General features: G+C 66.1%; 44 protein-coding genes and 1 pseudogene (1 of these 45 running past the window's edge). 16 read left to right on the forward strand and 29 right to left on the reverse strand.

The features are described from left to right. The first annotated feature begins 223 nt into the window (after positions 1-223). A complete protein-coding gene (locus tag AC3WJE_RS11235) occupies positions 224-2,233 on the forward strand; it encodes a M13 family metallopeptidase (RefSeq protein ID WP_493730882.1) in 2,010 nt (669 codons plus the stop codon). Between the two features lie 60 nt (positions 2,234-2,293). Here AC3WJE_RS11235 and AC3WJE_RS11240 read toward each other — a convergent pair whose 3' ends face one another. From AC3WJE_RS11240 to AC3WJE_RS11265, 6 genes are all read right to left on the reverse strand, one after another. Next, complete coding sequence (locus tag AC3WJE_RS11240; protein ID WP_493730883.1) at positions 2,294-2,947, reverse strand: rhomboid family intramembrane serine protease; 654 nt, start codon at positions 2,945-2,947, stop codon at positions 2,294-2,296. 164 nt (positions 2,948-3,111) lie between these two features. Further along, complete coding sequence (locus AC3WJE_RS11245; protein ID WP_493730884.1) at positions 3,112-4,314, reverse strand: FAD-dependent oxidoreductase; 1,203 nt, start codon at positions 4,312-4,314, stop codon at positions 3,112-3,114. A 43-nt stretch (positions 4,315-4,357) separates the two neighbouring features. Then, positions 4,358-4,774, reverse strand: a complete 417-nt coding sequence (locus tag AC3WJE_RS11250) for an MGMT family protein (protein ID WP_493730885.1) — start codon at positions 4,772-4,774, stop codon at positions 4,358-4,360. Further along, complete coding sequence (gene gorA / locus AC3WJE_RS11255; RefSeq protein ID WP_493730886.1) at positions 4,771-6,132, reverse strand: glutathione-disulfide reductase; 1,362 nt, start codon at positions 6,130-6,132, stop codon at positions 4,771-4,773. The genes AC3WJE_RS11250 and gorA overlap by 4 nt, the downstream gene beginning before the upstream one ends. A 246-nt stretch (positions 6,133-6,378) precedes the next feature. Continuing rightward, the gene (locus tag AC3WJE_RS11260) at positions 6,379-7,602 is read right to left on the reverse strand and encodes a DUF418 domain-containing protein (RefSeq protein WP_493730887.1); all 1,224 of its coding nucleotides are present in this window, start codon (positions 7,600-7,602) and stop codon (positions 6,379-6,381) included. A gap of 178 nt (positions 7,603-7,780) precedes the next feature. Further along, positions 7,781-8,260: an FKBP-type peptidyl-prolyl cis-trans isomerase gene (locus AC3WJE_RS11265; protein WP_493730888.1), complete on the reverse strand. Its 480-nt coding sequence runs from the start codon at positions 8,258-8,260 to the stop codon at positions 7,781-7,783. Between the two features lie 134 nt (positions 8,261-8,394). Between AC3WJE_RS11265 and AC3WJE_RS11270 the strand changes: the two genes are divergently transcribed. Beyond that, the gene (locus AC3WJE_RS11270; RefSeq protein ID WP_493730889.1) at positions 8,395-8,907 is read left to right on the forward strand and encodes a C40 family peptidase; all 513 of its coding nucleotides are present in this window, start codon (positions 8,395-8,397) and stop codon (positions 8,905-8,907) included. A gap of 109 nt (positions 8,908-9,016) precedes the next feature. Then, positions 9,017-9,784: a C40 family peptidase gene (locus tag AC3WJE_RS11275; RefSeq protein ID WP_493730890.1), complete on the forward strand. Its 768-nt coding sequence runs from the start codon at positions 9,017-9,019 to the stop codon at positions 9,782-9,784. 136 nt (positions 9,785-9,920) lie between these two features. On the opposite strand, the gene AC3WJE_RS11280 is transcribed toward AC3WJE_RS11275, so the two are convergent. Beyond that, positions 9,921-10,349 (reverse strand): GNAT family N-acetyltransferase, encoded by a 429-nt coding sequence (locus AC3WJE_RS11280; RefSeq protein ID WP_493730891.1) that lies wholly within the window; start codon positions 10,347-10,349, stop codon positions 9,921-9,923. Next, on the reverse strand, positions 10,346-11,680 hold the full coding sequence (locus tag AC3WJE_RS11285; protein ID WP_493730892.1) for a dicarboxylate/amino acid:cation symporter: 1,335 nt from the start codon (positions 11,678-11,680) through the stop codon (positions 10,346-10,348). The genes AC3WJE_RS11280 and AC3WJE_RS11285 overlap by 4 nt, the downstream gene beginning before the upstream one ends. Positions 11,681-11,835: 155 nt before the next feature. On the opposite strand from AC3WJE_RS11285, the gene AC3WJE_RS11290 reads away from it, so the two are divergent. The 4 genes from AC3WJE_RS11290 (at position 11,836) to AC3WJE_RS11305 (ending at position 16,631) form a co-directional block, all read left to right on the forward strand. Next, the gene (locus AC3WJE_RS11290; RefSeq protein ID WP_493730893.1) at positions 11,836-13,539 is read left to right on the forward strand and encodes an alkaline phosphatase; all 1,704 of its coding nucleotides are present in this window, start codon (positions 11,836-11,838) and stop codon (positions 13,537-13,539) included. Positions 13,540-13,835: 296 nt separating this feature from the next. Beyond that, positions 13,836-15,134, forward strand: coding sequence for a tRNA lysidine(34) synthetase TilS (tilS, locus tag AC3WJE_RS11295; RefSeq protein ID WP_493730894.1), 1,299 nt, complete (start codon positions 13,836-13,838; stop codon positions 15,132-15,134). A 356-nt stretch (positions 15,135-15,490) separates the two neighbouring features. Next, positions 15,491-15,751 carry an exodeoxyribonuclease VII small subunit gene (locus tag AC3WJE_RS11300; protein WP_493730895.1) on the forward strand — a complete coding sequence of 87 codons (261 nt, stop codon included), beginning with the start codon at positions 15,491-15,493 and terminating at the stop codon, positions 15,749-15,751. Between the two features lie 4 nt (positions 15,752-15,755). Then, positions 15,756-16,631, forward strand: coding sequence for a polyprenyl synthetase family protein (locus AC3WJE_RS11305; RefSeq protein WP_493730896.1), 876 nt, complete (start codon positions 15,756-15,758; stop codon positions 16,629-16,631). A 482-nt stretch (positions 16,632-17,113) separates the two neighbouring features. On the opposite strand, the gene AC3WJE_RS11310 is transcribed toward AC3WJE_RS11305, so the two are convergent. From AC3WJE_RS11310 to pmbA, 6 genes are all read right to left on the reverse strand, one after another. After that, positions 17,114-20,500: an autotransporter outer membrane beta-barrel domain-containing protein gene (locus tag AC3WJE_RS11310; RefSeq protein WP_493730897.1), complete on the reverse strand. Its 3,387-nt coding sequence runs from the start codon at positions 20,498-20,500 to the stop codon at positions 17,114-17,116. A gap of 238 nt (positions 20,501-20,738) precedes the next feature. Continuing rightward, the gene (locus tag AC3WJE_RS11315; protein WP_493730898.1) at positions 20,739-21,149 is read right to left on the reverse strand and encodes a DUF4870 domain-containing protein; all 411 of its coding nucleotides are present in this window, start codon (positions 21,147-21,149) and stop codon (positions 20,739-20,741) included. Between the two features lie 173 nt (positions 21,150-21,322). Continuing rightward, complete coding sequence (locus tag AC3WJE_RS11320; protein ID WP_493730899.1) at positions 21,323-21,982, reverse strand: DUF799 domain-containing protein; 660 nt, start codon at positions 21,980-21,982, stop codon at positions 21,323-21,325. An 11-nt stretch (positions 21,983-21,993) separates the two neighbouring features. Then, a complete protein-coding gene (locus AC3WJE_RS11325) occupies positions 21,994-22,350 on the reverse strand; it encodes a DUF4810 domain-containing protein (RefSeq protein ID WP_493730900.1) in 357 nt (118 codons plus the stop codon). A 20-nt stretch (positions 22,351-22,370) separates the two neighbouring features. Further along, complete coding sequence (locus tag AC3WJE_RS11330; RefSeq protein ID WP_493730901.1) at positions 22,371-23,042, reverse strand: CsgG/HfaB family protein; 672 nt, start codon at positions 23,040-23,042, stop codon at positions 22,371-22,373. A gap of 435 nt (positions 23,043-23,477) precedes the next feature. Further along, positions 23,478-24,797 (reverse strand): metalloprotease PmbA, encoded by a 1,320-nt coding sequence (gene pmbA, locus AC3WJE_RS11335; RefSeq protein WP_493730954.1) that lies wholly within the window; start codon positions 24,795-24,797, stop codon positions 23,478-23,480. 117 nt (positions 24,798-24,914) lie between these two features. Between pmbA and yjgA the strand changes: the two genes are divergently transcribed. Further along, entirely contained in the window at positions 24,915-25,484 is a 570-nt protein-coding gene (gene yjgA, locus AC3WJE_RS11340; RefSeq protein WP_493730902.1) for a ribosome biogenesis factor YjgA, read from the forward strand. 91 nt (positions 25,485-25,575) lie between these two features. On the opposite strand, the gene tldD is transcribed toward yjgA, so the two are convergent. After that, positions 25,576-27,021 (reverse strand): metalloprotease TldD, encoded by a 1,446-nt coding sequence (gene tldD / locus AC3WJE_RS11345; RefSeq protein WP_493730903.1) that lies wholly within the window; start codon positions 27,019-27,021, stop codon positions 25,576-25,578. A 392-nt stretch (positions 27,022-27,413) separates the two neighbouring features. On the opposite strand from tldD, the pseudogene AC3WJE_RS11350 reads away from it, so the two are divergent. Beyond that, positions 27,414-28,164 (forward strand): annotated as a pseudogene (locus AC3WJE_RS11350) (DUF6065 family protein). A 102-nt stretch (positions 28,165-28,266) separates the two neighbouring features. Here AC3WJE_RS11350 and AC3WJE_RS11355 read toward each other — a convergent pair. The 3 genes from AC3WJE_RS11355 to AC3WJE_RS11365 form a co-directional block, all read right to left on the reverse strand. Continuing rightward, positions 28,267-32,151, reverse strand: coding sequence for a YhdP family protein (locus AC3WJE_RS11355; RefSeq protein WP_493730904.1), 3,885 nt, complete (start codon positions 32,149-32,151; stop codon positions 28,267-28,269). Positions 32,152-32,290: 139 nt separating this feature from the next. Further along, a complete protein-coding gene (gene rng, locus AC3WJE_RS11360) occupies positions 32,291-33,790 on the reverse strand; it encodes a ribonuclease G (protein WP_493730905.1) in 1,500 nt (499 codons plus the stop codon). Further along, positions 33,791-34,375 (reverse strand): Maf-like protein, encoded by a 585-nt coding sequence (locus AC3WJE_RS11365; RefSeq protein WP_493730906.1) that lies wholly within the window; start codon positions 34,373-34,375, stop codon positions 33,791-33,793. Positions 34,376-34,498: 123 nt separating this feature from the next. Here AC3WJE_RS11365 and AC3WJE_RS11370 point away from each other — a divergent pair, with 123 nt between their 5' ends. Continuing rightward, entirely contained in the window at positions 34,499-35,233 is a 735-nt protein-coding gene (locus AC3WJE_RS11370) for an SIMPL domain-containing protein (RefSeq protein ID WP_493730907.1), read from the forward strand. Positions 35,234-35,445: 212 nt separating this feature from the next. Further along, positions 35,446-36,102, forward strand: a complete 657-nt coding sequence (locus AC3WJE_RS11375) for an energy transducer TonB (RefSeq protein WP_493730908.1) — start codon at positions 35,446-35,448, stop codon at positions 36,100-36,102. Positions 36,103-36,300: 198 nt separating this feature from the next. Here AC3WJE_RS11375 and rlmH read toward each other — a convergent pair whose 3' ends face one another. The 11 genes from rlmH to AC3WJE_RS11430 all read right to left on the reverse strand — a co-directional run bounded on the left by rlmH (position 36,301) and on the right by AC3WJE_RS11430 (position 53,641). Further along, positions 36,301-36,771 (reverse strand): 23S rRNA (pseudouridine(1915)-N(3))-methyltransferase RlmH, encoded by a 471-nt coding sequence (gene rlmH, locus AC3WJE_RS11380; protein ID WP_493730909.1) that lies wholly within the window; start codon positions 36,769-36,771, stop codon positions 36,301-36,303. A gap of 7 nt (positions 36,772-36,778) precedes the next feature. Then, positions 36,779-37,909 (reverse strand): J domain-containing protein, encoded by a 1,131-nt coding sequence (locus tag AC3WJE_RS11385; RefSeq protein ID WP_493730910.1) that lies wholly within the window; start codon positions 37,907-37,909, stop codon positions 36,779-36,781. Further along, the gene (gene rsfS, locus AC3WJE_RS11390; protein ID WP_493730955.1) at positions 37,899-38,252 is read right to left on the reverse strand and encodes a ribosome silencing factor; all 354 of its coding nucleotides are present in this window, start codon (positions 38,250-38,252) and stop codon (positions 37,899-37,901) included. Before rsfS ends, AC3WJE_RS11385 begins: the two co-directional genes overlap by 11 nt. 112 nt (positions 38,253-38,364) lie before the next feature. Further along, positions 38,365-39,087: a nicotinate-nucleotide adenylyltransferase gene (nadD, locus tag AC3WJE_RS11395; protein WP_493730911.1), complete on the reverse strand. Its 723-nt coding sequence runs from the start codon at positions 39,085-39,087 to the stop codon at positions 38,365-38,367. Between the two features lie 56 nt (positions 39,088-39,143). Further along, positions 39,144-40,178 (reverse strand): DNA polymerase III subunit delta, encoded by a 1,035-nt coding sequence (holA, locus tag AC3WJE_RS11400; protein WP_493730912.1) that lies wholly within the window; start codon positions 40,176-40,178, stop codon positions 39,144-39,146. Positions 40,179-40,215: 37 nt separating this feature from the next. Beyond that, entirely contained in the window at positions 40,216-40,785 is a 570-nt protein-coding gene (locus AC3WJE_RS11405) for an LPS-assembly lipoprotein LptE (protein ID WP_493730913.1), read from the reverse strand. 419 nt (positions 40,786-41,204) lie between these two features. Beyond that, positions 41,205-43,847, reverse strand: coding sequence for a leucine--tRNA ligase (leuS, locus tag AC3WJE_RS11410; protein ID WP_493730914.1), 2,643 nt, complete (start codon positions 43,845-43,847; stop codon positions 41,205-41,207). 182 nt (positions 43,848-44,029) lie between these two features. After that, positions 44,030-44,641 (reverse strand): DUF998 domain-containing protein, encoded by a 612-nt coding sequence (locus tag AC3WJE_RS11415; protein ID WP_493730915.1) that lies wholly within the window; start codon positions 44,639-44,641, stop codon positions 44,030-44,032. Positions 44,642-44,780: 139 nt separating this feature from the next. After that, positions 44,781-45,575, reverse strand: a complete 795-nt coding sequence (locus tag AC3WJE_RS11420) for an OmpA family protein (protein ID WP_493730916.1) — start codon at positions 45,573-45,575, stop codon at positions 44,781-44,783. A gap of 44 nt (positions 45,576-45,619) precedes the next feature. Continuing rightward, entirely contained in the window at positions 45,620-52,489 is a 6,870-nt protein-coding gene (locus AC3WJE_RS11425) for an ESPR-type extended signal peptide-containing protein (protein ID WP_493730917.1), read from the reverse strand. A 198-nt stretch (positions 52,490-52,687) separates the two neighbouring features. Further along, positions 52,688-53,641 carry an AraC family transcriptional regulator gene (locus tag AC3WJE_RS11430; RefSeq protein WP_493730918.1) on the reverse strand — a complete coding sequence of 318 codons (954 nt, stop codon included), beginning with the start codon at positions 53,639-53,641 and terminating at the stop codon, positions 52,688-52,690. Between the two features lie 521 nt (positions 53,642-54,162). Here AC3WJE_RS11430 and AC3WJE_RS11435 point away from each other — a divergent pair. The 5 genes from AC3WJE_RS11435 to AC3WJE_RS11455 form a co-directional block, all read left to right on the forward strand. Further along, complete coding sequence (locus AC3WJE_RS11435) at positions 54,163-54,336, forward strand: Flp family type IVb pilin (RefSeq protein WP_493730919.1); 174 nt, start codon at positions 54,163-54,165, stop codon at positions 54,334-54,336. Positions 54,337-54,389: 53 nt separating this feature from the next. Continuing rightward, positions 54,390-54,923 carry an A24 family peptidase gene (locus AC3WJE_RS11440; RefSeq protein WP_493730920.1) on the forward strand — a complete coding sequence of 178 codons (534 nt, stop codon included), beginning with the start codon at positions 54,390-54,392 and terminating at the stop codon, positions 54,921-54,923. A gap of 67 nt (positions 54,924-54,990) precedes the next feature. After that, the gene (locus tag AC3WJE_RS11445; RefSeq protein WP_493730921.1) at positions 54,991-55,416 is read left to right on the forward strand and encodes a hypothetical protein; all 426 of its coding nucleotides are present in this window, start codon (positions 54,991-54,993) and stop codon (positions 55,414-55,416) included. Positions 55,417-55,449: 33 nt separating this feature from the next. Then, complete coding sequence (gene cpaB / locus AC3WJE_RS11450) at positions 55,450-56,523, forward strand: Flp pilus assembly protein CpaB (RefSeq protein ID WP_493730922.1); 1,074 nt, start codon at positions 55,450-55,452, stop codon at positions 56,521-56,523. 33 nt (positions 56,524-56,556) lie between these two features. Continuing rightward, positions 56,557-57,671, forward strand: the 5' portion of a protein-coding gene (locus tag AC3WJE_RS11455) for a type II and III secretion system protein family protein (RefSeq protein ID WP_493730923.1). 184 nt of this gene lie beyond the right edge of the window; only the first 1,115 of its 1,299 coding nucleotides appear in the window; the start codon lies at positions 56,557-56,559; its stop codon lies beyond the right edge, outside the window.

A 57,671-nucleotide genomic window follows, 5' to 3' on the forward strand; every position in this document is an offset into this window, starting at 1 on the left:
GGTGGCCTCGGGCCATCAGTCCCGACGGGCTGTACCGATAGAGCGTCGGGACTGATGGCCCGAGGCCACCCAGAGTCCCTCCCACACTGAAGTCGCCACCACATAAGACCCAGCATCTTCGATGCTCTGCAATGCCCTGCATATCCCGACGTCAACTTCCTGACAGCAGTCACCCCGGCCTTGTTAAACTCCGCCGACTTCAATCTGGCCGGATCCCGTTTCGATGCCCACCCTTCGTCCGCTTGCCCTCGCCCTAGGCTTCGGCCTGGCCGCCCTGCTGTCCGCTCCCCATGCCGACGCAGCCCGCAAGAAGACCCCTGCAAAGACCCCGGCCACGCCGCCGGCCTGTACCGATTTCTACGACGTAGCCAACGCCAACTGGCTCAAGGCCAACCCGGTGCCACAGACCGGCGCGACCACTGCACTCGGCCAGCTCGCCGATCGTGCACTGCAGCAACAGCGCGACCTGCTGGATGCGGCACGCCAGGCGCCGCAGGGCAACGTGCAGAAGCTGCTCGGCGACTTCTGGGCCAGCGGCCTGGACGAAGCCGCGGTCGAGGCCGATGGCTCCAGGCCGATCGCCCCGCTGCTGTCGCGCATCGACGCGATCAAGAAGGCCAAGGAAGTGCCGGCGGCGATTGCCGCACTGCACCAGGTCGGTATCCCGGTGGCGTTCAACTTCAGCCCCGATGTCGACCTGAAGGCGCTGGATCGCCACATCGGCTACTTCATGCAGGGCGGCACCGGCCTGCCCGACCCGGCGTTCTACACCCGCACCGATGCGGACACCGTCGCGCTGATGGGCCGCTACCGTGCCTACGTCAAGCAGATCCTGGCGCTGACCGGCACCGCGGCCGGCAATCTCGATGCCGACTCGGCCGCGGTGATCCAGATCGAAACGCTGCTGGCCAAGGCCGGCAAGCCGGTCGCCGACATCAACAACCCGTTCAACAACTACGCGCCAGTCGCGACCAAGGACATCGCCAAGCAGTTCAAGAACCTGCAACTGGCTGATTTCCTGAAGGCGCAGGGCGTGCAGGATGACCTGGTATCGATCGCCGATCCGGGCTACTTCAAGCAGCTCGACGGCCTGGTCGCCAGCCTCAAGCCGGAACAGTGGAAGGCCTACCTGCGCTGGCGCGTGGGCGATGCGATGGCGCCGTATCTGTCCAAGGGCTTCCGCGATGCCGAGTTCCAGTTCCGCGGCCGCCTGCTGCGCGGCGAAACCCTGCCGCCGCCGCGCTGGGAGCAGGTGCTGGATGCGATCAACGTCGCCGCCGGCCCGATGCTCGGCCGCGAGTACGTCGCCCGCTACCTGAGCGCCGACACCCGCCGCCAGGCCGGCGTGATCGTCGACCAGATCCGTGAGGCGCAGATCAAAGCGATCGAACGCACCGGCTGGGGCAACGAGCAAGTCGTCGCCGAAGCCAAGGCCAAGCTCGACGCGATGAAGATCGAGATCGCCGCGCCGCGCCGCGACCTCGACTACACCGTGCAGCCGATGGGCCGCGGCAGCTTCGGCGGCAACATGCTGATCGCCTCGACCTGGCGTCACCGCGAGGAAATGAAGCGGATCGGCAAGGGCAACGCCGACCGTCGCTGGGACGTGCTGCCGCAGGAGCCGGCGATCGCCTACGACATCGCCCAGAACCGCCTGATCGTCACCGCTGCGGTGCTGCAGGCACCGGTGTTCAATGCTGCCGGCGATGCCGGCGCCCAGTACGGCGCATTCGGCGCATTGGCCGCGCACGAGATCACCCGCGCGATCGATGCCAAGGGCTCGCTGGTCGATGCACAAGGCCAACTGCGCAGCTGGTGGACCCCGACCGAGAAGACCGCCTGGACGCTGCTCTCGCAGAAGATCGCCACGCAGTACAGCGCCTACCCCTACCCCGGCGTGCCCAACGCCAAGGTCAACGGCAGCCTCACCGCCGAAGAAAACCTGGCTGACCAGGCCGGCGTGGATCTGGCGTGGCAGGCCTTCGCCGCAGCCCAGCCGCAAGCAAGCCAGGCCAGCAAGCAGGCGTTCTTCGATGCCTGGGCCGGGCTGTGGGCGCAGCAGCTGTCGCCGAACGAAGCGGTGCAGCGCGCGACCACCGACGTGCGTTCGCCGGGCAAGTGGCGCACCAACGGGCCGCTGTCGAACCTGCCGGAATTCGGCGCGGCCTTCAGCTGCAAGCCGGGCCAGCCGATGCAGCGCACGGAAGCTGAGCAGATCCACGTCTGGCGCTGATCGGTTCCAGCAGTACAACGAAAAAGAGCGCGGATTTCCGCGCCCTTTTTCATTCATACCTCAGCGCACGATACGCATCCGCGGTGGCTTGCCCTTGCCGCCGAACGGCGGTTGCCCGCGCCAGTAACGGATCAGCAGCCAGCCGAACAGCATGCCGCCCAGGTGCGCGAAATGCGCCACGCCCGGCTGCAAGCCAGTGAAACCGAACAGCAGTTCGATGCCGCCGAACACGAACACGAAGGTACGCGCCTTCATCGGGATCGGCGGGAACAGCAGCATCACCTGCTGGTTCGGGAACAGCATGCCGTAGGCCAGCAGCAGACCGAACACGCCACCGGACGCGCCCAGCACCGGCACGTTGCTGCCGGTCAGCGCACCCACCAGCAACTGGCACAGGCCGGCGCCGATCACGCACACCAGGTAGTAGGTCAGGAAACGCTTCTCGCCCCAGGTCTGCTCCAATGCCGCGCCGAACATGAACAACGCCAGCATGTTGAAGAACAGATGCGAGAAGCTGTCGTGCAGAAAGCCGTAGGTCAGCAGTTGCCAGATCTGGAAGTTCTGCCCGGGCGAGAACGGATCAAAACCGCCTTCACCGATCGGCCACAACATCAACGAAGAGAGCGCAGCGGGGCCCAACGCCCACTGCAGCAGGAACAACAGGCCGTTGGCGATCAGCAACGCTTTGGTGACGGTAGGCAGTCGGGGAAACATAGGGACATCCGTGGAAACTGCTTCCTATCATAGCGGCTACCACTGGACGCCCTGCCCCTTGGATATCGAGGACGGTATCGCTGTATTTATCCCGTGAAGGCGGGTGCCCGGACATCGGATGGACCCGATTGAATCTCGATTCGACCGGCGTGGACGTGCCCCCGTTACTCCATCGCCCCGTACAACGCCATCTGTCTTGCCATGCGTACCGCGCCATCGGGAGCGATACAAAGCTCCAGGTTCCGCGCGCTTTCTTCGGCGGCCGCCTCCGCCCGAGCGAACATCTTCGCCTCGTAGGATTTGATCGCCTCATCCGGATCAGTCGTGGCAAGCAATTCCCTCACGAGCTCGGCTGCATCCAACATGGCCAGGTTGGCTCCCTCGCCCGCAAATGGGGACATGAGGTGCGCTGCGTCGCCGATCAAGGTGATGCCCGGCCGGCTGGCCCAGACCAGCCCGATCGGCAGCATGTTGATCGGACGCAGCGTGAAGCTGTCATCGCATGCGCTGATCAACCCGGTCAGTTCCGGCGCCCAATCAGTGAAATGCGCCAACAACATCTGCCGGGCCCGGTCTGGGCGATCGAACGGGATATCCAATGTTTCCAGGCTGCTCTCGGCGATCCGGAATGCTACATAGACACGGATGCGCCCATCGCCATTGCGCTGCGCGAGCAGGCCTTTGTCGTCGGAAAGCGCGAGAAGACTGCCATGCCCCACCAGGTCGGCAAGTTCAGGATGGCGGCGCCCGGCGTCGGGAATGCCTATCTCCACAAAGCTGACACCCGTATAGAGGGGACTGGCGTCGGTAAGCAACGAACGCACGCGCGACCAAGCACCATCCGCGCCGACCACCACGCCGGCAGCCATGCTTTCGCCGTTCTCGAAATGCAGCACGTGGCCACCCTGCTCATCGGAGCCGATGCCGATGAGTTTGTGACCCCATCGGATGCGGTCAGGCTCGAGGGAATCGAGCAGCAAATCGCGCAGTGCACCGCGATCCACTTCCGGCCGATCAAACACGTCCGATGCGCCAGTTTCATCCCAATGGAATACGCCGGTCTTGTCGGCAATGCGCATGCATTGCCCCTCAGGGCGGGCGATGGCGATGAACCCGGCTTCGAGGCCTGCCTCCTTCAACGCGCGTTGGCCTGACTCGACGTGCATGTCGAGCGTACCGCCCTGGCCCCGTGCGTCTCGAGACGGTTCGCGCTCGAACACGACGGCATCGCGGCCATGTCTCTGCAGGATTCGAGCCAGTGTCAGACCACCAAGGCCGCCGCCAACGATGGCGACGCTGTGAAATTCGCGTTTCGTTGTCACGATCGTTCTTTTCCAGATTGGTTTGAGAAGGGGTCGGGGTGTCATGAGTCTGCTCCCACGCGACGCGGGTCAACGTCAGCGAAGCCCCCTACACAGATGGGCCCCATAACGCCGCATCCAAGGCCTCCAGGTCGTCGGCACGCGCCTTCTCGCGCTTCACCCGCCCACGCTCGACCACCACGCCTTCACTGCGTAGACGCTGACTCTGTTCACGCCAACCGCGCGAGCCTTCCGGCATCGCGATGCGTCCGTCCGAACGCAGCACGCGATGCCACGGCAACTGCGGGTCATCGTTGCCAGCCAGCACCCGCGCGACCAGTCGTGCACGTCCCGGCAGGCCGGCGCGTGCGGCGACCTCGCCATAGCCGGCCACCTGTCCGCGCGGGATCGCGCGGATCGCGGCGAGGATGCGGGTACGCGCCTGTTCGGGCGACATCGCGACCTCCTTCGATTTGGCGGCGACGGCCTTGCTCGCCGCAGGTTTCTGGATTGAAGTGCGCTTCATCGGATCAGCACCACTTCTTCGGCCGAAGTCGGATGGATCGCCACGGTGTCCTCCAACTGCTGCAAGGTGACACCCATCTTCAGCGCCACCGCAAAACCCTGCAGGATCTCGTCCGCCCCCTCGCCAAGCAGGTGGATGCCGACCACGCGCTGCTCCTCGCCCACGCATACCAGTTTGAACAGGCTGCGCTGCGGCGAATCGGCCAGGGCGTTCAACATCGGGCGGAAGTGGCTGCGATAAACGCTCACTTCATCGCCGTGACGCGTACGCGCCTCCTCCTCGCTGAGCCCGACCATGCCCAACGGCGGGTGCGAGAACACCACCGTCGGCACGTTCCCGTAATCCAGCTTCGCTTCGGGCTTGCCGCCAAACAACCGGTCCATCAACTTGCGCGCCGCCGCGATCGCAACCGGCGTCAATCCGACCTTGCCGGCAACGTCGCCGACCGCATGGATGTTCGGCACCGAGCTGGTCTGCCACTCGTCGACCAGGACCTCGTCCTTCTCGCCAAGTCGCACGCCAACCTCCTCCAATCCCATGCCCCTGGTGTTGGCGCGACGTCCGATGGCGAGGAATATCTTGTCGAACACGGTGTCATTCGTCTCACCGGTGCCCAGCAGACGCAACCGGTCGTCATCGGTCTGCTCGATACGCCGGGCGCGATACTCGAAATGCACGCGCACGCCCTGCTGATGCAGGCTCTCGGCCAGTTGCGCGGCCAGCTCGGCGTCGAAGCGCTCAAGCAACCGCCGGCCCTGCACGAATAGCTCCACGTGACTGCCCAACGCCTGTAGCAAGCCGGCCAACTCCACCGCGATGTAGCCACCGCCCAACACCGCCACGCGTTCCGGCGCCGCACGCAGCTTGAAGAAATCGTCGGAAACGCTGCCCGAGGCGGCGCCCTCGAACGAGGGCCGCACCGGGTGCGCGCCAGTGGCGATGACGATGTGCCGTGCGCTGATCGTCACGCCGTCGCTGCATGCGACCGTATGCGCGTCACGCAGATGCCCGCGTCGCGGCAGCACCGATATCCCATCGGCGTCGAGTCGTTTGCGATAGCTGGCGTGGATATTGGCGATGTAGCCCTGCCGATGCGCGATCAGCGTGTCCCAGTCCAATGCCGGATGCGGCTCGACCTTGAATCCAAGTGCGTTGGCCTGCTCGATCTTCCCGACCAGATCGACCGCCAGCCACATCGCTTTCTTCGGCACGCAGCCGACGTTGACGCAGGTGCCGCCCAATTCACCCGGCTCCAGCATCGCCACGCGCGCGCCGTGACGGGCCGCGCGGAACGCCGCGGCCAGACCGCCGGAGCCGCCGCCGAGTACAACCACGTCGTAGTCGTATGTTCCGCCCATCAGCCTTCTTCCAAGTTGATCGACACTGCCGGCCTCCCGCGTTGTTGCACGCGGGACATCCTAGCGCCCTGATGGTGTTCGTCCGGTCGTCGTGGGGCCTGGCCGCGAACCGGTTGCAAGTCGCTGGGTCCCCACCTGCGCGGGGACGATGGCAGGAGCATCATGGGCCTGTGGTCTTCCACAGGAAGCTTTCAGTCGTCGTCCCCGCGCAGGCGGGGACCCAGCGACTTCCAGCCAGATCACTCGCTAACGCCGCAGCGCCGGCCACTGCAGATAGGTGAAGGCACGCCACACCCACTCCAGCGGCCCGAACCGGAACCCGCGCAGCCACACCTGGCTCGCAACCACTTGCAGCAGGAACAGCGCCATCACGAAAGGGATCTGCCAGGCGCGCGACAACTGCTCGAAGTACCCCAGGCCGTAGCCGTAGAACACCCAGGTGCACAGCAGCGATTGCAGCACGTAGTTGCTCAGCGCCATCCGCCCGGCCGGCGCCAGCCATGCCAGTGCCTGCCGCCAGCGCACCACCCAGCCCAGGTAGCCCAGGCACATCAACAGGCCGGCCAGCGAAGACAATGCGTACGCTCCCCCCAGCCGCAGATCCAGCCGCCCCGGATCCAGGTACGAAGCCAGCGTGAAGCTGATCAGCATCGCCGCCAGCCCCAGCGGCCACGCGCCCCAGCGCAGCACCGCGAACAGTCGTGCAAAGCGCTCCGGCGCCTGCACCACGCCGGCACGCACGAACCAGCTGCCGAGCAGGAACATGCCGAACATGGTCGGCCCGTTGACCAGCAGCCCGCGAATCGTCTCGCTGAGGTCGTGCCCGCGCTGCGTCAGCGCCTGCGCATAGCTGCCGGCCCCGTAGGCCGCACGTTGCGCTTCCACCGCCGCCGCCGCTTGCTGGCCGATCTGCGCCATCGTGCGCTGCCAGTCCACTGAACCGGCCGGATCGGCCTGCATCATCGAACCGAGCGCGCCGTAAGCCATCACCATCGCCGGCGTGCACAAATAGATGAGTACGGCGACCGTCGGCAACCAGCGCGTCGGCACCGGCCGGAACGCCAGCAGCAACGTCGCCAGCAACCCGTAGCTCACCAGCACGTCGCCCGACCAGACCAGCAACGCGTGCAGCAGCCCGATCACCAGCAACCCCAGGCTACGGCGCGCATAGAACGTCACGAACGGCCGCCCCGCCTGTTCGGCACGTTGCGCCATCACGGCGAAACCCATGCCGAACAACAACGAAAACAGCGTGTAGAACTTGCCCTGCACCAGGATGTAGACCAGCGCATCGGCCCACCAGTCGGCCCCGGTCATCGCCGGGTCGACCCCCGTCAACGCCGCATTGAGCGGCCCGACGAAGGCCTGGATATTCATCAACCCGATGCCCAGCAGCGCAAAACCGCGCAGCACGTCCAGCAAGGCGATGCGGTCGTTGGCAGCAACGGGCTGGAAGGGAGTGGGCGTCATGCGTCGGGTGGCATCCGTGGAAGCGCGCAATTATCCAACGAACCTCGTGGGAGCGGCTTCAGCCGCGAGAAGCTTCCCCGGGAAAGCCTCTCGCGGCTGAAGCCGCTCCTACAAGAGCGACTCCCGCAAAAGACAACGGCCCGCCGAGGCGAGCCGTTCGTCCAATCGGCGATGCCGATCAGTGGTGGTGACCACCGTCGCCGTGCACATGGCCGTGCTCGACCTCCTCGGCGCTGGCCTCGCGCACTTCAACGATTTCCACGTCGAAATGCAGGTCCTTGCCGGCCATCGGATGGTTCAGGTCGACGTCGACCACGCTCATGCCGATCTTCTGCACGGTGACCGCGCGCGGACCGAAGTTGGTCTGCAGCACGACCTGCTGGCCCGGGATCAGCTTGGTGTTGCCGAAGTGCTTCTTCGGGATGCGCTGGCTCAAACCATCACGGCGCTCGCCGTAGGCATCGACCGCCTGTACGTCCACGCCGAAGTTCTCACCGGCTTCCTTCTCCATCATCGCGTTCTCCAGGCCCGGGATGATGTTGCCGTGGCCGACCAGGATCGACAGCGGCTCGCGGTCCTTGGAGCTCTCGATCGGCTCCTGGCCAATCTCGGAAACGGTGTAGTGGAAACGGACGACGCGGTCTTTTTCGATCTTCATGCCTGACTCTGGAATGGGCTGCCCGGTGGCAGATGAGGGGAACGGCTTGTCGGCCGGCGGGTGCACCGCCATGATGGCGGCCATCTCAAACCGCGCATTATCCCGGCTCGATGCACAACAAGCCAGCCGTCCCGATGCGCCCGTCCCGGCTCCTGCCGTGGCTGGCCGGTATCTCGCTGCTACTGCTCCTGGCCGGCTGTGGCAGCGCGCCGGTCAAGCAAGCCCCTCCCGCCCACCGCAGTTGGCCGGTGGTCCCGCCCGCCAACCCGGCCGCCGCCAACAACGTGCTGATGCGTGCCCTCAGCCTGGTCGGCACGCCCTACCGCTACGGCGGCAACACCCCGGAGAGCGGTTTCGACTGCAGCGGTCTGGTCACCTACGTCTACCGCGACATGCTCGACCTGCGCCTGCCACGCAGCTCCGGCGAACTGGCCGCCGTGCAGGGCCCGAAGATCGCCCAGGACCGGCTCGCGGCCGGCGACCTGGTGTTTTTCGGCACCCGCGGCAACGTTTCGCACGTTGGTATCTACGTTGGCGAAGGGCGCTTCGTGCACGCCCCGAGTACCGGCGGAACGGTCCGCCTGGACTATCTCGACGGCTATTACTGGCGTGACCACTACACGGGCGCGAAACGGGTTTTGCATTGAAACGTGACTCAAATCACATTACACAAAACGGAAATTTAACTGTTTTTGAACATCACGTAGCCTTCACCGGGGCATGATCGCCCATCGCCTGCCGCAATGTGACCCACGCGTGACGACCGACGACCAGCTCAATCCCGGTTTTACCGACCACCGCCGCCCGTCCCGCAAGCTCCGCCTCCTTTGTAGTGCAGCGCTTTGTCTGGCCACCCTACCCGCCCTGGCGCAGTCCACTGCACCGCAGGCCGCTGATGCCCCGCAGGCAGCAGATCCGGGCGCCCAGGCCGCCACTGCCAAGCCTGCAGCACCGACCCGCAGCCGCGCCGATGCCGCTGCCACCGCCACCCTCGCTGCCCTGCTGCCGCACCTGGCCGGCAACGACACCATCCCGCTGATGGACCGCTCGGCGATGTTCGCCGGCGATCTCAGCCGCCTGCTCGCCAACTACGACGTCTCCCAGAGCGCGGTCACCGCCGCCGAGGCCGCCGTCAGCGACAACAAGGTCCAGGTCATCCTGCGCCGCGCCATGACCCTGCTGGGCACCCCGTACCGTTGGGGCGGCACCTCGCCGGATGGCGGTTTCGACTGCAGTGGCCTGGTCAACTACGTATTCAAGACTGCCCTCGGCATCGAGCTGCCGCGCGTCTCGCGCGAGATGGCGCATGACAGCGACGGCGAGATCATCAAGGACCGCAATGCGCTGACTGCCGGCGACCTGGTGTTCTTCGGCAAGCGTGGCCGCATCGACCATGTCGGCATCTATGTCGGCGAAGGCCGCTTCCTGCATGCGCCGAGCACCGGCAAGGACGTGCAGATCGACTCGCTGGCCAGCGGCTACTGGAGCCAGAAGTTCCTGCAGGCACGGCGCGTGGCGATGTAATCGCCCTCTCCCTTCGGGGACGTCATGAAAGGCCGCGCTTGCGCGGCCTTTCGCGTTTCTTCGAGAGGGAAACAATAGTCTGGCCGGCACCCGGGTCGATTACAGCGCCCAGACAACCTTCGCGGACCGGCGTTGCTCAGGGGGCGGTGAAGCGCCCGAACACACGCGCCATGCCGATCGAGGCCGGCGCGGTCTCGACGAATCCGAACTTGGCATAGAGGTGCCGCGCATCACCGTCGGCGATCAATGACACGTAGGCACCGTCCCCGGCATGGGCGTCGAGCCATTCGACCAGCGCGGCCATGATCCGCTTGCCGAGCCCGCGCCCCTGGTGCTCGGGCTCCAGCGCGATGTCGACGATCTGGTAGAAGCAGCCACCGTCGCCGATCACCCGGCCCATGCCGACCGTGCGGCCCTGATGGCGTACGCACACCGCGAAACAACTGTTGGGCAGGCCGCGTAGCGCGGCCGTTTCGCTCTTCGGCGAAAGGCCTGACTGCACACGCAACCGCAGGTAGTCGGCGACCGCAGGCACAGCCGCCTCGACCCGGTACTCCTCGCTCACCGCGCGCCCGACCCGTCCAGCGGCTCCTCGATGCCGACATTGGTCGGGGCGAGGTCATAGACCTGCTGGTCCAGCAGGCCGGTCTCCTTGGCGACCAGCACCGGTACCAGCATCTGGCCCGTCACATTCGTCATCGTGCGCATCATGTCGAGGATGCGATCGATCGCGTACAGGTAGCCGATCACTTCCAGCGGCAGGTTGGCCGCACTCAGTACCACCGTCGCCATCACCACCGCGGTGCCCGGCACGCCGGCGGTGCCGAAGCTGCCCAGCACCGAGGCGATCAGCACCACGAAGTACTGGTCGGCGGTCAGCGGCACGCCGGTGTACTGCGCGATGAATACCGCACACAGCGCCGGATAGATCGCGCCGCAGCCGTCCATCTTGATGCTCGCGCCGAGCGGCACCGCGAACGAGGCGTAGTCCTTGTTCACGCCCAGGTTGTGGGTGATCGAGCGCATCGCCACCGGCATCGCCGCGAAGCTCGACGAGCTGACGAATGCCACCTGCATGCCCGGCGCGGCGCCACGGAAGAACTTCCACGGGTTCAGCCCGTGCGCCAGCAGCAGCGAGCCGTAGACCAGCACGATGTGGATCGCGCAGGCGATGTACAGCGCCATCACGAAGTTGCCCAGCGGCAGCAGCTTCTCGAAACCGTAGGCACCGACCAAGCCGGCGATCAGGCCGAAGGTACCGATCGGGGTCACCTCCAGCACGAAGCGGGTGACCTGGATCATGATCTCGCTCATCTGCCCGGCCAGCTTGCGCGCCTCGGCCACGCGCTCGCCGAGCTTGACCATCGCAAAGCCCAGCAGCGCGGCGAAGAAGATCACCGGCAGGATCGAGCCACGCCCGGCTGCCAGCACGGTCTCACCCGCAGCATTGGTACGCGTGCCGATACCGGTCAGCGCATAGAACGGATTGGCCGGCACCACGTCCAGCAGCACCTTGATCGGGCTGGGCACGTCGCGCGGCTTCCAGGCCGAATCCACGCTCAGACCGAAATGGCCGGCGCCCGGCTGCATGATCGTGCCCACCGCCAGGCCCACGCACACCGCCAGCGCGGCGGTGATCACGAACCACATGAAGGTGCGTCCACCCAGCGCCGCCACCGACTTCTGCCCGTGCAGCGCCGAGATCGCGTTGATCACCGCGAAGAACACCAGCGGCACCGCGATCATCTTGATCAGGGTGACGTAAAGATCGCCAAGCGGACCGAACCAGGTTTCCGCCGCCGGCCCCATCAGCCAGCCCGCCAACGCACCCAGCACGAAGCCGCCCACCACGCGTTGCCAGAACGGAATACGCAACCAGGCCGAGACCAGTTTCATGTCGTCAGATCGCCAAACGGGGGGAGTAAGAGCGCACCTTAGCTCAAGCCATCGCCGGCGGCGATGCCACGACTGGAACAACGCCGTGTCATGGGTACGACTTCGTCGCCCGGTCATAATGAACGCTTAAGCCCAGCTGCGAGAAACCGCCGCCCATGTCCCGTCGCACTCCGATCTTCGCCACGCTTTCCACCCTGCTGCTGGCCGCCTGCGCCACCCAGCCCTCCGCTCCGCGCGCGCCCTCGGCTGCCGCGCTGACCGTCGATGTGCCCCCGGTGGCGCACCCGCAGGGCGAGACCCCGGCCTGGTGGTACCGCAGCGGCGCCGCCAAGGCCGCCGCCAACGGTGCGATGGCCGGCCAGGCCCGCAACGTGATCCTGTTCCTCGGGGACGGCATGAGCCTGACCACGGTGGCCGCCGCGCGCATCCTCGAAGGGCAGCGCAAGGGCAACCCCGGCGAGGAGAACCTGCTGTCGTGGGAACGCTTCCCGGCCACGGCGCTGAGCAAGACCTACAACACCGATTCACAGACGCCCGACTCGGCCGGCACCATGACCTCGATCACCACCGGCGTGAAGAGCCACATGGGTGCGATCGGCGTCAGCGCCGGCAATCGCAGCGACTGCGCCGACAGCCTCAACAAGGGCCTGCTGAGCTGGCTGGCACTGGCTGACAGTGCCGGCATGGCCACCGGCGTCGTCACCACCACCCGCATCACCCACGCCACTCCGGCCGCCACCTATGCGCACTCACCTGAGCGCAACTGGGAAAGCGACACCGACCTGCCCGAGCAGGCCGTCGCCGCCGGTTGCCGCGATATCGCCCAGCAACTGCTGTCGGCTTCGCGCTACGGGCGCGGCCCGCTGGTGGTCATGGGCGGCGGACGCGGCCAGTTCACCACGGTCGAGCAGCGCGATCCCGAATACGACGACCGCGTCGGCCTGCGCCTGGACGGCCGCGACCTGGTCGGCGAGTGGAAGCAGGCGCATCCGCAGGGCGCCTATGTCTGGAACGAGGCACAGCTGCAGGCCGCGGCCGGTGCGCCGGCATTGCTGGGCCTGTTCGAGCCTGACCACATGCAGTTCGACCACGACCGCAAGCGCGGCCCGGATGGCGAGCCGAGCCTGGCCGAGATGACCCGTACCGCCGTGCAGTCGCTGGCGCGCGATCCCAACGGCTTCGTGCTGATGATCGAAGGCGGCCGTATCGACCACGCCAACCACGCCGGCAACGCCTACCGTGCGCTCGACGAGACCATCGCCCTGTCCGACGCGGTCCGCACCGCCATCGAGACCGCGCCGAAGGACACGCTGATCATCGTCACCGCCGATCATTCCCACACCCTGAACTTCGTCGGCTACCCGGTGCGCGGCAACCCGATCCTCGGCAAGGTGCGCGGCACCGGCGGTGAGGACGGCGATCGCACCCAGTACGCACGCGATCAGTTGGGCCTGCCCTACACCACGCTCAGCTACGCCAACGGCCCCGGCTACACCGGCGCCAGCAACGCCCAGCCGGCCGGGACCAAGACGTTCCCGCACTCGCCGAGCAGCGTCGACCCGGTACAGGGCCGCCCTGACCTCAGCAACGTCAACACCGAGGCGCCGGATTACATGCAGGAAGCGCTGGTCCCGACCAGTTCCGAAACCCACGGTGGCGAGGATGTCGGCATCTGGGCGACCGGCCCGGGCAGCGACGCATTCCGCGGCACGCTGGAAGAGAACGTGATCTACCACGTGATCGTGCAGGCCACGCCGAAGCTGCGCCAACGCCTGTGCACCGCCGGCACCTGCAACACCGACGGCGTACCGGTGGAGCTGCCGCAGCCCAAGCAGTTCGAGCGCGTCACCGCGCAGTAATCAGCGCGCGCCAACAGGCGGCAGCACGGATACTTCCGGCTGCCGCTTCTGTGCGGGTCTCTCGCAAAGGCAGCGCACATCCATGTGCGCGGATTCAAAGGGCGCATTCCCACAGGAGCACCGTAATATCCATGTGCGGGGGGCCTTGATGCGAGTCCCTCGCAAAAGCCCGCACATCCTTGTGCGGGGTCCTTAGTGCGAGTCCTTCGCAAAAGCCCGCACATCCGTGCGGGGTCCTTGATGCGAGTCTCACACCGAAGCACCCCACGTCCTTTGAGCCGACTCCCCGAGCCGCGATGAAATCCAGGTTCCCCGCCACGCTCGACAGCAACACCCCGATGCTGGTCGGCTTCAGTGGCGGGCTTGATTCCAGCGTGTTGCTGCATTGGCTGGCCGCCTCGCCAGCACAGCGCGCGCATGGCCTGTCCGCGCTGCACGTTCACCACGGCCTGCATCCCGACGCCGACGCGTGGAGTCAGCATTGTGAAGCGACTTGCGCCGCGCTCGGAGTGCCGCTGACGATCGTGCGCGTACAGGTAGCGCGTGACGCCGGCGAAGGATTGGAAGCTGCCGCCCGCCACGCCCGCCACACCGCCTTCGCCGAGCACCTGCAACCCGGCCAACGTCTCGCCGTCGCCCACCATCGCGACGACCAGGCCGAGACCTTCCTGCTACGCGCACTGCGCGCCTCCGGACCGGACGGGTTGTCGTCGATGGCCGTACAGCGTCCATTCGCCGCCGGCACACTATGGCGGCCACTGCTCGATGTGCCACGCGACGCATTGCTGGCCTACGCGCGCCAGCACGGATTGACCTGGATCGAGGACCCCAGCAACCAGCATCTCGAACACGATCGCAATTTCCTGCGTCACCGCATCCTGCCGCTGCTGCGCGAGCGCTGGCCGCACGCCGCCACCGCACTGGCGCGCAGTGCGGCTCTGAGTGGCGAGGCTGCCGATCTGCTCGCAGCCGGCGATGATGCTGCGCTCGATGCGCTGCTCGGCCCGCATGGCGCTCTTGATCTTGATGGCCTGCGCGAACGGTCCGCACCACTGCGCGCGCGTTTGCTGCGGCGCTGGGTCGACCGCCATCACGCACCGGCCCTTCCCGCGCAGGGTGTCGCGGCGCTGGAAGCCGAACTCGCTCATCACGCATCGGATCGCGCCATGCGCTTCGCCTGGCGTGATGTCGAGATCCGGCGCTGGCGCCAGCACCTGTACCTGCTCCGGCCGACGCCTGCCTGGCCGCCGGGCTGGCAAGCAATCTGGGACGGCACCTCCCCGCTGGTCCTGCCGGATGGCGCCACGCTGGCGCTGCACGCCGCCTCCGCCTCGCTGCGCTTCGACCGTCCGCTGCATGTACGCGTCCGCCATGGTGGCGAACGCATCGTGTTGCCGGGTCGCACGCATTCGCATTCGCTGAAGCACCTGCTGCAGGACGCGGACATACCGCCGTGGCAGCGCGCGTCGCTGCCGCTGCTGTTCGACGGGGACACACTGCTCGCCGCCGGCGACGGCATCGTCTCGGCCGAACTGCGCGATTGGCTGGATGCGCATGCGGCGTGGCTGGAATGGCGGTTCGTGGGAGGCGTGTAGCGGCCCAACCCCGGTTTTGCCTCATGGAACGCACCACCGCGGGCTCTACCCACGCCCTCTCAGCCGTCATCCCCGCGAAAGCGGGGATCCATGGACGTACGGGCATTCACAGAAGAAGTCACCCGCATTCCAGAGCCATCACCCCGCCTGCACGAAAGTCCATGGATCCCCGCTTTCGCGGGGATGACGGCTGAAGGATTACTGCGAAAGCCCCTCTGCCGCTTGCCCGCCAATTTCCGGCGTCTCCGCATTCGTGGAGATGCCGACCTACTTGGCCCGCCGCCCCGCAGCCACCGCGCTCGCCAGCCCCCCACCACCGAATTGACCCACCCGCCCGCCCGCCGCACACTTCCACGATGCCCAAGAAGTCCCCCAACGACGCCTCCCCGGTCGCCCGCTTCGAGCTGTCGCTCGAAGAGCTGGAGCAACTGGTCGAGAAAATGGAAGCTGGCGATCTGAGCCTGGAGCAGTCGCTGAGCGCTTACGAGCGCGGTATCGGCCTGTACCGGCAATGCCAGCAGGCGCTGGAGCAGGCCGAACTGCGCGTGCGCCTGCTCAGCGATCCGGCCCGGCCCGAGACTGCCGAACCGTTCGATCCGGCCGACAACGGCGCCTGATGCTGTGACCTTCGAGCTGTTCACCCGCTGGCAGGCGCATATCGAAACCTGCCTGGACGCCCATCTGCCCGATCCATCGCAAGCCCCGCAGCGCCTGCACGCGGCGATGCGGCATGCCGTGCTGGGCGGCGGCAAGCGCATGCGTCCGCTGCTGGTCTACGCGACCGGCACGCTGCTGGGCGCCGAACAAACCAGCCTCGACAGCCCCGCCTGCGCGATCGAGCTGGTGCATGCCTATTCGCTGGTGCACGACGACCTGCCGGCGATGGACGACGACGACCTGCGTCGCGGCCGCCCCACCGTACACATTGCCTTCGACGAAGCCACCGCGATCCTCGCTGGCGATGCCTTGCAGACACTCGCCTTCGAATTGCTCGCCGATGCGCCCGCCAACGCCAACCTGCGCGTGAGCTGGCTACAGACCCTGGCAAGTGCATCCGGCGTGGCCGGCATGTGCGGCGGCCAGGCGCTGGACATCGACGCCACCGGCCAACAGCAAACCCTGGCCGAGCTGGAGCGCATGCACGCCTTGAAGACCGGCGCCCTGATCCGCGCAGCGGTACGGATGGGCGCGCTGGCGGGCGGCGCCGATGCGGCCGAACTGCAGCGGCTGGACACCTTCGCCAGCGACCTGGGCCTGGCGTTCCAGGTCCGCGACGACATCCTCGACGTCGAGTCCAGCTCCGAACAACTGGGCAAGACCGCCGGCAAGGACATCGCGCAAAACAAATCCACGTTCCCGGCCCTGCTAGGCATGGACGGCGCCAAACGCCGCCTGTCGGCACTCGCCGAGAGCATGCGCACACAGCTGGCGCCCTACGGCGAATCCGCCGGCGCGCTACGGGCATTGGCACGCATGGCAGTCGAACGCGACCACTAGGCCGTATCGCCAGGCAGGCTCAGGCTGTTGCTTATGCTGTGCTGTTGCTTGTGCCGTTGCCGTTGCCGTTGCCCGTGATTTTGCCTTTGCTCTCCGCTTTTCCGGGGCCCCCATCCGCAGCGACGGAGCCAGCGGGAATAACCCGAAGGGCGACGTGCATGGATGCACGTCGTTTTCTGCCGCGGCATGGATGCCGCGTCAGAAAATCCCGCTGGCGCAGTGCACCCGTAGCGCAGCGAAGGGCGCGAGGACTGGGGCGTGCTTTCTTTGGGTTACGTTTCTTTGCACGAGCAAAGAAAGGTAACTCGCTCCGAAGGAGCGAAAGCCTTTGAAGTTGCTACTGCTACTGCTATTGCTGTTGCTATTGCTGTCACTGCAACGTCAAAACCAACAAGCAACGTCCTTAGATTCCATCACGTGGAAGTCGCTGCCCCGCCGACGCAGGGACGGTGGGATGGATCGCATGCGAAGCAAACCACCCCTCACCACCGATAACGCACACCCACACTAGCCGCCCAATCCCCCGTCACCCCCGTATACCGCTGCCGCCCAGCCTCAGCAAACGCACTCAACTGCAAACCGCGCACCGACATCGAAGCCCCCGCCGCAAACTCGCAACCACCACGGCGCCCAGGCCCCGATGCCGTGGAAATTTCGCCACCCTCCTTGGATGCGGTAATCGCCACGTCATCGCCAAACGACTGCAAGCGCAACGCCTTCAGATACAACTCGCCCTCGATCCTCGCAGCGGAGAAACGCCGGGACAGACTGGCACCCGCGCGAGCCTGGGTGACGTCGGCATCCTGCACGTCCACGCTCACACCAGTGGAGGTGACGTGCCGCTCGCCGCGCATCGTGCCGCTGGAAACGGAAATCTGTGGCGTCAGCGACCACGCATCGCCGATCGGCAGCGGCCAGCCCGCTTCCAGCGTGACCAACACCGCATCGGCCCGGGCGGTTCCCGCACTGCGACGGCCCTCACTGTCGAGCGAGCGATACTGATTGCGCAAACGGCTACCGCCGACGCTTCCCCACAGATAGGCACCCTGCCCACCGATCATCTCCGCATACGCAGTAAGCCCGGTCGAGCGGAGCTTGCCGTCGCCGCGACTGTAGTCGGCCTGGGCGCGCCCCTGCGTGGCGCTGGCACCGAGCACCAGCGAAGCCGAATCGCCCATCATGAAGCCCTGTTCGACGCCAACTGAGACCGCCTGCACGTCCTGCGTGTACTGGCGCGAATAAGCGGTATCGACACGATCGCGACCACCGGTGACGCTGACCCAGGCACTGGCGACATCATCCGCGCGTGCGCTCGCCACGTGCGCGGCGTGGGCGCGGGTCTGCTCGGCGGTACGCAGCCACAGGCTGCGCAGGCCATCGACGGCATCAGCGGCTGTCAACACCGTTTCCGACGGACGGATGGCCGGCGTATCGGTACCGCCCTCAATGCTGCCACCGCCGGTTTCCCCGCCGCTGCTCTCCTCGCCGCCGGTACTCCCGCCCCCCGTCTCTCCACCGCCGGTACTACCACCGCTATCCCCACCGCCGCTACTCCCGCCACTACCGGAGTCGCTGCCGCCACTTTCTCCACTACCACTGCCACTATCCCCACCACCGCTCCCACCACCGCCAGTACTGCCGCCACCGGTGCTTCCGCCGCCGTTGCCGATGATCTGGATACCGGTGAGCAGCACCTTGCTGCCATCGCTGGACAGCGCCAGCGTGGGTTTGTACGAAAATGCGATCAGGTCGTTCTCGTAGGTCTGCCGCCAACTGCTCTCCAGACCGGCGATGGCAGCCAGCTTCGCGGTGCCTCCGGCGGCCTGGCTGGCATCGATCACGTCCACGTCCGACAGCGCCTCGATCCACTTGCCGACCTGCAGCGCCGCATCGTTGATCCACGAGGTGTCGTCCAGCACCGGGTCGTAGACGATGCCGATGGACTGGGTACCCGTCGCGTTGAAGCTGCTGATGCCGCTGCCGAACACGATCTTGTCGGCCGCACCATTGCGGATATCGCTGAGCAGCAGGAACTTCGCGCCATCCTCCAGCGTCACCGAGCCGTTGCCGGTGGAGCTGTTGATGGTCAGCGTGCGCAGCGAATAGCTGGGAACCGAACCGGGCGCGAAACTTCCCCACGCCCCCGACATGTCCAGGATCCCGCCCGTGGCCAGGGTGAGGCCGCCGGCACCGAAATCGGCACTGATGTTGCCGGTCCCGGTCGGCTTCCAGCTCGCGCCATCCGCGAACCGCAACCAGCTCGCGCCCGAGCGATAGGTGATCGCATCGCTGCTGTCCGGGTCGACATAGCCGGTGACGTTGCCTTCGAGGAACGCATCATCGCCGGTGAAATTGATCGTGGTGGTGCCCGCGTAATCGGTGCCGGAGGCATTGGTCAGGCTGGCGGTGCTGATGTCGCCCACCAAGGCCACACGCGCCTTGCCGGCTGCATTGATGTTGATTTCGCCGGTCTCGCCATCCACCGCGGTGTTGTTGATGAGCAGCACCTTGCCGCTCCCCGTGCCGGTGGCCTCGGCATCGAGCCCGCCCTGCATGGTGATGACGCCGCCCCAGTTGTTGATCCCGAACACCGAGCAGCCGTCGCAGCTGGAATGCGCGCGCAGGTACACCGTGTCGCTGTCGGAATTGAAGTTGAGGATGCTGTTGTTGTTGATGCCGTAGGTTTCCCCGCCCGCGTTGATCGTGGCGCTGACGCCCTTGTCGAAGTTCATCGACGAGGCGCGGCCATAGATGCTGCTGATCGCGGTCGGCAGGCCGAACGGGGTGTAGTTGCCGCCCTGGTTGACCTCCACCACCACATTGCCGTGCCAGTACATGCGCGCGGTGCGATGCGTGTTGGCGATGCCCAGCGCTGAACGCGGCCCGGTCGCGGACACGTAGGCGTCGCCATCGACTTCCAGAACACCCTGGTTGCGGATGCCGAACACGGTCGAGCCGTTCGAGGTGGCATTCAAGTTCAGATTGCCGGTGATCCTGAGCCGGCTGTTGATGCCATCGTTGTAGATGCCGTGGACGTTGTCGCTCGGCCACATGCCATAGGCGGTGATGTCCGCATCGCCGTTCAACACGATGCTGCTGCGACCGCCGCCCGAGTTGTAGAGCCCCGATGTCGAGGCGCCCCGCGCCTGGGTCAGGATCGTGGTCTTGCCGTTGACCGTGACGTTGCCCTGGTACACCCACAGTCCCTGCGAATAGGCCGGGGTATAGGTCTCGATCGACAGGTCACCGTTGAACGTCGCGGCGGCCTGGTAGATGCGCACGCCGAGCGCGGCCGAACCACCTTCCGCATGCCCATCGACCGTGGTCGTAGCGTCGTCGGTGCGGGCGTAAACCGAGGTCTTGCCGTTGATCGTCAGGTTGGAGCCGCTCTCCAGGTCAATGCCGTACGCCGTACCCCATGCCCCCACCGCCGCGCGCTGGGCGGAAACGTTCAGCACGCCGGTGCCATCGCCGACCTGCAGCACTACCGGCTGTGAACCCGCCAGCTTGATGTCGTTGATGTCTTCCACCGCCGACGTAGCGGTCTTGATGCTGTCACCGTCCGCGAACGTGTAGACCAGACGGCCGCTGGCATCGGTGGAGGTGCTGTACGCGCTGTCGACACTGGCATCGCCGGTGACGGTCTGGGTGTACTCGGCCGAGAACGCCGGCTTCGGCGCCGCCATGGCCGCGACCACGCTCAGCACCGACATCGGCAATACCGCACGCCGGCGGCCCTCTTCGAGTTCGATCCGGGCGATACGCTGATGCTCGCGGATCGAGGCCTCCCACAGGGGCGGCAGCGGCGATGCGACGCGAGAGTATCGGGCGGACGACCGCGGCAGGCCGTCTCGTGCGGGTGAATTCATCGGTGTTCCCCTGATCTGCACACGAAAACTGCCCTCCCCAGGGCAGCCCGCTCAGTATGAAGCAATGCATCCGTGCGACATCAGCGGCCTGTCGTGACGCAGTTTGCAATAATGGCAATGACATGACGCAAAGCCGCAGCGCCCGTCACGCCGGCATGCCTCGAGGAATCCGCGCCGCCGCTACGCAAAGACCCGGCCGAAGCCGGGTCTTTGGGGCCAACACGTCGAGCGTGGTTGCTTACTTCACCAGACGCAGCGTCAGCGGATAGCGGTAGCTTTCGCCCTTGCTGGCCTTGATGGCGGCGATGATCGTCAGCACCAGCCAGGCGATGCCGAGCAGCCAGGCCGCAAAAATGAACAGGAAGCCGACCAGGACCACCATGAGCAGGACGCCGATGGCGTACAGCACCACCATCGTGATCCCCACGGTGATGTTGAAGTTCAACGCCTCCTTGGCCTGATCGGCGACGAACGGCATCGTGTCGCGCTTGATCAGCCAGATCACCAACGGACCGACGATCGCGCCGATACCGGTGAACAGGGCGGTCAGCGCGGACAGATGCGCAAACAGCGCCCACTGTTTCTCTTCCGCCGAGGGCACGCCGGCTACCGGCGGTGGCGGGGTAGTGATGTTTTCGAACTCGCTCACGTGATCTCTCCCTTCTCCGTTGAGGTCGCCGGCCACCGGGCATGTCGGCCGGTACAGTGAGACCTAAGATAAATCAATCGCCGCCACTTGGGGGCCTGACCCAGCCCCACAGACCGTGGCTTTCGATCCGTCCAGGGTGTGCTGCCGCATATCGCGGCAGCACATTCTTCATGTCAGTCCGACCCGAACTTCGGATTGTAGGGGCCGTACAACAACCCCGTTGGTTGACCGGTCGAGAGCAGACGCTGGCTGGCGATGCCGGCAATCTGATGGCTCTTGTCGGTGACTTGGTTCAGAACCTGATTGACCACCGCACTGATCAGCAGGCCAACCAGACCACCACCATTATTCTGGTTCTCCGCACTCGAAGCCTGTGCCTGCCCCTCCCACAGAACCGTGCCGGTACGCAGATCCACCAGTTTGGCGCTGGCCGAGACCAAGACCGTGCTGTTGACCACCTGGTAAACGGAGCCGTACTTGTCCACAGTGATGTAGAGCGCGGCATCGGCTCCGAAGATTTCGCGTAGTTTGGCTGGATCCACATTCTGCGCATCGTCAGCCACCGTGATGCCGTTCTGCTTGAACGTCTCGTACACGGGCGCCACCGGCATCACGTAATAGCCCGCTTCGGCCAAAGGCAGCGTGGTGACAGACAGTACGCTCGGCCCGGCATCGACATCCGGGACACGACTGACAGGCGGCAATACGAGGATCGAACGCGGCTTGCTAGCCTTGTAGGCGGTGTAGTCGCGAGCCGCCGGCCCAGTTGTCGCACAGGCACTCATCAGCAGGATGACGCCCACCAGGGCAACCATTTTCAGGAGTCGTTTCATGGCTGCATTCTTCACTTCTGGTACCCCTTCAGGAGGAGATCGATGTAGGTCGCCGATTCGGGGTAATGGACCTTCTCGGCCACCAGGTTTTCCTGCGCCTTGCTGTCGTTCCCGGTCTCGGCATACAGCATGCCCAGATGCGCGCGCAGCCCCGGAGGCACCGCCCGATTCGAAGCCTGCGTCACCTGCACGTCCTTCTCCAGCGCCTGGATCTGTTGCTCGGGACTTTCGCCCTTGAAATGGCGATACACCTGATCCTGGTAACTTCCCCACTGATACAGCGAGGCTGGCTGATGGGCACAGGCAGTCAGCATCAACAGGCCGCACGCCGCCAGTCCGCGCAGAGCGCGAACGCCATTGTTTTTCATGAAGAACCCTCTCCTTGTGGTTACTTGGCCGGCTTCCAGGCACCGGAATCGATGGCGGCCGTGAGGTTGTTGATAGCTTCGCGTATGGCCAGATCCAGTACCTTGCCATTGAGAGTGGAGTCGTAGCTGGAAGTGCCGCCGAAACCAACGATCTCGCGAGTGGACAGCGAATACTCCCCGCCCCCCTGCACCGAATACACCACTTCGGACGTCGCTATGTCCACCACGTTCAAGCTGACCTTGGCATAGGCCACCTGCTGCTTGCCACGCCCCAGAATACCGAACAGCTGCGCGTCGCCAACTTCCTTGCGACCGAACTCGGTGACATCGCCGGTTACCACATAATCGGCACCCTTGAGTTGCTGCACCTGTTGCTTGATCTCGGCCTCCTGCTTGATCTCGCCCATATTATCGCGGTCGAGCACGCGGAACCGATTGGTCTGCTGCAGATGCGTGACCAGGATGGTCTTGGCCTGACTGCCGAGACGGTCCGCGCCGTCAGAGAACAGCCCCCGCATAAAGGATGATCGATTGTCGAACTTGCCCACGGCAATTGGTGCACGGACTCCGGAATACGGCACACCTGCCGTCGCCACCGTCTGCGGTTTCACATTCTGGTAGCTTTCGGTTGCACAGCCGGCCAATCCAGCCAACAGTGCCAATGACACACACACGCTGATGGAGCGCTTCATTGCTATCCCCCTATCCTTGTAATGGGCAAAATAATCAAAATGCCTGCCCCTGAAAGCAAAAGAGGCAAACCACCCCCTTTGCAGCGGGCGATGCTACCTGAAAAAAATAAATGTGGTAATGGGTTGCGGCTATCGCGATTAACTATCACCGGCTTCCACAAAATGCCATCCAGCCTTCAATATCGATAACCCAGAGGCAACGACCGTCATATTTTTGACGAAAGATACCTGCGCCATAATTAATAGCCAATTTATTGACTTAATTAATCGACCAGTACCGCGCCACGCAATCCACACGACACCCACAACATCGCAAGGTGCCGTTCTATCAATGATCACAAAAGAATCCGTACACACCTGCAACGAGCATCATTGCAATGATTGGCGGTTCTACATGGCCGGCGCCCACTCCCCGGACTCAAGCCTCAGGAGTTCTCAATCGCCGCCTGCCACCATCATCTTGCCGATCAGCACAGCACCCATGCCGATATGCGAGCGCACGTCGATGTCGCTTCCCACCGCCTCGATGGCGTCGAACATGCCGCGCAGGTTGCCGGCGATGGTGATGCCGTCCACGGGGTAGCTAATGACGCCATTCTCGATCCAGAAGCCGCCCGCGCCGCGTGAATAATCGCCGGTGACGTTGTTCACGCCCTGCCCCATCAGCTCGGTGACCAGCAGGCCGCTTGGCAGATTGGCGATGATCGATGCCAGATCAACGGCATTGGCCGAGACCTGCAGGTTATGCACGCCGCCGGCATTGGCCGTGCTGCGCAGGCCCAGCTTGCGCGCCGAGTAGCTGCCCAGCACGTAGCGCTGCAGCACGCCATCGACGATCAGCGGCGAGGACTCTTGTGTGGCCACCCCCTCGCCGTCGAATGCGGTCGAGCGCAGGCCACGACGCAGGTGCGGGCGCTCGTCCATCGACAGCCACGCCGGGAACAACCGGGTGCCGACGCTGTCGAGCAGGAAGCTGGCCTTGCGGTACAGCGCACCGCCGGAAATCGCACCCAACAGGTGGCCGACCAGCGAGCGGGCGATCTCCGGCGCGAACACCACCGGGTATTCGCCGGTCGGCAGCGAACGCGGCTGCAGCCGGGCGACGGTGCGCTCGGCCGCGCGCCGGCCGACTTCGGCCGCATCCCACAGGTCCTCGCGCGCCAACGCGCTGGTGTACCAGCCGTCGCGCTGCATGCCGTCGCCCTGGCCGGCGATCAGCGCGCAGCCGATCGAATGGTGGGTGTCGCGCTCGCGGCCGATGAAGCCATGCGAGTTGGCGTAGACCGACAGGCTCCGGCTGCTGCCGAACGAGGCGCCGTCGGAATTGCTGATCCGCGCATCCGCCTCGCGCCCGGCGGCCTCGCAGGCCAGCGCGATGTCCACCGCCTGCTGGGCGTCGATCGCCCACGGGTGCCAGCTGTCGAAATCCCGCAGTTCGGTGGCCATGCGGTCCGCGTCGGCCAGGCCGGCGGCGGGGTCGTCCTCGGTGTAGCGCGCGATCGCACAGGCCTGGGCCACCGTGGCCTCCAGGCTGGCGTCCTGCAGGTCGGCGGTGCTGGCGCTGCCCTTGCGCTGGCCGAAATAGACGGTGATGGCGATGCCGCGGTCGCGGGTGGACTCGACCGTCTCGACCTCGCCCATCCGCACGTTCACGTCCAGGCCGCGCTCCTCGCTGCAGGTCACCTCGGCCTGGCTGGCGCCAAGTTCACGGGCGCGGGCGAGCAGGCGCTGGGAGATGTCGGCCAGTGCGTCCAGGCGCGTGGCGCTGTCGTCGGCGAGGCGGGTTTCGAGGGTGATCGCGTTCAATGCTTTATCCTGTAGGGGTTACGCCGCGCGCAACGCGCGGGCAGATGAATCGGAAGTGGAAAAACCATGCGCGGACGCGACGAAGACACCGGCGAATTCCTTGGCTCCAGCCGCAGCCAGAACCGGCGCGAGGCGCTGGAGGTACTGGCCCTGGGCGAGCAACTGGTGGCGCTGACCCCGGCCCAGCTCGAACGCCTGCCGATCCCCGAGGATCTGCTGCCGCACATCGCCGAGTGCAAGCGCATCACCGCGCATATCGCCCACAAGCGCCAGCTGGCGTTCCTGGCCAAGCAGATGCGCCGCGAGGACGACGAGACCCTGGAAGCGATCCGCGACGCGCTCGATGCCAACAGCGAAAGCTCGCGCCGCGAAGTGGCGGTGATGCATCGCATCGAAGCCTGGCGTGAACGCCTGGTCGACGAGGGCGACGCGGCGCTGGCCGGCCTGCTCGACGAGTACCCGAGCGCCGACCGCCAGCACCTGCGCCAGCTGCTGCGCAACGCCAAGGAAGAAAAGCTTCGCAACAAGCCGCCGCGTGCGTATCGGGAGATCTATCAGATCCTGCGCGGGTTGATGCTTCCCAAAGAATCGGAATTGGGGATTCGGGATTCGGGATTGAGTGAGGGTCAGGATTAGCGATCCGGTAAGACGCGACTGACCAACGCCGGCCGTAGCCGGCTTCGTCGCTTTTGCGAATCCCGAATCCCAAATCTCCAATCCCCGCACCTCAGGCCTGCGTGCCGCCCACGGTCAAACCGTCGATCAACAGTGACGGCTGACCGACGCCAACCGGCACGCTCTGCCCGTCCTTGCCGCACACGCCCACGCCTTCGTCCAGCGCCAGATCATTCCCGATCATGCGCACCTTCTGCATCGTCTCCGGGCCGTTGCCGATCAGCGTGGCGCCCTTGACCGGCGCGGTGATCCTGCCGTCTTCGATCAGGTAGGCCTCGGTCGCCGAGAACACGTACTTGCCGCTGGTGATGTCGACCTGGCCACCACCGAAATTGACCGCGTACAAGCCCTTCTTCACCGAGCGGATCATCTCGTCCGGTGTGTGCTGGCCGGCCAGCATGTAGGTGTTGGTCATGCGCGGCATGGTCAGGTGCGCGAATGACTCGCGGCGACCGTTGCCGGTAGGTTTCATCCCCATCAGGCGCGCGTTGAGCGTGTCCTGCATGTAGCCGACCAGGATGCCGTCCTCGATCAGCGTGGTGCACTGGGTCGGGGTGCCCTCGTCATCGACGTTGAGCGAACCACGGCGACCGTCGAGGGTGCCGTCATCGACGATGGTCACGCCCGGTGCGGCGACGCGCTGGCCGAGACGGCCGGCGTAGACGCTGGTGCCCTTGCGGTTGAAATCGCCTTCCAGGCCGTGTCCGACCGCTTCGTGCAACAGCACGCCCGGCCAGCCCGCGCCCAACACCACCGGCATCACGCCAGCCGGTGCCGGGACTGCCTCCAGGTTCACCAGTGCCTGCCGCAACGCCTCGCGCGCGAACGCTTCCGGGCGGCCGTCGGCGAACAGTTCTTCGTAACCGTAACGACCGCCGCCGCCGCTGAAGCCAGACTCGCGGCGACCGCTCTGCTCGACGATCACCTGCACATTCAGGCGCACCAGCGGACGCACGTCGGCGGCGAGTACGCCATCGCTGCGCGCGATCAACACCGTATCCACACCGCCGGACAGGCTCACCATCACCTGCTGCACGCGCGGATCGGCCGCGCGCAGGAACTTGTCGAGCCGGCGCAGCACCTCGATCTTGGCTGCGTTCTCCATTGCATCGACCGGATCGAGCGCCGGATACAGCGCGCGCGCATCACCACGCACCAGCGAACGTGAAGTGGACGCGCCACCCTCGCGCGAGATCGCCCGCGCCGAGTGCGCAGCCTCGATCAGCGCATCGCGCTGGATGTCGTCGGAATAGGCAAAGCCGGTCTTCTCGCCGGCGATCGCGCGCACGCCAACACCTTGCTCGATCGAATGCGCGCCGTCCTTGACGATGCCGTCCTCCACGCTCCAGCTCTCGCGCCGGGAATGCTGGAAATACAGGTCGCCGAAGTCGATACCCGGCCCGAGCAGGGTGCCGAAGGTGCGGTCGAGTTGGCCGGCATCGAGCCCGCCGGGAAGCAGTAGCCGCGATTCGGCCAGGGAAAGTGCGTTGTCAGTCATCTGCTCAGGATGAGGGCCGGGGCCGGTGTGCACAAGTCGATAGGCGTGAGGAGTTCCTATCAGTTGCAGGTGATGGGTGTTTTTCAGACCTCATCCCCGCGTTCGCGGGGATGAGGTCTGAAGTATTACGTGGAAGTCACTGGATCCCCGCCTGCGCGGGGACGACGGCCGGGAGCTTCCGGAGCCGCTGGACACGACGGCGAGAGCAAATTTCGATCGTCGTCCCCGCGCAGGCGGGGATCCAGCGACTTGCGACCAGGTCACACCAAAATCAGCCAATTCATCTTGCGCGGGAAACCATCTTCCCCGCGAAGATGATCTAGAACCATCAGTCGCCGCGCCCATCACCCACACCGCTATCATCCCGGCCTCCCCACCACAGACGCCGCCGGATGAAGCTCACCGCCTACGTGCTCGACGGCCATACCCTCGACATCCGCCCGGCACCGCGCGAGCGCGACTGGATGGATGCGACCGACCAGCACTACGCCTACCGCTGTCTGCCACTGGCGATCGCCAACGCGCACGGCTGGGAACTGCTGTGCCAGGGTGGTTTCCTGGCTGACTGGAATGGCGGCAACGGCCTGGACGACATCCGCCTCCACCCGCTCGGCGATGGTCCGGTACCGGCCCGTCAGCCATTTCGGCTACGGCGTGCTGACCTTCCACGTGCCCTGCCTGTTCCGCACCGACGCGGGCATCGACCTGCTGGTCACCGGGCCGCTGAACCGGCCCAAGGACGGCATCGCCGGGCTCAGCGGCATCGTCGAGACCGACTGGAGCCCGTACACCTTCACGATGAATTGGCGTTTCACCCGCCCGGGCCGGGTGCGTTTCGACGCCGGTGAGCCGTTCTGCCATCTGATGCCGCTGCAGCGCTCGCTGACCGAAGACGTACAGGCCGAATGGCGTCCGCTCGCCGAGGCGCCGGAGCTGGAGCGCTTGCATCGCGAATGGACGCACAGTCGTAGCCGTTTTCTGCAGGAACTCGGCGACCCGGCCTCGGAAGCGTCGCGGCAGAAATGGCAGCGCGGCTACTTCCGCGGCGAGACCGGCGATGCTGACGCCCCCGCGCCGGGACATCGCAGCAAGCTGCGCTTGCCGATGCTGGAGCGCGCAGACGAGCCGGAGGCATCCGCCTGACAGACATGCCGGTGCCGTAGAGCCAAGCTCGCCCGGCCGGGGCTTTACCGGGAAAGCGTCAGCCGGGCGAGCCCGGCTCTACCACTGGGGCGATGTATCGCCTCAATCTCCGCTTTTCTTGTCGGTGCGATCGGCCTGGCGATCCTTGCGTGCGTCCTGTCGATCCACAACCTCGACCTTGGGGTCCTTCCACGGCCCGGACACGTGATAGGTCTTCGCGCCGATCGCGCCCAGCGGCTTGCCCAGCACCGCGTTGGCGGCAGCGCCGACCGCAGCGCCCACCGGACCACCGGCGACCGCGCCCACCACGGTCAGCAGGTTGCCGGACTTGGGATAGACATCGACCGTCTGGTCGAAGGTCTGCTGGCGCAGGTCGGCCTGGCCGCGCATGTCGATGTCCACCGCCGGGCCTTCGATGCGCATGCCTTCGGCCTTGGCCAGGCCATCGCCGAACTGCACCTCGCCGCCGATCCGGTTGAACGCCAGGCCCTTGGAGAAGAAATCGCGGAAATCGAACATCAACCGGCGCGGCAACTGCGCCACGCTCAGCAGGCCCAGCACGCGACCGGCGCCGGGCTCCAGCTCCAGCAACTGGCCGTTGCGCACTTCGACCTTCAGGTTGCCCTGCAGCGAGGCGAGCTGGAATGCGGTCGGCGCGCCATTCCAGCCGACATTGAGTTCGACCTGACCCTCGCCGCCGCGCAATTGGCCGCCAAAAGTCAGCGCCTGCATCAGCTGCCCGAAGTCCTGGCTGTCGGCGCGCGCCGACATCCGGGTCGTCGCCGCATCGCCCTTGCCACGCCAGGCGCCGGTGATGCCGATCTTCTGCTTGTCCGAACGCAGCTGCAGATGGTCCACCTGCAGGCCGTCGGTCAGCCGGCGCGTGCGCAGCACCGCGTTGCCGAGATTCATCTTGCCGAACTGCAGGTCGGCGATGTCCAACGACAGCGGCGGGATCGTGGCCGGATCGAAATCGGCGACCGCCTTGCGCGCGGGTTCCGGCAGGGTGCTGGCGATCGGGCCAGGGGTCACCGTTCCCGTCGCGGGCGCCTGCGACGTCGCCGGTGCGACCGGGGTTACCGGCTGCCAGTGCACGGTCTTGAGGTCGCCGCGCAACACCGCGCCATCGGCGTTGGGCACGTCGAGCTCACCTGCCAGCGACGGGCCATCCAGATTCACCGTGATCGCATCGCGGACCGGGCGAAGCCGCAGCCGCGTATCCGGGAACACGCCCCCCAGCAGCAGCAGGAGATCGGCCTGCACGTCGATCTGCTGCAGCGGCATCGCCGCCTGCGCCGGATCGGAACCCCCGGAGCGCACCAGCGCGATCCAGTCCATCGCATCCAGCGACGGCGTGCGCCCGCTGACCACCAGCCCGGACGACGGTGGCCGCTCGTGCACGCTGTCGCTGCCCATCTCCACCCGCACGCCGGTCTGGTTGCCCTGGGTCGTGGCCTTGATCGCCACCAGCTTGCCGAATGCCACGTCGATGTCGCCGTTGCCGAACGGCAGCGCGACATCGACATGCGTGGCCAGCGGCTTGTCGGCCGATTTGTCCATCGGCGCCGGCAGATCGAGCGTGGTGCCGATCAAGTCCGAATCCAGGGTCAGGTGGGTGGGTTCCTCCGGCGTACCCGGCTGGACCTTCGGCAGGTCCACGCCGATCCGCCATTGCGACGTGCCATGCACATACGGCCGCAACCACTCCATCTGCGAAGCGCGATCGAACAATTCCTTGGCATCGAGCGCGGCGGCGAACTCGGCCTGGAACGCCTGCTGCGGATCCTTCACCGCATCGCCGGCGCGCAACGAGAGCTGGCCTTGCCGACCACGATGCAGGACCGCCAGGTCTTCGGCATCGAAACCATGGTCGCTGTAATGGGCGGTGCCCTGCACGCCCTCGAAGGCCAGATCCCAGCGCTTGTCGCCCAGCTTGATGCCGTCCAGGCCGACATCGCCGCGCAGGTGACCCTGCCCGTGGTTGTCGTGCAGCGGCAACAGCATGTCGAACGTGGTCCGTGCCGGACCCGCCGCGCTGAGGTTCTTCAAGGTGTCGCCGTAGGTCTTCTGCAACGGGCTGCGGCGCAGCATCTCCAGCAGCGTGCCCGCATCGCTGCGGCTGTTGGCGCGCACGTACAGCTCGTCGGTCTTGAAGTCCGGGATGCCGGCCTCGATCCGATCGACCACCACGCCAGCCAGATTGCCGTTGCCCTGCAGAGCGAAGCCGGCACCGATGAAGGCGATATCGCCATCGAGCTTGTCCATCTGCGGCCAGTCGGGCTGGAAACGGATCTCGCCATCGCGGATGTGCCCGCTCGCCTCGAAGCGACCGTCCTGCTGATCGAACGGCCAGTCGTCCAGATCACCGCTGACCAGGCCTATGCCGCCGGTGACCGTGCCATCGACCAGCGCGTTGTCCAACCACTCGATCGCCGGCTTGCTCATGGCGGAATGGATCCAGAACTTCTTCGCCACCGGCACCCGCACGTCGTCCAGCTTGGCGGCCAGATCGATGCGCGGACGGCGGCTGCCATCGCGCTGGAACCACAGCCCGCCGCGCACGTCGGCAGCGTAGTCCGAGGCCTGCACGCGCAGCGCCGGGGTCTCGATCTTCCAGCCGTCGCCTTCGCGCCATCCGACCACACGCCCGGCCAGATGCAGCTCGTGCACCACGCCAAATCCCGTCGGCCAATCGAAGCGCAGCATCGCCGACGGCTCGAACTGCAACTCCCCGCCCTGTGCGTCGCCGTCGAAGCGCCCTTGCACCCCGCTCAGGCCCGGTGAATGACCCACCGGCGCGAACGCCAGTTCGGCCAATCGCCCCTGTACCTGCAGCGCTCCGCCCTGGATGCCCGACGCGGTCAATTCGGACAGACGCAGTTGCGGACGCGCGCCGACCAGCCACTGCCGCAGGCCGGGGTCGACCTGATCACTCAGCGCCAGCGCGGCGATCACCGGCGAGGCATCCACGGCGCCGGTCGCGACCGCAAAACGCGTGCCTCCCGCCACCGCCACGCCGTCCAGCGACTGCACTTTGCCGCCGCTGCCGATGCGCAGCATCGGCACGTCCAGCCGCCAACCATCCGCGACCACCTGCCAGCGCGCGCGCGCCTGCAGGCGATCCCATGTCAGTTTCGGCCGCGTGCGCTGCTCCGGCAGCACCGCGCCTTCCAGCTGCAATGCCCGCAGATCGGCATCGACACTGACGGAGGCGACGCGGCGATCACGCAGCCGTACCCAGGCATGCAGTTCGCCCTGACCAGCACGCACCTGCACGCCGGCGGCATGCAGCAGCGGCGCCCACGCACCAAGATCGGCCGGCTCGGCTTCCAGATACGCGGTACCGTCGCCCCGATGCTGGTCGAAATCGATAACGGTCTGTACCGGCGCCCGCTGCGGATCGATCCAGGCGCGACTGCCGATCTGCAGGCGCGTGCCGTTGACCCGCAGGCGCAGATCGATCCGGGGCAGCGTGGTGTCGATTCCCAACGACGGCGCATGCACCTGCATGCGCGCACTGATCACCTGCAATTCACCGATCCGGCGCAACGACTCCAGCGGATCGCCCGCGCCGCTGCTCGGCAATCCCTGCACCGACCAGGTACCGTCGTCGGCACGCACCATCGTCAACACCGGGCCGCGCAGGCGCAGCTCGGTCAGCGAGCGCCCCGGCAGCAGGCCGGCATACATCGCCACCAGCACCTCGGCATCGCCGATGCGCACGCCGTCGCCCGGGCCGATGCGCAGTTCCTTGAGCCGCAACAGCGGGCCACGACGGGTCCATTGGGTATCGAGCTGTTCGAAATGCACCGGCTGGCCGGCGCGCTCGCTGAGCCAGGCGGCGATCTGCTGCGGATGGCGTTCGGCCAGCGGCAGCAACTGGCTGGCCGCGCCCACCACCAACGCAAGCACCACCAACCCCAGCGCACACGCATAGATCGCGTAGCGACGGGTCAGGCGGAGTCGGCGGCGCAGCGGAGTGGGCATCAGAAGCCGGGATTGGGAATTCGGGATTGGGGATGGGTCAAAGCATGCCTGCAGACAGCGTAATCCCGCCGCAACACAGCCACTTCACAGCTCTCAACCGCCGTTACGAATCCCCAATCCCTAATCCCCAATCCCTGCTTCACAACAACACCACGTCGTACTGCTCCTGCAGATACTGTTCGTCGGCCTGGAAACTGATGGTCTTGCCGAGGAATTCCTCCAGCTCGGCCACCGCCGCCGATTCTTCGTCGGTGATCCGCGCCACCACCTTGGACGAGGCGATCACCAGCAACCGCGCCGCATCGAACTGGCGCACCGCGCGGGTGATCTCGCGGAAAATCTCGTAGGTGACGGTCTCGGCGGTCTTGATCGTGCCGCGCCCGTTGCATTCCGGGCACGGCTCGGACAGCTGCCGCTCCAGGCTTTCCACGGTGCGCTTGCGGGTCATCTCGACCAGCCCCAGCGGCGAGAAGTCATACACCGTGGTCTTGGCGTGGTCGCGCGCCAGCGATTTCTCCAGCGTGCGCAGCACCTGGCGACGGTGATCCGGGCCATCCATGTCGATGAAGTCGATGATGATGATGCCGCCCAGGTTGCGCAGCCGCAGCTGCCGCGCCACCGCCTGCGCCGCCTCCAGGTTGGTGCGGAACACCGTCTCTTCCAGATTGCGCTGGCCGACGAACGAGCCGGTGTTGACGTCCACCGTGGTCATCGCCTCGGTCTGGTCGATCACCAGATAGCCGCCGGACTTCAGCGGCACCTGCTTGTCCAGCGCGCGGCCGATCTCGTCCTCGACCCCGTACAGATCGAAGATCGGGCGATCGCCCGTATACAGTTCGATCCGCTCGGCCAGCACCGGCATGTACTTGGCGACGAACGCCTGCAGCTTGGCGAAGGTCTCCTGCGAATCCACCTTCACCTTGTCCACGTCCTTGCGGATCAGGTCGCGCACCGCGCGCAGCGGCAGGCTCAGGTCCTCGTAGATCGCGCTGCACGGCGGCGCCTCGCGGCCGCGCCGTTCGACCACGTTCCAGACCCGCGACAGGTAGGCCACGTCGTCGGCCAATGCCTCGGCCGGCTGGCCCTCGGCATTGGTGCGGATGATGTAGCCATAGCCGCCATGGCTGGCCGCCAGCTCGGACACGATGCCCTTCAGGCGCGCACGCTCGGCCTCGTCCTCGATCCTCGCCGACACCCCGACCACCTTGGACTGCGGCAGCAGCACCAGGTAACGCGAGGGAATGCTGATCTGGGTGGTCAGGCGCGCGCCCTTGGTGCCGATCGGGTCCTTGACCACCTGCACCACCACGTCCTGGCCGTCACGCAGCAGTTCGACGATCGGCACCGAGGCCGGCGGTGGCGGCGGCAGTTGAGTCTCCTCGGTATCCACCACGCTGGCCGGAGCCGGCGTCGGCCGCACCACGTCGTTGGCGTGCAGGAACGCCGCGCGCTCCAGTCCCAGCTCGACGAACGCGGCCTGCATGCCCGGCATCACCCGCTGCACCTTGCCCTTGTAGATGTTGCCGACCACCCCGCGCCGCCAGCCGCGCTCGATGTGCAGCTCCTGCAGCATGCCGTTCTCGATGACCGCCACGCGGGTTTCGCGCGGGGTGACGTTGACCAGGATTTCCTCGGACATTTAGGGCCTGCTGACACTGTTGGGAAAGGCGGCCAGGAGCTGCGCCGTGTGGTAGAGCGGCAGCCCCATCACCGCGGAGAAACTGCCATCGAGCCGCACGACGAAACGCTCGGCGCCGCCCTGGATCGCATAGGCGCCGGCCTTGCCCATCGGCTCGCCACCATCGACATAGTGGGCGATCTGCACGGGAGTCAGTGTGGAGAAGGTGACCTGCGAGACCACCTCGACCAGCGCCGGCTCGCGTCGCTCCGTCACCAGCGCCACCGCGGTGATCACCTGGTGGGTGTGGCCGGACAGGGCCTCCAGCATCGCGATCGCATCGGCCCGGTCGGCCGGCTTGCCGAACACGCGCTCGCCCAGCACCACCTCGGTATCCGAGCCCAGCACGACCGCCTCAGGATCGGCACCGAGCACCTGTTGCAGCCCGGCCTGCGCCTTCTCCAGCGCGACGCGGCGGACATAGGCGGCCGGCGCTTCACCTTCACCACGCACTTCCGGCACATCCAGATCGAGCGTCTCGAAGGCCACGTCCAGGCGCGCCAGCAGTTCTTTTCTACGGGGGGACCGCGATGAGAGATAGAGCATCCGGCAAGGATAACCGGTGCCATCGCGCGCCGGATGCGCCTTATGGCGATCCCGGCCCGGCTCACAAGCGGTTCATCGTGTCATCGCCACGCTCGCGCAGGCATAAACCAAGGAGAGACGTCTATGCGCACCATCCGCCCGACCCCGCTGCTGCTCGCCCTGTGCCTTGCCACCGGAGCCGTCATGACCGCCCATGCCCAGACCGCGGCGCCCTACGCCATTCCCGCCGACGGCACCCTGCTGAACATTGCTTCCGAAGCCGAGGCCAAGCGCGTGCCCGACGTGGCGACGCTGTCGGCCGGCGTAGTGACCCAGGCCGCCGATGGCGACACCGCGATGCGCCAGAACGCGCAACAGATGGAAAAGGTCATGCAGGCGATCCGCGGCGCCGGCATCGCCGAGAAAGACGTGCAGACCAGCGGCATCACCCTGTATCCGCAGTACGTCTACAAGGAAGGCCAGAGCCCGCGCATCACCGGCTACCAGGCCAGCAACACCGTCAACCTCAAGGTTCGTGACCTGACCCGCCTGGGCAAGGTGCTGGAAGTACTGGCCTCGCAGGGCGCCAACCAGATCAACGGCCCCAGCTTCGAGATCGACAAGCCCGAACCGGTCTACGACGAGGCCCGCATCGCCGCGCTGAAACAGGCCCAGACCCGGGCCGAGACCTACGCCAAGTCGCTCGGCTTGCGGGTCCGCCGCATCGTCAGCATCTCCGAAAGCCGCGGCGGCGGCGGACGCCCGATGCCGGCGATGCGGATGCAGGCGATGGCGGCCGATGCGGCGAGCCCACCGGTATCCCCGGGCGAAACCAGCCTGTCGATCAACCTGGATGTGACCTTCGAGCTGGGCAAGTAAACGGCCCGTCGGATCGTGTGACCGGAAGCGGCGCCATCAGGCGCCGCTTCTGTTTTGAGTCCCGCCGCGCGCTTTCCAGAACGCCAGCCAAACGGCGGGCAACACCCCGATGCGCTTGCCGTCACGTCGCACCATGATGCAACTGCCCCCGCAGGATTCACGGGGCGCCCGTTGCTGCTTCCTTTCCGCAGGTCCTTCCTGGAGGTGGAATCATGGTTCGCACGCAGTCTGCGCCGGGCATTCCCGGCATCGATCCTTCCCGCGTCCTCGCCTTCAGCACCGTCATTGCGCTGCATGTGCTGGCGTTCGTGCTGCTCATCGCGCCTCTGTCCTACCGTCCGGTCACCACGACACCGGAACGTACCGAGCGCTGGCAGCTTCCCGAACTGCTGCCGACGCCTCCACCGCCCCCGCCGCTACCGGTGCAGCCGCAACAGCAGCGCACAGCCCCGGCGCCCACGCCGGTCCCCGTCACCATCAACGCGCCGGTGCAGCAACCCGCGATCGAAACACCTGCCATCGATGCGCCGCAGGTCATGAGCACCGCACCGACCACCGTCGAGCCCGTGGCGCCTTCCATCGCACCGCCCGTTGCCGGCATCCAGTTGCAGTACCTGTCCGCCCCGCCGCCGCCCTATCCGCGTCCGGCGCTGAAGGATCGACTGACCGGGACGGTCGTGTTGCGCGTGCTGGTGGGCGTGGATGGACGGCCGCTGGACGTGTCGGTCGAGTCCAGCAGCGGCCATCGGATACTTGATCTGGCCGCACGCAATCAGGTGCTGAAGCAATGGCGCTTCAAACCGGCGATGCAGGATGGACGCGCCTCGCAGGCCTATGGCTTGGTGCCGATCGCGTTCTCGCTGGACTAGGACGGTCTCGCAGGAGCGAATGGGCTACCGGAACTGCCCCGGTCGCGACTGAAGTCGCTCCTACGATCCCGATGATGTGCCCGCTGCACCGCGAGTACGGATCTCGTCACCCACCGGAGTAAGAGTCCCCTTTGTTAAGGGGGCGCGCCGAAGGCGCGGGGACAGGATGCCTGAGCTCCACCCGTATCACCGGGAGCTTCAGCCCCGGTGATACGGGTGGTTGGCCAGCATCGCCGCGGCACGGTACAGCTGTTCTGCGACCACCAGCCGCACCAGCATGTGCGGCAAGGTCAACGGCCCTAACGACCACAACTCGGAGGCCGCGGCCTTCACGTCGGGTGCGTGTCCTTCGGGACCGCCGATCAGGAATGCCAGATCGCGCCCCTGCCCGCGCCAGTGCTCCAGACGCTGTGCCAGTTGCTCCGAACTCAGCGGCCGGCCGGGCACGTCCAGCGCCACCACGTACGGGTTCTTCGGCAGCGCGGCGAGTACGCGCCGGCCCTCGTCCTCGATCGCCCGTTGCGGATCGCGGCCCTTGCCACGCAGGCCCGGTTCGATTTCGACCAGCTCCAACGGCAGCCAATGCGAAAGCCGCTTCTGGTACTCGGAGAACCCCTGCGCCACCCAGGCCGGCGCGCGCTCGCCGGTGGCGATCAATTTCGCTTTCACGGCTGCGCTACCACGGCTGGCCGTCGAATCCGCTGCTCAATGCATCCCTGTGTTCGGCCAATTGACGCTGCTGCTTGAGCCAGCGTTTGAAGATCGCCGGCGTCCGCAGCTCGTACAGATCATCTTCGATGTGGTGAATTTCGCTGGTGAGTTCGCGTTTGGTCCGCGCCAGCACCGCATCCAGCCGTTTGGGATCGAGCCGGTTGCCACCGAACAGGCCGTAGTCGGCGCGGAAGGATTCCTCCACCTGCACCAACTCGTGCTCGATCTCCTTGAGCTGCCGGCCCAGATCCTGGTTGTACTGTTTGACGCGGTCCTCGCTCATCTGCTGCATCTGCTCCGGCCGCAATTGCCCGATCTCCAGTTGCAACTCGATCAGCGCCAGCAGGTTGCCCGCGCCATACGCCTGGTTGACGCGTTGCATCAGCACGGTCTTGCGCTCGCGCTCGGCCGGATCGGGCTCGCGGTCTGGATGCAGCGCGGTCGCCAGCTTGCGATACAGCTCGCGCAACGGTTGCGGCGGCGATGGAGCAGCGTCCTCGGCCGGCTTCTTGCGCTTCGCGCGCCGGGCCTTGGCGCGCTCGTCGCGCTGCTGCTCATGCGCTTCCCGCTCCTGCTCGTGTTCGCGCAGTCGTTCGAAAAGCGCCTCGGCCGAATCGAAGTTCTGCATTTCATCCGGATCCAGGCCGAAAAAATGCGCCGCCACGGCCTGTCGGATCAACTGGTCGGACTCGGTCATTTGCCTGTCGAAACCGACATCGCTGTGGCGGTCGTAGATGTCTTTGACATCCGCCCCTCCCTGCTGGACCAGCGGACCGGCCAGTCCGCGGATCAGTTCGGACAGGAACGCGCGCTCGGCCTTGCCGAGCTTGTAGGTGGCGTGGGCATGATCGAGCAGGTGCAGCAGTTCCAGGTCGAGTTCGGCACGGCGCCGGAACAGCGGTACGGCCTGCTCGTGGTAGCGCTCGCGCCAGCGCGGCAGCGCATCGCCCCAGGCGTGCAGCCGCCCCCGGCAATCCTCCAGCCGCTTCACCAGGCTGTTGAAGCGTTTGCGGGCGGCCGAAAGTACCGGCTGCGGGCCCGAATCACTCGACAGGCGAACCTGCGACGCCGCCTCGAGGCCTCTCTCAGCCGGCAACGTCTTCATCGTCCGAGGGCGGCTGGTCGCCGACCGTCCACAACCGCTCCAGTGCGTAGAACTCACGCACGCGCGGCAGCATCACGTGGACGATCACGTCGCCCAAGTCGACCAGCACCCATTCCGCCTCACGCTCGCCTTCCACGCCCAGCGGCATCACGTCGAGCTTCTTGGCGAAACGCACCACTTCGTCGGCGATCGCCTTGACGTGGCGGGTGGAGGTACCCGAGGCGATCACCATGTAGTCGGCGACGCTGGACTTGCCGCGTACGTCGATCTCCACCACGTCCTTGGCCTTGAGTTCCGCGACGGCCTCGCGGACCGTGGCCAGCAGGACCGGCAGTGGCGGCGGCGGGTTGGGAAGGGAGGTCTTGATGACTTGGGCTTGACTGGTCAAAGCGGTAGTGACTCGATGGGATGATGCGAATTATAGGCAACTGGTCGTCTCGGCGCTTTCAGACGCCGTCGCCCCGGTACAGGCGGTGCTCTTCGATGTAGCGGGCGACCGTGGCCGGCACCAGATCGTGCCAGGGCTCGCCGGCGGCGATGCGATGTCGAACCTCGCTGGCCGATTCCGGCTGCAGCGGCTGGCGCAGGCGCCAGATCAACCCGGCCGGCCGCGTCGCAAGCTCGGCCGCATCATCGGCCCAGCACGTGGCCAGATGGGCCTGCACGACGTCCGGCAGCGCGATGTCCAGCGCGGCGCCCCGGCGTTCGGCCACCACCAGATGCGCCAGCCCGGTCAGTTCGCGCCAGCGATGCCAGCTGTCCAGCGACAGCAGGCTGTCGGCGCCCAGCAGCCAGGCGATCGGCGCCTCGGCGCCGAGTTCGTCACGCAGTTCGACCAGGGTATCGATCGTGTAGGACGGGCGATCGGAGTGCCTGGCGCGTTCGAATTCGCGTCGATCCAGCACCAGCCCGGTCTCGTCGGCCAACGCCAGTTCCAGCATCCGCGTGCGCTGGACGGCATCGGCGCCGGGCGGCACGCGGTGCGGCGGATCGGCGGCCGGAATCAGGTTCACCGGCACGCCCAGCTCATCGCGCGCGGCACGGGCAATGGCCAGGTGGCCATCGTGGACCGGATCGAAGGTGCCGCCGTAATAGAGGTGGAGCGAGGGGCCGGGGACCCGGGTCCCGGGTCCCGGAAGATCAACCGCAGCAACGGGGCTGCCGAGCATGCGCTTTTGCCGGGTCCCCGGTCCCGGGTCCCGGGTTCCGGCCTGCCCTCCAGCCATCACGCCACCAGCAACCTGACCGCCCGCGCCTCGGCCACCGCGACCAGCAGCCGCTCCAGCGCGACCCAGACGTCGCCGTCGCCGCGGCCCTTGGCGATGCGGTCGACCTTGCCGGCCTCGACGACGAAGCGCTCCCAGCGGCGCGGTTCGGCGTGGCGCTGCAGGGCACGCTTGAATGGCGCCTGGCGCGATTCCCAGATGCCCTGCCCCTTCATCTCGGCGGCGAGGTTGCCGCCGCGTGCCTGCACCTTGGCCAGCGCGGCGGTGCGCACCAGTTCCTTGATCAGGATCGGCATCAACGCCGCCGCGGCCTCGCCCTCGGCGCGCAGGCCCGCCAGCATGCGGATTACCGCGGTCGGCTGACCGGCCAGCATCGATTCGGCAAGCCGGAACACGTCGTACCGCGCCGCGTCGGCGACCAGCGACTCCATCGCCGCGGCATCGAGCGTCTCGCCCTGTGCCAGCAGCGCCAGCTTGTCGATCTCCTGCGCGGCGGCCAGCAGGTTGCCTTCCACGCGCTCGCTCAGCCGCTGCACGGCTTCGCCGTCGGCACGCAGGCCCTTGCTGCGCAGGCGCCGCTCGATCCAGTCCGACAGTTCGTGCGGCTTGATCGCCCATGCGACCGCGATCGTGCCGATCCGCGCAATCGCGTCGGCCCATTTGCCGTGATGGGACTTGCTCCATTCGTTGGCGGTGATCAGCAGCACCACGTCCGGCGGCGGGTTGGCGCAGAAATTCGCGATGACCTCGGCGCCGTCCTTGCCCGGTTTGCCGCTGGGCAGGCGCACTTCGATCAGGCGACGGGCGCTGAACAGGCTGGGCGCGTTGAAGCTGGAATCCAGGTGGTTCCAGTCGAAGTCACGGCCGTCGGCATCGAACACCTCGCGCTCGCCGATGCCTTCGGCACGGGCGCGGGCGCGGATGGCATCGGCAGCTTCGAGCACGCGCAGCGTTTCGGGACCTGCGATGAGATAGACCGGCTGCAGCGGCTGCGAGGCCGGCTGGGTGGCTAGCTGTTCCGGACGCAGTTCCATAGGGCTCCCGCAGACGCCGGCACAGGCCGGCGCACGCTCACTTGACCGGCTCGGCCGGCGTGCTGGCGGCCGGCGGCGGCGTACCGGTTTCGATCGGCAGCCCGTTCTTCAGGCGTGCGCGCACGACGCTGTCGACACGGCGCAGGATCGAGGCGGACATGTCGCGGCGCAGTTCGGTGGCCAGCATCTCGCGCTCGGTTGCGGTACCGGTGGCGTCGGTCGGCGGCGCCACGTAATCGCGCGACATCTCGATCACCTGCTGCGGCACCACGACCGAGCCATCGGACCCCAGCATCGTGAAGATCACCGCATAGCGCAGGCTGTACTCCTGGGCACGGCCTTCGGCGTCGATCGCGATCGGCAGGTCGCCCCAGCGTTCGGAGAGCACGTTCAACTGGGCGAAGCCGGTCTTGGCATCCTTCTCGGCCAGCGTCGCGCCGGAGGCGATCAGGCTGCGGCTGAGCAGCTTGACCAGTTCGCTGTACGGAGAGACCGAGGTCACTTTCACCGCCGCTACGTCGGGCGGCAGGGCCAGCTTGCTGCGCAGGTGGAAACCGCAGGCGGTCAGTCCTGCGAGCAGGACCAGGGCGATGAGGGGTCGGATCATGGACACAGTCTGGATGAGCGGGCCGGGAGCGGCAACAGGGAACAGCGCTTCAGCCTGCCCGAAGTCGCGTGAACGCGGCTTGAGACGATTGCGCTGGACTGTCTTTCACGAAAGTCTCCGGGTCCCCGCCTGTGCGGGAATGACGCTGGGATTTGCTGATCTGTTGGTCTGTGGGAGGGACTTCAGTCCCGACGGGCTCTGCCGGCAAAGCGTCGGGACTGAAGTCCCTCCCACAACAGGCCAGTTACCTGGGGATGGCCTGACCACGAACCCAGCCCCCAAAAGCTTGGGGGAATCCGCGCACGGCACCGACAAGGGGCGCTGCAACACATGTGGCAACGCAGATCACGAACGCGTTGTCACGCGCCCGCGAGGCGAACCATCCGGAACCCGCTTCGGCCCCCGCAACATCGTCGCGGCTATGCCGCGACGATGTTGACGATCTTGCCCGGCACGATGATGACCTTGCGGATCGTCAGGCCTTCCAGGAACTTGGCGGCGTTCGGCTCGGCCTTCGCCAAGCCTTCGACCTGGTCCTTCGGGGCATCGGCAGCGACCTCGATGGTGCCGCGCAGCTTGCCGTTGACCTGCACCGCCAGGGTCAGCGCATCCCGTACCAGCGCCGCCTCGTCCGCCACCGGGAACGGCACGTCCTCCAGCAGGGTTTCGGCGTGACCCAGCGCCTGCCACAGGGTGTGGCTGGCGTGCGGGGTGATCGGGTTGAGCAGCAGCACCATCGCTTCCAGCGCTTCCTGGCGCACGGCGCGGCCCTGTGCACTGGCGTCGTCGAACTTCGCCACCGCGTTGGACAACTCCATCACCGCGGCGATCGCGGTGTTGAAGCTGTAGCGGCGGCCGTAGTCGTCGCCGACCTTGCCGATCGTCTCGTGGGTCTTGCGGCGCATCGCCTTCTGTCCGGCATCCAATGCGGCGACATCCAGCGCCGGCACCGTTCCGTCGCCGACATGCTTGTGCACCTGCACCCACAGCCGGCGCAGGAAGCGCGCCATGCCATCGACACCAGCCTCGTTCCACTCCAGCGACTGTTCCGGCGGTGCGGCGAACATCGAGAACAGGCGCACGGTGTCGGCGCCGTACTTGCCGACCATCGCCTGCGGATCCACGCCGTTGTTCTTCGACTTGGACATCTTCTCGGTGCCGCCGATCACCACCGGCTGGCCGTCGCTCTTGAGCACCGCGCCGATCACGCGCGCCTTGTCGTCACGCTGCACGTCGACATCGGCCGGGTTGATCCAGTCCTTGGAACCGTCGGCGTTCTGGCGATAGTAGGTATCGGCGATCACCATGCCCTGGGTCAGCAGGTTGGTCGCCGGCTCGTCGCTGTCCACCAGCCGCGCGTCGCGCATGAGCTTGTGATAGAAGCGGAAATACATCAGGTGCAGGATGGCGTGCTCGATGCCGCCGATGTACTGGTCCACCGGCAGCCAGTAGTTGCCGCGCTTGTCGACCATGTCCTTGGCACCCGGCGAGGTGTAGCGCGCGTAGTACCAGCTCGACTCCATGAAGGTATCGAAGGTGTCGGTCTCGCGCTCGGCCGGCTTGCCGCATTCCGGACAGGTGGTCTTGCGCCACTCCGGATCGGTCTTGATTGGCGAGCCGGTACCGCTGAATTCCACGTCCTCCGGCAGCACCACCGGCAACTGGTCTTCCGGCACCGGCACCGCGCCACAGCTGGCGCAGTAGATCACCGGGATCGGGCAGCCCCAGTAGCGCTGGCGGCTCACGCCCCAGTCGCGCAGGCGGTAGTTGATCCGGCGCTGGCCCTGGCCCTTGCGCTCGAAGCGCTCGGCAAGGGCCTCGAACGCGCCCTGGTAGTCCAGACCGTCGAACTCGGCCGAGTTGATCAGTTCGATGTCGCGGGTCTTGTCGGTATACCAGTCGCGCCATACGCCCGGCTCCCAGGTCCGCTCTTCGTCGTTGCGGGCGTCCTTGAGCGCGATGACCTGGCGGATCGGCAGCGCGTACTTGTTGGCGAAGGCGTGGTCGCGCTCGTCGTGGCCGGGCACCCCCATCACCGCGCCGGTGCCGTAGCCCATCAGCACGAAGTTGGCGACCCAGATCGGCACCTGCTCGCCGGTGACCGGATGCACCGCCTTCAGGCCGGTGTCCATGCCGCGTTTTTCCTGGGTCTCCAGTTCGGCTTCGGAAACGCCGCCCTTCTTGAGCTCCTCCAAGAATGCGGCCAGCGCCGGGTTGGCAGCAGCGGCCTTCAACGCCAGCGGATGTTCGCCGGCGATCGAAACGAAGGTCACGCCCATCAGCGTGTCGGGACGGGTGGTGAACACGCGCAGCGGTTCGAGCGTGCAGCTCCCCGGATTGACCACGTCGAACTGGATTTCCAGGCCTTCGGAACGGCCGATCCAGTTGCGCTGCATGGTCTTGACCGATTCCGGCCAGCCATCCAGCGTGTCCAGACCGTCCAGCAGTTCCTGGGCGTAATCGGTGATGCGCAGGAACCACTGTGGGATCTCGCGCTTCTCCACCAGCGCGCCGGAGCGCCAGCCGCGGCCGTCGATGACCTGCTCGTTGGCCAGCACGGTCTGGTCGACCGGATCCCAGTTCACCACCGCGTTGCGACGGTAGGCCAGGCCCTTGCGCATCAAGCGGGTGAACATGCGCTGCTCGTGCACGTAGTACTCGGGCCGGCAGGTGGCGAACTCGCGCGACCAGTCGATCGCATAGCCCAGCGACTTGAGCTGGCTGCGCATGTGATCGATGTTCTTGTAGGTCCACTTGGCCGGCGCGGTCTTGTTCTTGATCGCGGCGTTCTCGGCGGGCAGGCCGAACGCGTCCCAGCCCATCGGCTGCAGCACGTTGTGGCCGGTCATGCGCCGGTAGCGGCTGATCACGTCGCCGATGGTGTAGTTGCGCACGTGCCCCATGTGCAGCGCACCGGACGGGTACGGCAGCATCGACAGGCAGTAGTACTTGGGTTTCTCCGAATCCTCCTTGACCTCGAAGGCCTTGGTGGAGTCCCAAAACGACTGGGCGGAGGATTCGACCTGCTGCGGGTCGTAGGCGGTGGTTTCGGCGGAGGACATGGAGGCGGTCGGCACGCGGGACTGCGCAAAGCCGCAAAGGGTACCGCAGCGCAGCAGGGCACTCCACTCGCGTCTGCTGCCGGGCGGAGCCGGCCGACGCCGCCAGCGACGCCGCCGATCGACCCGCTTCCATGTCGCAGAGGCTGCCCCAGCAGCCTCCCGAGGGGATCAGCAGGCCGCCGTCACACGGCGGTTCCGCGCGGCTGCGGCCACATCCAGGCCGCCAAAGCCCACCAGCCGGCCCAGGCCAGGAATGCCAGCCGCTGCGCCAGCGGCGCCGGCAGCCAGGGGCCCGGCGGCAGGAACGAAAGCAATGCGACCAAGGTTGCCGCCAGCAGGCTCAGCGCACCCAGCAGGGCGCCACCGGGCTGATGCCGCAGCCACAGCCCCCACAGGCCGGCACCGGGAATGAAGGCCAGCGCCCACAACAGCCAGGCCGTGGCGTGGTATTGGCTGGCGCGGCTGTCCAGATCGATCGGATCCAGCGGCAGCAGCCCCATGCCGCAGAAGGCCAGGCCCGACAGCAGCAGCAATTGCAGGCCGATCCGCTGCATGCGGTCGTGACCTGCGGCCAGCAGACCGGCGGCTGCAGCCACCGCCAGCAACCCGGGAAGCACGAAACCCAGCGCCGAGAACGCCTGGGCGTGGGCAATCCCGGTCGCCCCCAGCAACGCGACCGGATATTTCCACTGCGAGTAGCCAGGCAGCGCCATTCCGAAGCCGACCACGGCCAGGACCAGACTCACCGGCACCAGGCTCCCGGCCCAGCGCGCCCACTTCGCGACATTCGACACCCGGCATCTCCACACGGCCGCCGCCCGTGCCACCCGGTGTGGTGGCACTTCGCCACGTCGGCCAAGGCGAGCATTCTCGCCGCTGCGGGGGCCGTAGTGAATCCGCGCTGTGGAACTAGATCGATACGTCCGAACCGTCCTAATGCGCGATGCCGGTGATCTCCACCCGGCGATTGGGCGCCAGGCACTCGATCACCGCGCGGCTGCGTCCGGCCGGGCACTCGGCCACCGGCTGGGCATTGCCGCGTCCCTCGGCGCGAATCGCTTCGGCCGGTATGCCCTGCCCGATCAGAAACGCCCGCACTGCCTGGGCACGATTCTGCGAGAGCTTCAGGTTGTAGCTGTCACTGCCGATGCGGTCGGTGTAACCGATCACCACCACGTCACGGACGCCGCGCGGGTCGCCTCCCTGCTGCACCAACTGCCGCAACCGCTCCTGCCCGGCCGGCTTGAGCACGGCGCTGTTGAAATCGAACAGCGCATCGGCCTGCAACCGCAATGGTGCCGCCGGTGGCGGCGCCGGTGGCGGTGGTGGTGCCACCGCCTGCGGAGGTTGCAGCAAGGCACTGCATTCGGCCGGCTTCCAGGACTGGCTCTGCGCGATGCCCTTGGCATCGAACACGATCCGGAACTGGCAGCGTACCGGCTCGGCGCCAACGCTCGCGCGCAGGTTGAACAGGTAGTTCCAGTCGCGCACGCCCCACAGCTTTTCATTGAAGTGGGGCGCACCCAGCAACGCCAGGATCTGGTCCTTGTTCATTCCCGGCGCGTACTGGCGCAGGTCGTCGAGATTGACGAAGGTGCCACCGCGTGGATAAGCGCGATCCGGGTTCGGAAAACCGTCCCCATCCGCCCCTATGGTCCTGCACCCACCCAGCCCCAGCGCCATTCCCGCCGCCAAGCCCCATCCAACGAGCTTCACTATCGCTTTCATGACCTCACCCCTTGAGTCACATCGTCATGTGTGGTTTGCCGGCATCACCACTGGATGCCGGCACCGATCGAAACGCCACCCTGTCCGCGGGTGTTGGTCGAGCCGCTGACCTTGTAGATCCAGCGTCCGCCCTCGGTAATGCCCGACAAACCGACCGCAAAGCCCGATTCGCCGCTGAAAGTGCCGCCGGCAATCGAGGCCATGCTGCGTCCGGCCTCGGAGGGCTGCGGCAGAGCCGCCATCGCCATCGCCGAAGCCACGCCCGCCGATGCCTTGTTGTCGAGCCTGCGCACGGACTGATCGGTGTAGCCCTTCGACCAATCCATCGCATCGGCAAGCCCGGCATTGAGCTGCCCGAGGTTGACCGCGTCGGTGTTGGCCGTACCGGCCGCGATGTTGTGGAGGGTGACCGTGCTGCTGGCCTGCCCCATCGTCACGCTGCTGTAGTTGGTGCTGCCATCGCTGTTGGTGTCATAGCGCACCGATCCAGCCTGCGACGCCTGCAGTTGCGCGACGTTGACCGCATCGGTGGTCGCCGTGCCCGCAGCGACATTGGTGATCTGGCGTTCGGCACCGCTGCTGCCGACCGACACGGTGTTGGCACGATTGGCCACCGAGTTGGCACCCAACGCCACGCTGTTGGCCGCGGTGGCCGAAGCGGTGTCACCCAACGCCACGCTGCCGCTGCCGCTGGCGCTGGACGCGCCACCGATCGCCACCGAATCCGAACCGGTTGCCGCTGCGGCCGCCTTGCTCGAATTCACCGAGACGTACTCGTTGCCCGTGGTCTGGATGTTGTCGATGCGCTGGTTGATGTTGGTCAGCGAGCCATCCACCGCGGAGAACGCCGAGCCCACATCGCCATAGGTCGCGGTGGTGGTGGTGCCGTTGGTGCTCACCGAGGTGATCTGGTACTGCGGGCCGGTCCAGGTGCCGGTGGTGCTGTCGTACTGAGTGCCAGCACCGAGATACTGGGCCACCTGCGTGTTGGTCCCATACAGCTGGCTGCCGTTGATCGCATCGGTGCTGCCGGACGCCACTGCGCCGTCGGCCACATTGGAGATCGTCACCGGCGGGATGGCGGCGGCAGCCGTCATCCTGTCTCCCGAGCTGCTGGCCGGCGCGCCGAGGGTCACCCGGGTGTAATCGACGCTGCCGTCGCTGTTGGTGTCGTAGCGCACTGCACCGGCCTGCGAAGTACTGATCGAGGCTTTGAGCTGAGCGACGTTGACTGCATCCGTGTCCTCGGTACCGGCAGCGAGGTTGGTGATCTGACGCTCGGCACCGGCACTGCCGACCGAAACGGTGTTCTCGCGATCCGCCACCGAGCCAGTCCCCAAGGCCACACTGCCGCCGGCCGTGGCCGAAGCGCCACCGCCCAGTGCGATGCTGCCGGTCGCCGTGGCCGAAGCCGCGTCGCCCATCGCAACACTGCCGTCACCACTGGCCTTCGCCTCCGGCCCGACCGCGATCGCATCGGTACCCGTCGCCGAAGCGGCTCCCTTGGTCGAATTCACCGACAGGTACTGACTGCCGCCGCTGCCCTTCTGCACGTTCTCCAGCGATGTGCTGATCGCATCGAGCGCGCTGCCGACGTTGTTGTAGTTGCCGGACGTGATCGTGCCATCGGTACCGATGTTGTTGATGACGTACGTCGGTGCGGTCGGCACGCCATTGGCATCCACGGTCGAACCACCGCCGAGATGCAACGCGGTGCCCTGCGCCAGCGCGTACAACTGCGCACCGTTGATCGCCTCCAGGCTGGTGGACGAGACCACGCCGGCGGCAAGGTTGCCGATCACCGTGGCGCTGCCGGAGCCGGCCAGGCCGAGGGTGATGCTGTTGTAGTTGACGCTGCCATCGGCATTGATGTCATAGCGCACCGAACCGGCCTGCACGCTCTGCAACTGACCGACATTGGCCGCATCGGTGAGCTCGGTACCCGCGGCGACGTTGGCGATCTGGCGCTCGGAACCGACCGCACCGACCGACACCGTGTTCGCACGATCCGCCACCGCTCCCGACCCCAGCGCCACGCTGCCTGCAGCGCTGGCGACGGCGGTTGGCCCGATCGCCACCGCATCGGTACCGGTCGCGGATGCCGCCGCGCCGGTGGAGAACACCGACAGGTACTTGAGATCGCCATCGGTGATGTTGTCGATACGCGTGTTGAGGTTGGTCAGCGAACCATCCACTGCGTCGAACGCCGAGCCGACGTTGCCGTAGACCGCGGTGCTGGTGCTGCCGTCCACGTCTACCGAGGTGATCTGGAACTGCGGCGCAGTCCATAGACCCGTGACCGAGTCGTACTGCGTACCGGCACCGAGGAAGTCGGCCAACTGCACATGCGTCTGGTACAGCTGCGCGCCGTTGATCGCTTCGCTGCTGGTCGGTGCGATCGCGCCGGCCGCCAGGTTGCTGATCACGGTACCGGTGGTGGCACCGGCCGCGCCCAGGGTCACGCTGTTGTAGTTGGTGCTGCCGTCGCTGTTGGTGTCATAGCGCACCGAGCCGGCCTGCGACGTCTGCAACTGCCCGACGTTGACCGCATCGGTGGCCTGTACGCCTGCAGCGACATTGACGATCTGCCGTTCGGAACCGACCGCACCGACCGACACGGTATTGGCGCGATCGGCCACCGAGGCCGAGCCCAGCGCCACGCTGCCGGCTGCGGTCGCGACGGCCGTTGGCCCGACCGCCACCGCATCGGTACCCGTCGCGGATGCCGCTGCACCGGTGGAGAACACCGACAGGTACTTGAGATCACCATCGGTGATGTTGTCGATACGCGTGTTGAGGTTGGTCAGGGAACCATCGACCGCACCGAACGCCGAACCGACGTCGCTGTAGGTGCCGCTGGTGGTACCGCCGGTGCTATCGATCGAAGTGATCTCGAACTGCGGCGCGGTCCACAGACCCGTGGCCGAGTCGTACTGCGTGCCGGCGCCGAGGAAATCAGCCAGCTGCACGTTGGCTGCATACAGCTGTGCGCCGTTGATCGCCTCACTGCTGGTCGCCGTGACCGCACCGGACGCCAGATTGCTGATCACGGTGGGCGCGGTGGCCGTGGCTCCGCCAAGGGTGATCTTGGTGTAGTCCGGGTTGCCCGAGGCATCCTTGTCGTAGGTCACTGCGAACAGATCTGATGTATTGATCAAGTCGATCGCTCCCTGCAGCTGCGCGACGTTGACTGCATCGGTGCCCTCGCTACCGGCAGCAACATGGGTGATCTGCCGCTCGCGCCCGGCCGAACCCACCGCAACCTCGCCGATCGAGGTCTGCGGTGCGGTCAAGCCATAGGCGGTGTAGTTGTCCTGGCCACCGCGGGCGGCGTTGGACAGGTAACCCAGCGCGACGGTATTGGCCTTGTCGGAGGTCGCACCGGCACCGATCAGCGTCTGCGCATTGGCAGTGCCGTTGGCGCTGTCGCCAATCACCACCGAGTGACCAAGACGCGCGTCATAGTCTGCGGTCGGAACGCCAGTGGGGTTGTTCGGATCGTTGACGCCGGCGCCCGGGAAGGCCTCGTTGGCGTCCTGCAGCGCCAGCTTGTGCGTTGCATTGGTGCCGATCACCACTTCCTTGGAACCGTTGGAGTAAGCACCATCGCCGATCAGCACCTGGTAATCCTGCGCGGCGTTGACCGCCCAGCAGTCCGCGGTGACCACGCCCAGCACGTTCACGCACTTGCTCGCCCAGGCCGGAGCCGAGTCGGGCAGCAGCAGCCCAAGCAGGCCGTTCGGATCACCGTTGTTGATGTTGTAGATGTAGCTGTCGGAGGTGACGCCGCCGAGCAGCGTCATGTGTGAATTTCCACCAGTGACCGCGCCACCCAGCCCGTTCAGCAGCGTACCCACCGGGCTCAGGTTGACCACCGGAATGCCCAGCACGCTGACGCTGGAGTACGTCTGCACGACATTGGCGCTACTGACGGTCAGATCGCCGTTGCGCACGTAGCCGTCGCCGCCCAGCAGGTTGTTCAAGGTCGGGCTGAGCAGTCCCCCCAACGAACCGGTGAAGCCGCCGGTGCCGATGATCAGGCCCGGGCTGCCCACCGGTGCCGGCACCGTGGGTGCGGCGGCAGGGGTAACCGTTGTGCCGCTACTCGAAGACGACAGGTTCAACACGTTCTGCACCGTGCTGCCCAAGCCGTTGCCGATGCTGCTGACCGTGCCCGCCAGGGTAGTACCGACACCCGCGATGCCGGAGGACGAACCGGTCACCCCGTCGACGGTGCTGGTCACACCGGAGATCAACGTGCTGCCGGTGTTGCCGACCGTCTTGCCGACGCCATCGACCACGCCGACCACGTCGCCTTCCTGCAGGTTGGCGACCGTGTCCTTCAACCCGGTGCCCAGCGCCGCGGTGGTGCCGGTCACGGTGTTGGCCAACGTCTCCGAGCCCGTCACCGCCTGGACCGTCTTGCCTACCACCTTGCCGGTGCCGTCAACGACGGTGGCAACGCCATCGACCAACTTGCCGGTGGTTTCGCCCAGTCCCGTACCGTTAAGCAGTCCTGCCGTGGTCTTGCCCACCGCGTCGACCGTGCCGTTCAGCAGGCCACTGATCGCCTGCGCCAGGACATTGCCACCCGGCTGATTGCCACTGCCGATGCCCGACAGCAGACTGCCGACCACGTTGGTGGTGGCCGCGGTGGTGGTGGTCACCAGCGCATGCACATTGGTACCTGTATCGGCGACCACCTTGCCCACATCCTGCGCACTGTTGGCCGCCAGCACGCCGCTGACGGTGCTGCCGACCGTGCTCACGGTGCCGCCCACCACACCATCCACCAGTTGCCCGACCGGGCTGCTGCCACCGGCCGTGCCGGCCAGCACATTGCTGGCGGTGGTGGTGACATGGCCGACCGTGTTGTTCACCGCCGTGCCGAGCTGGCTCAGGCCGGTGCCGCCGGTCGTGCCCAGCAGTGCATCGACACCACCGGTGGTGGTGGTCACCAACGACTGCGCGGTGCTGCCGACGTTGTTCACCACGGCGGGCACATTGCCGGCGACCAGCGACGCGGTCGTCGTGTTCAATCCGGTCGATACATTCGAGGTCACGCCACTGACAGTGCTGCCCAGCGCGGTCGAGCCGGTCACTGCCACCAGCGTCTTGTCGAGCGCTTGGCCAGTACCGGTCAACAGACCACCGGTCTTCTGCACCACGTCAGTCACCGCGCCACCCAGCGAGGTCGGTGCGGTACTGCCACTGCCGCTGCCTGCGGCCAGCACACCGGCAACCGTGTTGCCGACTGCGCCGACCACACCACCGACCACGCCGTCCACCAATTGCCCTGCCGGGCTGCTGCCGCCGGCCGTGCCGGCCAGCACATTGCTGGCGGTGGTGGTGACATGGCCGACCGTGCTGTTCACCGCCGTGCCGAGCTGGCTCAGGCCGGTGCCGCCGGTCGTGCCCAGCAGTGCATCGACACCACCGGTGGTGGTGGTCACCAACGACTGCGCGGTGCTGCCGACGTTGTTCACCACGGCGGGCACATTGCCGGCGACCAGCGACGCGGTCGTCGTGTTCAATCCGGTCGATACATTCGAAGTCACGCCACTGACAGTGCTGCCCAGCGCGGTCGAGCCGGTCACCGCCACCAGCGTCTTGTCGAGCGCCTGGCCAGTACCGGTCAACAGACCGCCAGTCTTCTGCACCACGTCAGTCACCGCGCCACCCAGCGAGGTCGGTGCGGTACCGCCACTGCCGCTGCCTGCGGCCAGCACGCCGGCAACCGTGTTGCCGACCGCGCCTACGACGCCGCCCACGACGCCATCGACCACCTTGCCAACCGGGTTATTGCCACCGGCGGTACCGGCCAGCAGATTGCTGGCGGTATCAGTGACCTGCCCGACCACGCCATTCACGGTGGTACCGAGCTTGCCCAGGCCGACCGTACCGCCGGTTACACCCGTCAGCAGCGTGTCGACGCCACCGGTGGTAGTGGTCACCAGCGACTGCGCCGTGCTGCCGACGTTGTTCACCACGGCGGGCACATTGCCGGCCACCAGCGATGCGGTCGTCGTGTTCAATCCCGTCGATACGTTCGAAGTCACGCCACTGACGGTGCTGCCCAGTGCATTCGAACCCGTCACCGCCACCAGCGTCTTGTCGAGCGCCTGGCCAGTGCCGGTCAACAGACCACCGGTCTTCTGCACCACGTCCGTGACCACACCGCCGAGCGAAGTCGGCAGCGTGCCGCCATGGCCGCCCTCGACCAGGCTCGCCACTGTTGCCTGCGCGGTATCCCTGACCTGCCCCACCGGGTTGTCGCGCGCGACCATCAGCCCATCCAGCGGGACGCCGGTCACTTCGCTGCCGTCCTTCAGCGCGATGCTGTCCTGCACGTGCGCGACGATCTGCGAGATCGGCTCCTGCAGGCCACCGCCGCTCGCCGACGTCGAGCCGGCGACAAGACCGCCCGCTGCGTCGACCAGGCCCAGCGTTGCCGGCACCGCGGTGCGGACATTCGCCGAAGACGCCTTCACCGCGCTCCCTTCACGCCGTACCGGAGCAGTATCAAGAGACGTTGTCCGTGCCGTCGGCCGCAGGGGCGTGACAGTCGATGACACGGACAACGCCGTGGAACTCGTGTATCCCACAGTCGCAGCAGAAGCGCTGCCAAGCGACGAAGGCGTAGTAGTGGATGCCTGCGGCAGTGCCTGCACTGCCGAGGGAGAGGCGTACTTGTTGGCCAGATCCAGCAGTTCGGTCATGCCGGAATCAGCAGCCATGACCTCCCCATGCCATCCGGCAGCGAACAGTCCCAGTCCAACGGCCAGCGGCGAGGCGATCAGCGCCCTCACCTGCCGTCCCATGCCGTCTTTCTTGCCCCTTGCGGCTGCCAGTTCGGAGCCGACGACGAAAGCGTTGAGCTGGTGGTTCCACACCAGCCGATAGATGCGGTTCATGTGATTGCTCCCTGTATACCGCGGCATCAACCTGATGCCTGCGTTGTGGGAGTCATTACAAATTTTCCACGGACCGACACTTACCCCGTTTCGGCAGGCAAAGATGTCAATACGGCAATACATTGGCGAAATACGGCAAGCGGATGCACGTTTACGGCACGGGCGGTGTTTGCCCCTCTCGGGAAGCGGCAATACCGGTCACGCGTACTCGGCACTTCCCGATTGCCGCATCAGCGTGTCGCGCGGCAGTTCGCCGAACACGCGTCGATAGTTCTCGGCGAAGCGAGAAAGGTCCCACAAGCCGCAGCTCAGCGCGATCGCCTTCACCGACTTCCTGCCGGAATCGGCCGAGGACAGGCTGCGGCATGCAGTGCACAGCCGCAGCATGGACAGATAGCGATTGGGCGAGATACCCAGCATGTCGTCGAAGGCGTAACGCAAAGCGCGTTCGCTGACGCCCGCCGCCGCGCAGATCTCGGTCATGTAGATGTTCTGGCGCAGGTTCATGCGCATGAAGTCTTCTGCCTTGCGCAGAATCATGTAATGCCCGCGCCGCCCCCGCCCCTTGACCGCGCGGTCAAGCGGGCCGGTATCCAGAATGCCGCGCAGATGCTGGTCCATGACCTCATCCAGATGCAGATCGGCCATCGAGGCGGGGCCTTCGACCATGCGCTGCTGCAGCTCGCCGTAGTAGCGACGCAGCGGATGCGCCGATCCCGGATTGAGCAATGCCAGCGCGTGCCCGGGACGGTCGCTCAGATGCAGCTCGTTGAACTTCTGCCGCACCCGCTTGACCGGCACCATCACCACCGTCACCCAACTGTTTGCGCTGAGCACGAACTCGCTGACGCCATCCGGCATCAGCGTCAACACGCTGCCGGTTGCCAGCATCGCGCCATGACACCAGCTCACCGCATCGTCGGTGCGATGGACATAACCCAGCAGGCACCAGTCCAGGGGCAACATGAAACGCCCGCGCACGGCAAACCCGGTCTTGATCGTGCAGAACAGCGCCTCGCCATGCACATGGCTCGTCACCGCCGCACGAGGACCATTGTCGTCCAGCAGTACCAGCTCGATATCGCAAACCCGCAGCAATCCACCTAACCCAATCAGGTCGAACGCCCCAAGCCGCTCGCCGGCATCTTCCATAACAGCCCCTTGATGTGTCTCTCGCACCGCCCGGGCCCATGCGCCCACTACCTAGCGGCACGTTCACGGCTTTGCTTTAGCCAAGGCCGCGGCGATAAAAATTCACACGACTTTCGCGCCCACGCTTCACCACGCACGTACGTGCGCCAGCTATGTATATGTAATCGTCTTGCGAACGCGGCGTGAAGAAGTTTCACACCACTGCCCGCCCCTTATTTATCCGAGACAAAAATCACAACAAAAAAAACAAATGTGCCGATTTTGCGTATTTCCGCGCAGATTTTTGCCTGAGGATCGGTGCTACAGGGGCGAATGCCCCATTCATCCGGCAGCGCAGGGGCAATGCCATGAGACCAGTCAGCTAATCCCGTCTTCAGGTGGGCTCGGCCATTGCCGCTGCCTGCCTGTCCCTATTCATTTCGCAGCACCACCGGCATCGTCGATGCCGGTGCAATCCGGGTTCTTCCGTTGCACGAAAACAGCGGTTTTACCCGGCTTTCACCACTGACGAGGAGATCATCATGATCAGCTCCATCAAGCGTTTCATGCGTGAGGAAGATGGCGTTACTGCGTTGGAATATGGGTTGCTGGCCGCGGTCATCGCTGGCGTCCTGGTAGCAGTCGCCGGCCCGGCGATCGGAGACTTCTTTACAGCGCTTTTCGCAAAACTCGACGCTATCGTCCAAGCCGCATAAGAAGCGGCATAACCAGCGTCCAAGAAGCCGGCAGCCCACCGAATGGATCTCACATGTCCTTCATGACGATCACCATTCTCGCCCTCCTCTGCATACAGGTCGCCATCAGCGACCTGTATGCGCGACGAGTGTCGAACGGTGTATTGCTGATGGCGCTGCTGGCCGGCGCCATCACCATCGGCATGCAGGGCGGCGGCAGTCCAAGTCCGTCCCAGGCGTTGGCCGGGCTGTTGTGTGGATTGGTACTGCTGCCGTTCTATGCGTTCGGACTGATGGGAGCCGGCGATGTCAAATTCTTTGGCACGCTGGGCTTCCTGCTCGGTTGGCAGCCGATGCTGTCGATCTGGATCATGGCCAGCCTGCTGGCTGGCCTGCACGCAATTGCCGTTCTGTCGGTGCCGCGCCTGTTGAACTACATGCCGGTGCCTCTGCGTGTCTCCATCGAATATTCGCAGCGACGGCTGGATGCCAACCCGCTGCATCAGCGTGTGCTCGCCGCACGCCAGGGACGGCGCGGCATCCCGTATGCGGCCTACCTCGCACTGGCCGCGCTGGCGTTTGCGCTGAAGGGGTTCGCGAATGGCTGAGCACCTGCCGCGCATGAATCGCGGACAAGCAAGCGCACCGACTAACCGACGGAGCGCTCGCGGTGTGGTGACCGTCGAATACGCACTGATGCTCATCTTTGGCGTCCTGCCGCTGCTTCTGCTGACCTTTACCGGCGTGATGATCTTCGCCGCCAAACAGACACTGGAACTGGCCGCCGCCGAAGGCGCCCGCGCCTCGCTGCGCTACGGCACCATTGCCGAGCGCCGGAACGCCGCATGTCTGGCCGCAAGCGACTCCATGCAGTGGTTGACCGAGTTCACCGGAGAGGCCGCGACCTGCCCCAGCACTGCGGCTCCGGTTGCCGTCACTCCGATCGCATGCACCGGCAATGCCGCTCAGCAGTGCATGCAGGTCACGGTGACCTACGACTACGAAAACCACCCATTCCTTCCCGGCACCGTGACCTTGTACAGCTGGACGATGGGCAATCTGACCAGTACCGCAGTGGCCCAACTCGATCTGGGCGACTGATTCTTTCCACTCGCAATTCAAGGAGATCCGGCGATGCAGAAAGTGACCAGGACCGCCGCCCTGCTATTGGTCGCTGTCGCCGGCTTGTTGCTGGTCATTGCGATAGCGATGGGCTTGCGCAAACCCAAACCGGCAACGCCGGCCGTTACCTCCCAGACACAGCAGAAGGGCGACGTGGCCACCGTGGTGGCCTCACGTGATCTTCCCGCCGGCGTGCCGATCACCACCAACGACCTGCGCATGGTCCCGTTGGCTGCACTGCCATCCGGCGGCTACACCAGCGCGGTTCCGCTGATCGGCAAGGTGCCGGTCGTGGCGATCAGCAGCGGTACCCCGCTGACCAATACACAGCTGGCCGAAGGCTTGGCCCTCAATCTGCAGCCCGGCGAGCGTGCGCTGGCGGTTCCGGTCGACGAACTGGTCGGCGTCGGCAACCGCGTCATGCCGGGCGACTACGTCGATGTTTTCCTCAGCCTCAAGGAGAGCACACGCGGACTGCAAACTCAGCAGGATGGCAATGACAGCCAATCGCGGTTGCTGCTCTCGCATCTGCGTGTGCTCAGCTACGGCGTTCGCGACCTCGATTTCAATGCGACGCCGGGCGAAACCGACGACCAGGCGCAGACCCAAGCGCAACCGCAGACGGTTGCCGGCCCCAACAGCCCCCGTGCGGCTGCCATCGCCAGTCGCAGCGGCAACAGCGTGGGCAGCAGCAATCGCGACCCGGCGGCACAGCCACGCAGCGCGGTATTGGCGGTACCGGTGGAAGAAGCCAACCAGCTTCTGCTCGGCGCACAGAGCGGCAAGCTGTTTCTGGCGCTGCGCCATCCTGCCGATCCCGGCCGGCCGGACGAAAGCCTGTTTCCGCGTCCGCGCAATGTGCTGACACCGCGTGTGGACCTGAGCCCCAGCCTGCGCGATACCGCTTCGACACCGGAGAACACCGCCTTTGCCGGTATCGATGACGCGGCACTGGCCGGACGCAACAAGTCGCCACCACCTGCAACCACCACGCGCAATGCGGCGCCGCGCAGCACTCGTCGGCCTGCGGGTTCCTCGCTCGAAATCATCCGTGGCGGCCAGACCGGCACGCTTTCTTCTCCCTGATCCGGTGCCCACATGAGCGAACGACTCCGCCGCATGCGCTCCATCCTCCGCCGTTGGCCGTTGGCCGTGCTGCTGGCTCTGGCCTGCACCGGTGCTGCCGGCAACGACGGCTCCGAGTTGGTCCTGCAGACGCATGAGCAACGCCCGTGGACACTGCCGGCAGACCTGGAGCGCATCGCCATCGCCGACCCCGCAGTCGCCGATCTGGTGACATTGAAGAACAAGCGCCAGGCGCTGTTGATCGGCAAGCAGCCGGGACAGACCACGCTGCTGCTATGGCAGCGCGGCAATGCCACCCCGCAGCGCATCGTGGTGGCGGTGCGCAGTCCGGTGCAGCAGGAACTGCTCGAAGGACGCGGCCCCGGCCTGACCCTCGCCGACGGCGGCGCGCTGCTGCAGGGCAATGCCGACTCGGTACTGTCGCATCAGCGTGCCTACAAGGCCGCGCAGGCCACGGTGGGCGAGAAAGGCGTGGTCAACGATGTCTCCACCGTCGCCAGCGGCGGCGTGGTGCAGGTGGAAGTGAAGGTGGTCGAATTCAACAAGACCGTGCTGCGCCAGATCGGCATCAGCTTCAAGGACACCAATGGTGGTTTCAGCTACGGCATCACCGCGCCCAGTAGCTCCAGCAGTAGCTCCGGTACCGGTACCAGTGCGTTGTCGTCCGCGTTCAATCTCGTCGCCAGCTCGTTGACGCACGGTTGGGAAGCAAACATCGACCTGCTGCAGAGCAACGGCATGGCACGCGTGCTGGCCGAACCGACGCTGGTTGCGCTGTCCGGCCAGAGCGCGAGCTTCCTGGCCGGTGGCGAACTGCCGATCCTCGAACCACAGGGCCTGGGCACCACCACCATCACCTACAAGCCGTTCGGCATCGGCCTGACCGTGACGCCCACCGTGTTGTCGGCCGATCGCATCGCGCTGAAGGTCGCCCCCGAGGCCAGCGATCTCGATTACAGCAACGGTGTCAGCCTCAATGGCATCCAGGTTCCCTCGATCACCACCCGCCGCGCCGACACCACGGTGGAACTGGGCGACGGCGAGAGCTTCGTGATCGGCGGGCTGGTCAGCAGCAACCTCACATCGACCGTGAACAAGATCCCGTTGCTCGGCGATCTGCCGATCATCGGCTCGTTCTTCCGCAACCT

Source organism: Pseudomonas sp. GW821-FHT07E12, from assembly GCF_058986605.1.

Coding starts and splice junctions, on each gene's coding strand:
- AC3WJE_RS11235 (WP_493730882.1), top strand. CDS start 224: ATGCCCACCCTTCGTCCGCTTGCCCTCGCCCTAGGCTTCGGCCTGGCC.
- AC3WJE_RS11240 (WP_493730883.1), bottom strand. CDS start 2,947: ATGTTTCCCCGACTGCCTACCGTCACCAAAGCGTTGCTGATCGCCAAC.
- AC3WJE_RS11245 (WP_493730884.1), bottom strand. CDS start 4,314: ATGACACCCCGACCCCTTCTCAAACCAATCTGGAAAAGAACGATCGTG.
- AC3WJE_RS11250 (WP_493730885.1), bottom strand. CDS start 4,774: ATGAAGCGCACTTCAATCCAGAAACCTGCGGCGAGCAAGGCCGTCGCC.
- gorA (WP_493730886.1), bottom strand. CDS start 6,132: ATGGGCGGAACATACGACTACGACGTGGTTGTACTCGGCGGCGGCTCC.
- AC3WJE_RS11260 (WP_493730887.1), bottom strand. CDS start 7,602: ATGACGCCCACTCCCTTCCAGCCCGTTGCTGCCAACGACCGCATCGCC.
- AC3WJE_RS11265 (WP_493730888.1), bottom strand. CDS start 8,260: ATGAAGATCGAAAAAGACCGCGTCGTCCGTTTCCACTACACCGTTTCC.
- AC3WJE_RS11270 (WP_493730889.1), top strand. CDS start 8,395: ATGCGCCCGTCCCGGCTCCTGCCGTGGCTGGCCGGTATCTCGCTGCTA.
- AC3WJE_RS11285 (WP_493730892.1), bottom strand. CDS start 11,680: ATGAAACTGGTCTCGGCCTGGTTGCGTATTCCGTTCTGGCAACGCGTG.
- AC3WJE_RS11290 (WP_493730893.1), top strand. CDS start 11,836: ATGTCCCGTCGCACTCCGATCTTCGCCACGCTTTCCACCCTGCTGCTG.
- tilS (WP_493730894.1), top strand. CDS start 13,836: ATGAAATCCAGGTTCCCCGCCACGCTCGACAGCAACACCCCGATGCTG.
- AC3WJE_RS11300 (WP_493730895.1), top strand. CDS start 15,491: ATGCCCAAGAAGTCCCCCAACGACGCCTCCCCGGTCGCCCGCTTCGAG.
- AC3WJE_RS11310 (WP_493730897.1), bottom strand. CDS start 20,500: ATGAATTCACCCGCACGAGACGGCCTGCCGCGGTCGTCCGCCCGATAC.
- AC3WJE_RS11320 (WP_493730899.1), bottom strand. CDS start 21,982: ATGAAACGACTCCTGAAAATGGTTGCCCTGGTGGGCGTCATCCTGCTG.
- AC3WJE_RS11325 (WP_493730900.1), bottom strand. CDS start 22,350: ATGAAAAACAATGGCGTTCGCGCTCTGCGCGGACTGGCGGCGTGCGGC.
- AC3WJE_RS11330 (WP_493730901.1), bottom strand. CDS start 23,042: ATGAAGCGCTCCATCAGCGTGTGTGTGTCATTGGCACTGTTGGCTGGA.
- yjgA (WP_493730902.1), top strand. CDS start 24,915: ATGCGCGGACGCGACGAAGACACCGGCGAATTCCTTGGCTCCAGCCGC.
- tldD (WP_493730903.1), bottom strand. CDS start 27,021: ATGACTGACAACGCACTTTCCCTGGCCGAATCGCGGCTACTGCTTCCC.
- AC3WJE_RS11355 (WP_493730904.1), bottom strand. CDS start 32,151: ATGCCCACTCCGCTGCGCCGCCGACTCCGCCTGACCCGTCGCTACGCG.
- rng (WP_493730905.1), bottom strand. CDS start 33,790: ATGTCCGAGGAAATCCTGGTCAACGTCACCCCGCGCGAAACCCGCGTG.
- AC3WJE_RS11365 (WP_493730906.1), bottom strand. CDS start 34,375: ATGCTCTATCTCTCATCGCGGTCCCCCCGTAGAAAAGAACTGCTGGCG.
- AC3WJE_RS11370 (WP_493730907.1), top strand. CDS start 34,499: ATGCGCACCATCCGCCCGACCCCGCTGCTGCTCGCCCTGTGCCTTGCC.
- AC3WJE_RS11375 (WP_493730908.1), top strand. CDS start 35,446: ATGGTTCGCACGCAGTCTGCGCCGGGCATTCCCGGCATCGATCCTTCC.
- nadD (WP_493730911.1), bottom strand. CDS start 39,087: ATGCTCGGCAGCCCCGTTGCTGCGGTTGATCTTCCGGGACCCGGGACC.
- holA (WP_493730912.1), bottom strand. CDS start 40,178: ATGGAACTGCGTCCGGAACAGCTAGCCACCCAGCCGGCCTCGCAGCCG.
- AC3WJE_RS11405 (WP_493730913.1), bottom strand. CDS start 40,785: ATGATCCGACCCCTCATCGCCCTGGTCCTGCTCGCAGGACTGACCGCC.
- leuS (WP_493730914.1), bottom strand. CDS start 43,847: ATGTCCTCCGCCGAAACCACCGCCTACGACCCGCAGCAGGTCGAATCC.
- AC3WJE_RS11420 (WP_493730916.1), bottom strand. CDS start 45,575: ATGAAAGCGATAGTGAAGCTCGTTGGATGGGGCTTGGCGGCGGGAATG.
- AC3WJE_RS11425 (WP_493730917.1), bottom strand. CDS start 52,489: ATGAACCGCATCTATCGGCTGGTGTGGAACCACCAGCTCAACGCTTTC.
- AC3WJE_RS11430 (WP_493730918.1), bottom strand. CDS start 53,641: ATGGAAGATGCCGGCGAGCGGCTTGGGGCGTTCGACCTGATTGGGTTA.
- AC3WJE_RS11435 (WP_493730919.1), top strand. CDS start 54,163: ATGATCAGCTCCATCAAGCGTTTCATGCGTGAGGAAGATGGCGTTACT.
- AC3WJE_RS11440 (WP_493730920.1), top strand. CDS start 54,390: ATGTCCTTCATGACGATCACCATTCTCGCCCTCCTCTGCATACAGGTC.
- cpaB (WP_493730922.1), top strand. CDS start 55,450: ATGCAGAAAGTGACCAGGACCGCCGCCCTGCTATTGGTCGCTGTCGCC.